This is a genomic window from Prevotella histicola, assembly GCF_055385135.1.
The window spans coordinates 1,038,088-1,095,758 of sequence record NZ_AP043793.1 but is presented as its reverse complement, the minus strand read 5'-3'; the positions used below and the strand labels follow the sequence as shown (position 1 = coordinate 1,095,758).

At 41.6% G+C, this 57,671-nt stretch carries 43 protein-coding genes (2 of these 43 only partly in view); 17 read left to right on the top strand and 26 right to left on the bottom strand.

Features of this window, described 5'->3' with window-relative positions; all coding sequences use genetic code 11:
• From ACZ48L_RS04535 to dnaK, 11 genes are all read right to left on the bottom strand, one after another.
• Positions 1 to 2,374 carry the 5' portion of a metallophosphoesterase gene (locus ACZ48L_RS04535; protein ID WP_025792941.1) on the bottom strand. Its footprint begins 662 nt before the window's first position, so only the first 2,374 of its 3,036 coding nucleotides appear in the window; the start codon lies at positions 2,372 to 2,374; the stop codon falls past the left edge of the window.
• Positions 2,375 to 2,585: 211 nt separating this feature from the next.
• Positions 2,586 to 3,236 carry a hypothetical protein gene (locus ACZ48L_RS04530; protein WP_025792940.1) on the bottom strand — a complete coding sequence of 217 codons (651 nt, stop codon included), beginning with the start codon at positions 3,234 to 3,236 and terminating at the stop codon, positions 2,586 to 2,588.
• A 2-nt stretch (positions 3,237 to 3,238) separates the two neighbouring features.
• Entirely contained in the window at positions 3,239 to 4,159 is a 921-nt protein-coding gene (locus ACZ48L_RS04525; RefSeq protein WP_025792938.1) for a relaxase/mobilization nuclease domain-containing protein, read from the bottom strand.
• Complete coding sequence (locus ACZ48L_RS04520) at positions 4,156 to 4,509, bottom strand: plasmid mobilization protein (RefSeq protein WP_025792937.1); 354 nt, start codon at positions 4,507 to 4,509, stop codon at positions 4,156 to 4,158. Before ACZ48L_RS04520 ends, ACZ48L_RS04525 begins: the two co-directional genes overlap by 4 nt.
• A 143-nt stretch (positions 4,510 to 4,652) precedes the next feature.
• Positions 4,653 to 5,543, bottom strand: coding sequence for a toprim domain-containing protein (locus ACZ48L_RS04515; RefSeq protein ID WP_025792936.1), 891 nt, complete (start codon positions 5,541 to 5,543; stop codon positions 4,653 to 4,655).
• A 218-nt stretch (positions 5,544 to 5,761) separates the two neighbouring features.
• On the bottom strand, positions 5,762 to 6,976 hold the full coding sequence (locus ACZ48L_RS04510) for a virulence-associated E family protein (RefSeq protein ID WP_025792934.1): 1,215 nt from the start codon (positions 6,974 to 6,976) through the stop codon (positions 5,762 to 5,764).
• A gap of 11 nt (positions 6,977 to 6,987) precedes the next feature.
• Entirely contained in the window at positions 6,988 to 7,344 is a 357-nt protein-coding gene (locus ACZ48L_RS04505) for a helix-turn-helix domain-containing protein (RefSeq protein WP_025792933.1), read from the bottom strand.
• Positions 7,345 to 7,443: 99 nt separating this feature from the next.
• Positions 7,444 to 8,190, bottom strand: coding sequence for a hypothetical protein (locus tag ACZ48L_RS04500; protein ID WP_025792932.1), 747 nt, complete (start codon positions 8,188 to 8,190; stop codon positions 7,444 to 7,446).
• A gap of 14 nt (positions 8,191 to 8,204) precedes the next feature.
• Positions 8,205 to 9,461, bottom strand: a complete 1,257-nt coding sequence (locus ACZ48L_RS04495; RefSeq protein ID WP_025792930.1) for a site-specific integrase — start codon at positions 9,459 to 9,461, stop codon at positions 8,205 to 8,207.
• Positions 9,462 to 9,474: 13 nt separating this feature from the next.
• Positions 9,475 to 10,032: a helix-turn-helix domain-containing protein gene (locus tag ACZ48L_RS04490; RefSeq protein WP_006045519.1), complete on the bottom strand. Its 558-nt coding sequence runs from the start codon at positions 10,030 to 10,032 to the stop codon at positions 9,475 to 9,477.
• Positions 10,033 to 10,239: 207 nt separating this feature from the next.
• Positions 10,240 to 12,147, bottom strand: coding sequence for a molecular chaperone DnaK (gene dnaK / locus ACZ48L_RS04485; protein WP_464722031.1), 1,908 nt, complete (start codon positions 12,145 to 12,147; stop codon positions 10,240 to 10,242).
• Positions 12,148 to 12,786: 639 nt separating this feature from the next.
• On the opposite strand from dnaK, the gene ACZ48L_RS04480 reads away from it, so the two are divergent.
• Positions 12,787 to 13,863 (top strand): OmpA family protein, encoded by a 1,077-nt coding sequence (locus tag ACZ48L_RS04480; RefSeq protein WP_025791804.1) that lies wholly within the window; start codon positions 12,787 to 12,789, stop codon positions 13,861 to 13,863.
• An 815-nt stretch (positions 13,864 to 14,678) separates the two neighbouring features.
• Here the strand turns inward: ACZ48L_RS04480 and ACZ48L_RS04475 are convergent.
• From ACZ48L_RS04475 to ACZ48L_RS04460, 4 genes are all read right to left on the bottom strand, one after another.
• Entirely contained in the window at positions 14,679 to 15,914 is a 1,236-nt protein-coding gene (locus tag ACZ48L_RS04475; RefSeq protein ID WP_044113887.1) for a mechanosensitive ion channel family protein, read from the bottom strand.
• Positions 15,905 to 17,221: a D-alanyl-D-alanine carboxypeptidase/D-alanyl-D-alanine endopeptidase gene (dacB, locus tag ACZ48L_RS04470; RefSeq protein WP_025791807.1), complete on the bottom strand. Its 1,317-nt coding sequence runs from the start codon at positions 17,219 to 17,221 to the stop codon at positions 15,905 to 15,907. The genes ACZ48L_RS04475 and dacB overlap by 10 nt, the downstream gene beginning before the upstream one ends.
• The gene (locus ACZ48L_RS04465) at positions 17,218 to 17,625 is read right to left on the bottom strand and encodes a hypothetical protein (protein WP_025791809.1); all 408 of its coding nucleotides are present in this window, start codon (positions 17,623 to 17,625) and stop codon (positions 17,218 to 17,220) included. Before ACZ48L_RS04465 ends, dacB begins: the two co-directional genes overlap by 4 nt.
• Positions 17,626 to 17,771: 146 nt before the next feature.
• Positions 17,772 to 18,671: a diaminopimelate dehydrogenase gene (locus ACZ48L_RS04460; protein ID WP_008824027.1), complete on the bottom strand. Its 900-nt coding sequence runs from the start codon at positions 18,669 to 18,671 to the stop codon at positions 17,772 to 17,774.
• 515 nt (positions 18,672 to 19,186) lie between these two features.
• On the opposite strand from ACZ48L_RS04460, the gene ACZ48L_RS04455 reads away from it, so the two are divergent.
• On the top strand, positions 19,187 to 21,925 hold the full coding sequence (locus ACZ48L_RS04455) for a hypothetical protein (RefSeq protein ID WP_390891674.1): 2,739 nt from the start codon (positions 19,187 to 19,189) through the stop codon (positions 21,923 to 21,925).
• A 93-nt stretch (positions 21,926 to 22,018) separates the two neighbouring features.
• Here ACZ48L_RS04455 and ACZ48L_RS04450 read toward each other — a convergent pair whose 3' ends face one another.
• The 6 genes from ACZ48L_RS04450 to ACZ48L_RS04425 all read right to left on the bottom strand — a co-directional run bounded on the left by ACZ48L_RS04450 (position 22,019) and on the right by ACZ48L_RS04425 (position 28,605).
• Entirely contained in the window at positions 22,019 to 22,393 is a 375-nt protein-coding gene (locus ACZ48L_RS04450; protein WP_025791810.1) for a hypothetical protein, read from the bottom strand.
• 493 nt (positions 22,394 to 22,886) lie between these two features.
• The gene (locus ACZ48L_RS04445) at positions 22,887 to 24,206 is read right to left on the bottom strand and encodes a phosphatase PAP2 family protein (RefSeq protein WP_025791811.1); all 1,320 of its coding nucleotides are present in this window, start codon (positions 24,204 to 24,206) and stop codon (positions 22,887 to 22,889) included.
• Positions 24,207 to 24,264: 58 nt separating this feature from the next.
• Positions 24,265 to 24,720 carry a DUF6078 family protein gene (locus ACZ48L_RS04440; protein ID WP_025791813.1) on the bottom strand — a complete coding sequence of 152 codons (456 nt, stop codon included), beginning with the start codon at positions 24,718 to 24,720 and terminating at the stop codon, positions 24,265 to 24,267.
• A gap of 92 nt (positions 24,721 to 24,812) precedes the next feature.
• Positions 24,813 to 26,546 carry an acyl-CoA dehydrogenase family protein gene (locus ACZ48L_RS04435; RefSeq protein ID WP_025791815.1) on the bottom strand — a complete coding sequence of 578 codons (1,734 nt, stop codon included), beginning with the start codon at positions 26,544 to 26,546 and terminating at the stop codon, positions 24,813 to 24,815.
• Positions 26,547 to 26,551: 5 nt separating this feature from the next.
• On the bottom strand, positions 26,552 to 27,574 hold the full coding sequence (locus ACZ48L_RS04430) for an electron transfer flavoprotein subunit alpha/FixB family protein (protein ID WP_025791817.1): 1,023 nt from the start codon (positions 27,572 to 27,574) through the stop codon (positions 26,552 to 26,554).
• A 161-nt stretch (positions 27,575 to 27,735) separates the two neighbouring features.
• Complete coding sequence (locus ACZ48L_RS04425) at positions 27,736 to 28,605, bottom strand: electron transfer flavoprotein subunit beta/FixA family protein (protein ID WP_025791819.1); 870 nt, start codon at positions 28,603 to 28,605, stop codon at positions 27,736 to 27,738.
• Between the two features lie 700 nt (positions 28,606 to 29,305).
• Between ACZ48L_RS04425 and dnaG the strand changes: the two genes are divergently transcribed.
• Entirely contained in the window at positions 29,306 to 31,234 is a 1,929-nt protein-coding gene (gene dnaG, locus ACZ48L_RS04420; protein ID WP_025791821.1) for a DNA primase, read from the top strand.
• Between the two features lie 20 nt (positions 31,235 to 31,254).
• Positions 31,255 to 32,676, top strand: a complete 1,422-nt coding sequence (cls, locus tag ACZ48L_RS04415; RefSeq protein WP_464722030.1) for a cardiolipin synthase — start codon at positions 31,255 to 31,257, stop codon at positions 32,674 to 32,676.
• A 156-nt stretch (positions 32,677 to 32,832) separates the two neighbouring features.
• Here cls and rsmD read toward each other — a convergent pair whose 3' ends face one another.
• Entirely contained in the window at positions 32,833 to 33,363 is a 531-nt protein-coding gene (gene rsmD, locus ACZ48L_RS04410; RefSeq protein ID WP_008824037.1) for a 16S rRNA (guanine(966)-N(2))-methyltransferase RsmD, read from the bottom strand.
• Between the two features lie 15 nt (positions 33,364 to 33,378).
• Positions 33,379 to 34,191 (bottom strand): DUF3822 family protein, encoded by an 813-nt coding sequence (locus ACZ48L_RS04405; RefSeq protein ID WP_025791824.1) that lies wholly within the window; start codon positions 34,189 to 34,191, stop codon positions 33,379 to 33,381.
• Positions 34,192 to 34,416: 225 nt separating this feature from the next.
• On the opposite strand from ACZ48L_RS04405, the gene ACZ48L_RS04400 reads away from it, so the two are divergent.
• From ACZ48L_RS04400 to ACZ48L_RS04370, 7 genes are all read left to right on the top strand, one after another.
• Positions 34,417 to 34,923: a CidA/LrgA family protein gene (locus tag ACZ48L_RS04400; RefSeq protein WP_025791826.1), complete on the top strand. Its 507-nt coding sequence runs from the start codon at positions 34,417 to 34,419 to the stop codon at positions 34,921 to 34,923.
• Entirely contained in the window at positions 34,923 to 35,645 is a 723-nt protein-coding gene (locus tag ACZ48L_RS04395) for an LrgB family protein (RefSeq protein ID WP_148295445.1), read from the top strand. The genes ACZ48L_RS04400 and ACZ48L_RS04395 overlap by 1 nt, the downstream gene beginning before the upstream one ends.
• 298 nt (positions 35,646 to 35,943) lie before the next feature.
• Positions 35,944 to 36,291 carry a hypothetical protein gene (locus ACZ48L_RS04390; RefSeq protein ID WP_148295441.1) on the top strand — a complete coding sequence of 116 codons (348 nt, stop codon included), beginning with the start codon at positions 35,944 to 35,946 and terminating at the stop codon, positions 36,289 to 36,291.
• Positions 36,292 to 36,336: 45 nt separating this feature from the next.
• Positions 36,337 to 37,206 (top strand): DNA/RNA non-specific endonuclease, encoded by an 870-nt coding sequence (locus tag ACZ48L_RS04385; protein WP_025791830.1) that lies wholly within the window; start codon positions 36,337 to 36,339, stop codon positions 37,204 to 37,206.
• 118 nt (positions 37,207 to 37,324) lie between these two features.
• Positions 37,325 to 38,824 carry an ATP-dependent DNA helicase gene (locus tag ACZ48L_RS04380; RefSeq protein WP_025791831.1) on the top strand — a complete coding sequence of 500 codons (1,500 nt, stop codon included), beginning with the start codon at positions 37,325 to 37,327 and terminating at the stop codon, positions 38,822 to 38,824.
• Between the two features lie 134 nt (positions 38,825 to 38,958).
• Positions 38,959 to 40,716 (top strand): 1-deoxy-D-xylulose-5-phosphate synthase, encoded by a 1,758-nt coding sequence (locus ACZ48L_RS04375; protein WP_315361448.1) that lies wholly within the window; start codon positions 38,959 to 38,961, stop codon positions 40,714 to 40,716.
• A 563-nt stretch (positions 40,717 to 41,279) separates the two neighbouring features.
• Entirely contained in the window at positions 41,280 to 44,231 is a 2,952-nt protein-coding gene (locus ACZ48L_RS04370; RefSeq protein ID WP_464722029.1) for an outer membrane beta-barrel protein, read from the top strand.
• Positions 44,232 to 44,666: 435 nt separating this feature from the next.
• Here the strand turns inward: ACZ48L_RS04370 and ACZ48L_RS04365 are convergent, their stop codons facing one another.
• From ACZ48L_RS04365 to surE, 3 genes are all read right to left on the bottom strand, one after another.
• Positions 44,667 to 46,322 (bottom strand): hypothetical protein, encoded by a 1,656-nt coding sequence (locus tag ACZ48L_RS04365; protein WP_025791832.1) that lies wholly within the window; start codon positions 46,320 to 46,322, stop codon positions 44,667 to 44,669.
• Positions 46,323 to 46,466: 144 nt separating this feature from the next.
• The gene (gene lpxB, locus ACZ48L_RS04360; RefSeq protein WP_025791833.1) at positions 46,467 to 47,615 is read right to left on the bottom strand and encodes a lipid-A-disaccharide synthase; all 1,149 of its coding nucleotides are present in this window, start codon (positions 47,613 to 47,615) and stop codon (positions 46,467 to 46,469) included.
• Positions 47,616 to 47,628: 13 nt separating this feature from the next.
• A complete protein-coding gene (surE, locus tag ACZ48L_RS04355) occupies positions 47,629 to 48,402 on the bottom strand; it encodes a 5'/3'-nucleotidase SurE (protein WP_025791834.1) in 774 nt (257 codons plus the stop codon).
• A gap of 114 nt (positions 48,403 to 48,516) precedes the next feature.
• Here surE and ACZ48L_RS04350 point away from each other — a divergent pair, with 114 nt between their 5' ends.
• The 6 genes from ACZ48L_RS04350 to ACZ48L_RS04325 all read left to right on the top strand — a co-directional run.
• A complete protein-coding gene (locus ACZ48L_RS04350; protein WP_008824049.1) occupies positions 48,517 to 49,284 on the top strand; it encodes a ParA family protein in 768 nt (255 codons plus the stop codon).
• 88 nt (positions 49,285 to 49,372) lie between these two features.
• Positions 49,373 to 50,278, top strand: coding sequence for a ParB/RepB/Spo0J family partition protein (locus ACZ48L_RS04345; RefSeq protein WP_008824050.1), 906 nt, complete (start codon positions 49,373 to 49,375; stop codon positions 50,276 to 50,278).
• Between the two features lie 51 nt (positions 50,279 to 50,329).
• Positions 50,330 to 51,106, top strand: a complete 777-nt coding sequence (locus tag ACZ48L_RS04340) for a DUF5683 domain-containing protein (RefSeq protein WP_025791836.1) — start codon at positions 50,330 to 50,332, stop codon at positions 51,104 to 51,106.
• Positions 51,107 to 51,145: 39 nt separating this feature from the next.
• Positions 51,146 to 52,294 (top strand): lytic transglycosylase domain-containing protein, encoded by a 1,149-nt coding sequence (locus ACZ48L_RS04335; protein WP_464722028.1) that lies wholly within the window; start codon positions 51,146 to 51,148, stop codon positions 52,292 to 52,294.
• A 39-nt stretch (positions 52,295 to 52,333) separates the two neighbouring features.
• Complete coding sequence (locus tag ACZ48L_RS04330; protein WP_025791838.1) at positions 52,334 to 54,631, top strand: RelA/SpoT family protein; 2,298 nt, start codon at positions 52,334 to 52,336, stop codon at positions 54,629 to 54,631.
• A gap of 1,078 nt (positions 54,632 to 55,709) precedes the next feature.
• A protein-coding gene (locus ACZ48L_RS04325; protein ID WP_025791840.1) for a TonB-dependent receptor plug domain-containing protein crosses the window boundary here: on the top strand, positions 55,710 to 57,671 show its 5' portion. Its footprint extends 447 nt past the window's final position; the window shows 1,962 of its 2,409 coding nt (coding positions 1-1,962); it begins with the start codon at positions 55,710 to 55,712; its stop codon lies off the right edge, out of view.

Genomic DNA, 57,671 nt, shown 5'->3' with positions numbered 1-57,671 from the left:
TATGAAGTTCATCAGCTTTCCGTAAATCCCGATTCCTTTCATCTCTTGGGTCAATGTTTGCCTTGATAACATCTGTTTTAATCAGTCTTACAAGTTTAGACAATTCTACGAAAAGTTTATCATCTTGAGCAAGTGTAATAGGAGATATATCTTCAAATGGCAACCAACTTGCAAATAGCAGTTCATCAATTTGCTTTTTCCCCCCATTTTTATATATCAAGAAGATTAAAATATTAGCTTCTCTTTCTTTATGCAGTTCCGAACATAACTTTTTAACAATTTCTTCGCCACATCCATCATCGATCAAGGTCGATATTTTGGAGGCTACTAAAAAATAGAATATATATTTGTACGAGAATGAATATGAATCCTCGTCTATTTTTTGGATCAGATTTGCATTAACCATTTTGGAAAGCAAAGTAGAGCAAGTATAAAAATCATTGTATATATCAATATATGTATCATACATTCTCTCAAATATTTCTTTCGAGAAATACTTATGGGTAGGTTGCTCTTTATATAAATAATATGCAAATTCTTGTAAAAAATTAAGCATCCCATTAATCTTAGTTCTTGGGATTTCTGCTCTAACCAAAGATGCTATTATTAAAGAATTATAACAATAAGCATATGAGGTCTGTTCTACATCGAACTGACCTAATGCCTGATTTAATCCCTGCAAAAGTGATAAAACAAAAATAGGGTACGATGGTATTAGTTGCTGCCCTAACAAACCTGTAATCTGATCAAAAGTTAATTTGACTTCCTGACCAATAGCCTCTTGAGAAAAATTTTCACCGGCTCTGCCTATTCTTACCCATTTCTCAATTAGCTGATTTCTTTTATAATAACCCAATGGTAATAACTTATACCTTTTGATATCTGATTCTGTAACGCTTTGCTCTAACAAAGCATCTATCGCTATTTGTTCAGAAGTAGTAATTATAACCTTCTCAAAATTAGCCATCAACTTATTAACAAACTCACTTTTTTCATTCTTAGAGAAACTAGATTTATTGATTTCATCGATAAACACAACTTTTTTACATTTTTCCAATTGTGCATACTTGTCGAATTTGTATTTTCTATTATCATACTGAGACTCATAAGATTCTTTCATAATTTTGTTAAGCTTCGAATGAGTAGATAACCTTTCTCCTTTTATCAGTAGAGGGTATAACCCACTTTTATAAGAATCCATATAGAGCATCTTTAATAAAGAGCTTTTCCCTGACTGACTATCACCTTCTAATATCATGACTTTTTCCAGTTGAGGGTTTTCTAAAATATTTTCAGAATCTACAAAAGGAGAAAAAGAATCCTTTTCATACTGCATTGGCTCCAGATCAGGATAAACAAATATATCTGACAACATCAAATCAAACTTCTTCTCATGCTTTAATGGCAAAGCTATCTCTTGAATAGAGGCTAAAAAAGTATTATTTAATTGCAGTTTATTCCGATATGGTCTTATCTGCATATCTTTTTGTTCAATTTCTACATAAGAGGTATTATTATATTGAAAAGAATACTTCGACAAAGAGAATGACTCTGTATCAAAATGATAAAAATTAAATTTAGAGCTTTTATCATATTGAAATGCAGAGGATTCTAGATAAACTAGTTCATCACAATCGCCTAAATCTGCAATAATCTTATCACTTTCTGTATGCTCATGCCCACACATGACTATGTGAGTATTATCATACAAGTGCTTCTCAAACTGCTTTTTATTATTCGCACTATTATTTGGAGTTAGCCAGCCTGTATTGTGATGAAAGACAGCTATACTTAAATTATTAGGCTTATTACATTGCAAGAAAAAGCGTTGAGGTATCATTAATTTGCCAACATCTTCATGAAGAGTAGACAAGAATGCTGTATTATAACACTGAAAGTATAAAGAAAAATCTGTTTTAATCTTTAATTCCCTAAGCCATGAGATGGAAGACTCTTGAGCATCAATAAGTTTTTTGTAAAAACACCAAAAGTTCTTTTGGGGATGTAAACAGTGCTCTATTATTGCATTATCCTCTACATCCCCCTTTTGTAATACATCCTTTATTAATACCTCTCGAATAGCATCATCCTTAAATTCACAATCATGATTACCAGGCACTATGACATAGTCGAAATTGCAAATTTTATTTTCTTTTTTCCAAAACTTTTCGCAATTCTTCAAAAAATTATATGCTATGTCATACTGTTCTGCAGTCCCTGAGAAAGCTATATCACCAGAGATTACAACTACAACTCTGGAAGTTTCATTTATATATTGTTTACACGATTTACAAAATTCATCAATATGAGTTATAATAAAATCTTCGTTAGATTTTATATGAATATCAGACAGCTGAATAATCGAAATTTTCATCTTTGTAACTTTAGAAAGGTTGTTTAAGTGAGTGATAAAATTACGTTAACTATGCAAATAACAAAATTTGTTATCTAATCGATTTTTTCTGCATTAGAAATAATCGCCATAAGTTCTTTATCTGCTACAAAGATAGAAAATTTTATTATACAATCAAAATAAAAGAGAAGCTATTTATCCTCTTTTATTACAATGCGAAAAGATTATTCTATTATTCATGAAGCTTAGTCTGCATAAGGCTATCAACCTTATGTTTCAACCTCAAATCATAACCATCTATCTCCTTCTTGATGTTCTTGATTGCTGTTTCATTGCGATGAATATCAAACACTTCGTTTAGCCACAGGATTTCCTTTGGGCTACATCCTCTCCATACCCTGATGATACGGAATTTCAAGGCATCATCCTTGTATTGCTGTTTACTTTGCCACAAGAAGTAATTGCCGACCAAAGAAACAAAACAAAGGACAGATACTGCTACCATATAAGTAAAGACTTTCGAGGATTTGATGTCAAAGCTGTGCCTGTGAATATGTTCCTGCGGTATTGGATGCTCTTTCTTCTCCTGCCATTCGTGCAACATGGTCAAGATACTTGCCACCAATTTGTCCATGGATTTAGCTTCCTCGTCCTTGATGCGCACTTGTACACCAATATACTTGTTAATCACTTCTTTAGTTCGCTGTTCATACTGATTGAGCAATTCCTGTTCTTTCTGCTCATCACTTTGTGCTGGTGTAGATTGAACAGGGAGGGAAACAGAACCATTCTCCTTTTCTTTCAACTCCTTTAGCTCCCTGTAAATTGTCTCCAGCTTGTTTTTGATTTCCTCAAAGAGGACAAATGTATTATTGTTAGCCATAGTTATAAATGTATTTTACGTTTTTTCTTTTTCTTCTTTTTGTCAAGTGTGTTGTAAACTTCCGCAGGAACAGTACTATGAGTTTGAAACAAATCCAATCCTCCTTCTATGAGGTTGTTGGTAATTTCGCTCGTAACACTTGCAACATTGGATATGAGGTTTAGCATTCCTTGTGTCTGATGTTCGTGTTCCCTGTTATTCTGTTGCAGGGCAAAGTCTATCTTGGAATAACTGAAAACCCTATCCACTTTAGAGCCATCGAAATGATAACCGTTCTTTTCAAAGATGATTCCCTGAACCTCCTGTGAGTTGCCTTTATACTTAAAACGGACACCAATATCCTGCTTTTCCAAATGACTAAGGAGAGTTGTCCAATCCCTGCACCGAGCTATTTCTGCTTTCAATGCCTGATAGATTTCATATTTGGTCTTATCGGGTTCTTTCAAGCGATGCTCCTTGACTTTCTCCTTGCCATCGGCAAAGTATAAACCGTATTTTGTGGTCAGTTCCTTACAAATCTTCTCGCTCCTGAGTCTGTCGTTACGGTCAGAGATAGTCTTGCCATTATTATCTATGCGATTGAAAGCGATATGAACGTGTGGATGTTCCTTGTCGAAATGGCGACCGATAATGTACTGCGTATTTTTAACCCCCATCTTCTCCATGTATTCACGAGCGATCTGCGCCATCCATTCATTACTGAGCTTGGAAGAATCCTGTGCCGAGAAACTCAGGGAGATATGCCCCACAACCTTGCTTACTCGTGGATTCAGTTCTGTCTGGTCGATGAAACTTTGGACAATATGGTTGATGCTCTCCGTTCTCACTCCGGAACTATCAATGAGTTCCGTTCCTTTCTTCGGGTCAAGGATGTAATTAATAACACCCTTGAAGCCCGAACCTTTCATTATCTTTGCAATCATCTCCGTATCAGATTTAGGATTTCATCAATCTTGCTAATGATGATTTTGTGGAAAGGAGCAATGACATGAAACCCTTCCGCATTGGCACGATGTGCCAACTGATTAAGATTATTTGCCATTCCACACAGCTTGCGGATGAAGTCTGCTTGCTCTACGGTCAGTCGTTCAATGACATTTCCTTTATCAAGAATTCTTCTTACAAACTCACTCATGGTTACTCCTGCGCTTTTGGCTTTGCCTTTGAGCGTATAGTAATCCTGCGTATTCAGTTTCACCGTGATACGGTATTTCTTCTTTTCGGCTACGCCCTTGGTTGGACGACCACCTTTTTTATATTCTGTTTTTATCATACTTGTTTCTTTAATTTGATTTGATGGAGACCAGCGGGATAATCCTCTGCAACGACTGTCAGGAGGTGGAGCAAGTGGTTTTGGTATGCCCAAAACATAAACTTGCTCCCCGAAAAACAGATTATGCCAAACTATTCCTATAATCATAGCTTAATCCCTTTATTTTTCTTGATTTCTGCTTTCTCTGAATGCTTGAATTCAGCACATAAATACTCATTTAGGTCTTTATAATTCTGGAAGACGGAAGAGCAGTCTTGGACAGTAAAACCATCTCTTTTAAGTTGTTCTAAAGTTCGCTTTCCTCCTTCATCATTATCTAAATATGAACAAATGAGCTTGTGCTTTGAAAGAAAAAATATTGACTTTTTGATATTATTAATCGAGTTAAGTATCAGTGCAGCTTTCTTCTCTTCATCTGGACTCATCGTAAGCAGACTGAGATAATCCATAAAACCTTCAAACAAATTGATTTGTTCTGAAGGATTGGGAACATACGACACATCGGAAGGAGGCAAACACCCTTTGAAGTATGGATTGCGTAACGCATACCCATAAGAATTGTTTGGAAAGCCTATTGCGTAAAAACTTCTATCACCAATTCTATAATGAATCTCCTTACAATATTTTTTCGAAATGTTCAGATTGATTCCTCTATGTGTGAAATATTCTATGAGATTTGGATGACATAAGTTGGTAGAGCCGATAACCTCTATACGTGATTGACTTGGAGAAATTGTTTTGCTATTAGCTATGGAGAATTTTGGTAGGTTATTTTGTTTGCCATTAAACAACTCTATAGCTTGTACTAAACTGCAATTATGTAATTTCATAACTAAATCTATAAGACTCCCACCTTCAGCAAGTGCAAAGTCATACCATAGATTTTGGTTATAATCAACTTTGAAACTTGGAGTATGTTCATTTCGAAATGGACTTTTATACATTCCGTAATAGCCATAATTCTTTATAGGGTATATAGACATACTACCTAAGTAATCTTTAATTGATATTGCTTTAATTTCATTTATTGTCATACTTGTAACTTTTAAACCTATTACTTACTACAATGTTATTGTTTTGTAAGTCATTGACAATGAAAGAAAAATATGTAGTACTAACTATCTTTGTAGTAATCATTGCATCTGTATATGCCAGGTTGGTAGTAATGAGGTAGTAATACCTTATATCATTATTTACTACGGTCTAACCTTTTTTCTTTCAATGCTTTATCTCTCTTTGTAGTAAAGTAGTATTAATAATTAGTATTGTAACTTTGAATAAAGGGATTGGGAACAATCTTGCGTATATGGTAGACATACATTGGATTGCCACCTATCCTTTTGGATTTCCGCAAGAAGCCAGCCTTTTTCAAGGCTTCTCCCATTCTCCTTTCACTTAGGTTAAGCGTTGTATATCCACGCAAATAGTTTAGGATTTCAGAAGTGGTCATATAACTTTCTTCGGTTGCTGCTGGCTTTTCCATGCCTTTAAGAAGCATTTCATACTCAACAGTCTGCACTTGAAACCCTTCGCTCTCTTGGTGTAGTTCAGCTATTTCCTCTTCATTGAACCAATAATGATAGTCAACTCTCCACAATTCAACTGCCTCAGAGTACACCTTGTTGATATTAATCCCTTTAGCTGCGTCAATATCAATGTGTTCAACTTCAAAAGGTAGAAAGCGACGACTGCCTGTCGGATCTGTTAGAAAATCATTACCATTAACAGATGCCATAAAGCTTGCTAAGTGAGGATACTCCTCAATGTAAGTGTCGTATGGTCTACGATATTTTACTCTTGGTGTCGTTATCAGATTTTTCAATTCATTTTCATCTCTCTTATTGAGTGCCTTTAGTTGGTCGTCAATATTGATAAAAAGATATTCCGCAATCAGTGTCTGTACATCTTTTCCTTGTGGGTCAATCTTTCCTGTGAAAAGATAACTCTTCAGTTCTTCTGGACAGAGTAAATCAAGGAAAGTTGTTTTGAATTTTCCTTGTTCACCTGTAAGAACTAAACATGTATGATTACGACACTGTAAATCATCCATAGCATTGGCTACGACAGCAACAAGCCATTTTACAAAGTAGTGTTTCCATTTATCAGGATTTCTCACCACAACACAATTTGCCAACCTTATAATTTCAGATTTATCTTCACCTTTAGGCTTTGGAAGATTCAACAAATACTCACGAATTGGGTTAACTTTATTGCAAAAGTCGCTCTCCAATATTGCTCGAATATTATCTGCTGGAGTATATATTCCCAAAGTCCCATCTACCAGCCGACGCATAGAATTAATATCATATTTAGTAAGAGGACGGAATGAAGTATTAGAATCTTGTTCTCGAAACTCTGTTCTACTTTTAACTGTATTAAAACGAAAAGCATAATGCTCTTTCAAGAATTGCTCTATGCGTTCATTCTTAGATTGCTTGGCTCGCCCTTCAGTTCTTTCCTTTTCCATAATAAATATATTTATAAAAGGGAAGAATCAGAATGTTTCTCAGAGATAAAAGTTTTTGCCTCCTCGTTGATTTCGGCAACAGTCTTTTTCTTACCTCCTTCAATCCATGCCAATAACTCATCTTCAAAAAAATAGAGGTGCTTACCATTCTTATAACAAGGTAGTAAACGTTTTCGTACTAAGGTGTAAACTGTTGGCTTGGCTTTCCCTATTAGTTTACACGCATCATCTATTCCAATAGGAATACGTTTGGGAGGGACAATAGTTTTTTGTCCTTTACATACTAAATTCTTGATTTCAGCAACTTCGCTGACTAAGTGAGCAACTGCCTTTGGCAAGTTCTCAAAAGTGATTTCATTTTGTACCATAATACTTGTTATTGATTTTTACGGTGCAAATGAAAAAAGTGTTTCCTCTGTGTCCTAAGACACTGAAGAAACACTATAAAAACACAATAGGTTTGTGTGTTATTCTGTTATTTGGTGGTCTGAAAGGCTTTGTACAATAGGTATAGTGCCTTTCTTCTCATCATCACGGAGGTGACTTTTTATGCTTCCAACTTCCACATCTTTGAATGTGATGGCAAAAACCTGCTTAAGGAACTGCGAAATTTCATCTTGTTTGCCAACTCTAAAATGGTTCCATATATTCCAACCAAAATGAAACAGGTCTAAGGCAACTAAACCTTTGATATTAATTGGTTCTACGTGTAATAAGGGAAGCTTAGCGGAGTACAATTCTATATATTCACAAAGCTTGAGCAAATCTTTATCTGAAACATAAGGTGCAAATTGCTGTTGAGTATATTTAATAGCTATAGCACGTTTATCTTGTACTTTCTGATCCATTAACTTTTGTTGCTGTTGCCGAATTGAGTCAAAGTCCATTGATTGTTGCTGTTGTGCGGAAGATGGACTGCCAACACTGTCTACTACTTGTCCAGCCTCAGCGTCGGATGCTTTATCATTTGTTTTATCTTCTTGTTTCTTTGGAAAGAAAAACTTGACTAATGCCGTAAATAGTCCCTCTACCAAAATAGACAATATAGAATAAATGATGATGCCTATGGCAACAACACTCCAAAAGACTATTTGTGCAGTAAATTCATCAACCCCTAAACGTAAGGCAACCACTCTTGAAAACAACGCAATGATGACACAAACAACAAGAACGGACAGATATACTACAATATGTTCAAAATATTTGGTATTCATATTATGTTGCCGAATTAAGTTTTATCATTTTCAATATCTATTTGAATAGCATTGGCTGCTTTATTTTTCTTTTCATCGACAACCTTTGCATATACTTGAGTTGTTTTGACATTTGTATGCCCAAGCATCTTGCTTACAGTATAGATGTCTGTTCCGTTTGCAAGTTGAAGGGTAGCAAATGTGTGCCTAAAACAATGAAAGCTGAGGTGCTTCTGAATACCAGCTTTCTCAATCCATGCCCTTAATGGGCGAGAAATCCAAGAAGGATTTGGTAATCCTTCAAAAACAAGTTGTTCTGGTTGTCTTGGTTCTCCACAAAGTTTAAAAGCCTGCTCTGAAATAGGCATATACTCTACCCCTTTTGTCTTTTTCTGAGTAAAGAGAAGTTTAGCTTGGTTACCTTCTATGGCAATTTCTTTCCATTTTAGCTTTTGAATATCGCAATGTCTTAATCCTGTCAGAGCTGAAAATAGTGCTGCACGTTTAAGTACATCACGTTCACAAGGGGTATTAGCTAACTTGTTAAGTTCATCAAGGGTTAAGTATTCCCTTCGGGATTCTTGTTCCTGTATGCCTTTGATTTTTGCAGATAAATCTATGGTCAAATATCCGTCTATGAATGCTTGTTTGAGTGCAGCCTTAAAAATAGAAAAATATGTGGAAGCTGTGTTTCGTGATATTGTCCCTTTTTTACTTCCACCACAAGGAGCAGATAACAAGAAAAACTTGAAATCTTCTGCCAATCTATTATCTATCTGTGAAAAGAGTAGCGTGTCTCCAGCAAACATTTTCAATAAAGCATGTACTCGCTCCCAGTTTGTTTGAATTGAAAGGGAACTATTACTGTGTCGCTTGTCTGCCACTTTATCAAAGTACTTGATGAAATTTTGTTGCAATCGTTCTTTCTGTTCTGCTTGTGCTGTTTCTGTGTCACTATACAAGCTTGCATTATCATATTCACGCTGCCGTAGTTTTCTAACACTATCTGCATAAATACAGGCCTCTTGGTCTATCTCACTTTTGCACAAGATAATTCCGTTCAAATCCCGTTTAGGTTTGAATGTTCGAGTCGCTTCGGTAGTACGAGCAGTTCTGCTTTTATCCCAAATAGGAGTAGTGATTGTTCTGTTTAAATACTCACGCACTCTTTGTGGAGAATCTTTTCCAGCTATTTTCACAGGATAGCTTTCTATATACAGGTACCATTCTTTTCGATAGGCACTCTTTCGCAATCGTACTGTTGCCTTTGTATTATCAAGTTCCTTTCTCATTGTATGTCGTGGGTTAGTGTTTATACAAATTGTCTATCTCTGATTTTGGCGCATAGACGTAATTACCAATCTGCCTTGTTGGAATAGAATATTTGCGAATATGCAGATATACAGTACTATCATGGATGCCAAACTTTTTGGCTATTTCTCCAATCGTATAACAATCTTCAGGCTCAAGCCGATAAGTCTTTAGTGCCGATTGTTTTTCTTTCCTTCTTTCATCGTAAGGACGTAGATTAAAGCGTTCTTGTAAATCAGCTTTGCAAATGCGTATCATCCTTAGTCCGAGGTTATAATAACGGACTTGTTTATTCCTGATTAAGCGATAAAGGGAATCTCGTCCAATATCAAATAATGCAGTTGCATCAGCTATTGAGAGATAAGGCTGGTTCTTCGGAACTCTCGCTGCCTTTTCTCTTTTCAATGCATCCAACTGTTCTTTCTTTTTCCTTTGCTTATATGCTGCTTGAGAACAGTTCTTAGAGCAGTATTTGGAGGTTAGCGTCTTTGCAATAAAAGATTTACCACAAATTCCGCATTTCCGCTCTATTTGAAATTTTGCACTCGCCATACTATTTGTATCTATTTGATTATCAATTTATCTTTTAAATTAAGTCGCACTTTATCTCCCATTAAGTCGCGGCACAAATATGGTACAAATATAAGCACAAAAACGATTAAAAACGATAAGATTTAATTATTATTAAGAAATAAAAATCCCAGTAACTTATTATGTTACTGGGATTTACTTATTTTTAATTAGCGTTTATTAGCACTTTTACTTCACTTCCTCAAAGTCTGCATCTTGGATGGTGTCATCCTGCTTTGGCTGCTCCTGCTGACCAGCGTCTGCGCCTGGCTGAGGACCTGCCTGCTGACCGCCTGCTTGGCTGTACATCTGCTGTGATGCTGCCTGCATAACGGTGTTGAGGTTGTTGATAGCTGTGTCGATGGCTGCAACGTCAGCTGACTTGTGAGCATCACGGAGCTGCTGGAGAGCAGACTCGATGCCTGACTTCTGGTCGGCTGGAATCTTGTCACCGTTGTCCTTCAAGAAGTTCTCGGTGGTGAAGATCATTGAGTCAGCCTGGTTCAGCTTGTCAATCTTCTCACGCTCTGCCTTGTCGGCTGCTGCGTTCTGCTCAGCCTCAGCCTTCATACGGTTGATTTCATCCTCGCTCAAACCACTTGAAGCCTCGATGCGGATGCTCTGCTCCTTACCAGTTGCCTTGTCCTTAGCAGATACGTTAAGGATACCGTTAGCATCGATGTCGAATGTTACCTCAATCTGTGGAACACCACGGCGAGCTGGAGCAATACCTGTCAAGTTGAACTGACCGATAGACTTGTTCTGTGCTGCCATTGGACGCTCACCCTGCAGAACGTGGATAGTAACCTCTGTCTGGTTATCAGCTGCGGTAGAGAATACCTCGCTCTTCTTACAAGGGATAGTAGAGTTAGCATCGATAAGCTTTGTCATCACACCACCCATAGTCTCAATACCGAGGGTCAATGGAGTAACGTCGAGCAATACGATGTCGCCTACACCACTCTCCTTATTAAGGATAGCACCCTGGATAGCTGCACCAACAGCAACCACCTCATCAGGGTTAACACCCTTTGAAGGCTCCTTACCGAAGTAGTTCTTAACCAATGTCTGCACTGCAGGAATACGGCTTGAACCACCTACGAGGATAACCTCATCGATATCTGATGTCTGTAACTTAGCGTCGCGGATAGCATTCTGGCATGGAACGAGACAAGCCTGGATAAGGCTATGTGCCAACTGCTCAAACTGTGAACGTGTCAAAGTCTTTACCAAGTGCTTTGGAACACCACCCTCAGCTGTGATGTATGGCAAGTTAATCTCAGTAGAAGAAGAACTTGAAAGTTCAATCTTAGCCTTCTCAGCAGCCTCCTTCAAGCGCTGCATTGCCATTGGATCCTTTGTGAGGTCAACACCCTCTTCAGTCTTAAAGCCATTAACCAACCAATCGATGATTACTTGGTCGAAGTCATCACCACCAAGGTGAGTATCACCATTTGTAGAGAGTACCTCGAATACACCGCCACCGAACTCAAGGATTGAGATATCGAACGTACCACCACCAAGGTCGAATACGGCAATCTTCATATCCTTATTAGCCTTATCAACACCATAAGCAAGTGCTGCAGCAGTAGGCTCGTTCACAATACGCTGTACGTTAAGACCTGCAATCTGACCAGCTTCCTTAGTAGCCTGACGCTGTGAGTCAGAGAAGTAGGCAGGTACAGTGATAACAGCATCAGTTACTTCTTGGCCGAGGTAGTCCTCAGCAGTCTTCTTCATCTTCTGCAGAATCATTGCAGAAATCTCCTGTGGAGTATATTTACGGTCGTCAATCTGTACACGTGGATAACCACCCTCATTAACAACCTTGAATGGAACACGCTCAGCCTCTTTCTGACACTGCTCGTAAGTCTCACCCATGAAACGCTTAATAGAGTAAACGGTCTTCTCTGGGTTTGTGATAGCCTGACGCTTAGCAGGGTCACCCACCTTACGCTCGCCGCCTTCAACGAAGCCCACAACAGAAGGAGTTGTACGCTTACCTTCGCTGTTAGCAATTACTACTGGCTCGTTACCTTCGAATACAGCAACACAGCTGTTAGTTGTTCCTAAGTCAATTCCAATAATCTTTCCCATAATTATATCTTGTTTTTATTATTATTCTAAATTCAGTTCTAAACGCTTTCTTTGTCAAGCTTTACCAAAACAGAGAACTGTTCTAGCTTTATTGCTCGCCCTTTCAGCGTTATTCGCCGATAATTAAACAAATGACATGCCAAGGGGTATGTACTGACAGAATGGCAGTATGTTTGTGCTCGCCTGCGTAAAAAACTGATGACAACTGTCTGTTTGCGGGTAAATATGCAGTCAGTGACAGTTTTCTCAGGTTCTTTCCGTAATCTTTTTCTTTACCTTATTATATTATAATTATATTATATATAAGGCAGAAGGGGATAGACAGTATAGGGTAATTTGATGAGTTGTAATATCCAAGAGTCCCAGAAGGAGATTAAGATGGTCTGTTATGGTACAAAGAAAATCAGATTTACGTCTTCCTTTTATCTTGTTATTTACAAATTGAAAGTACACTTATTGTTATCGTTTTATCTCATTTTATAGTTCAAAAATGGTCATTGAGGAAAAAAAACACCCTTAATTTAAAGAAAAACAGTATTTTTTCTACAAAATAATGTTGTCTATTCAAAAAAAACACTACCTTTGCACCGTCTAAATTAATGGTTGCTAAAAAATTAACACATTTAATATTGATCATTTATGAAAAAGTTTTTGATTGCACTTTCAGTGCTCGCAATGGGTATAACAAGCGCTCAAGCTCAGATAGCTTATGAGAAGGCTAAGCCATTTGACAATGTTTATCTCGGTATTGAGGGTGGCGTTATGGGCCCAATGAACTTCAAGCATTTCACACCATTGAATGCTGCAGCTGGTCTTAAGCTCGGTAAGCAGTTTAGTCCAGTTTATGGTGCTAACCTCGAAGGTCTTGCTTTCTTCGGTGACAACCGTTGGCAGACAGGTTCTTTAGGTTTCTCTAACAGTCACACAGTAGTTCGTGCCATTAACCTTGGCTTGAATGGTACTCTTAACTTCACTAACCTCTTCTGCGAATACAATCCAGATCGTCGCTTCGAGGTAGGTGCTGAGGCTGGTATCGGTTACTGGATCACTTACGGTGACAAGCACATCATCCAGACTTCTAACACTGGTGATGATACAGAGTTGACAGCTAAGACTGGTCTTACTTTCGCTTACAACCTTGGTGAGAAGAGAGCATGGCAGCTTTACGTAGAGCCAGCTGTTCTCTGGAACCTTACTCATGGTCCTGGCGATGCTATCCAGTTCGGTAAGCAGGCAGCTCAGCTTGGTCTCTTCGTTGGTTTGAACTACAAGTTCAAGACTTCTAACGGTACTCATAACTTCAAGGTTTGGAACGTTGGTGAGTTGAACGATGAGATTAACTCTCTCCGTGATCAGCTTAACGCTAAACCTAAGGAGGTTGTTAAGGAGGTTGTTAAGGAAGTTGTTAAGGAGGTTCCTGCACAGCAGACTCTCTGCATCGACAACTTGGTATTCGTAACCTTCGCACAGGGTAAGTACATCCTTACTAACGAGGCTAAGAAGGCTCTTGATGACGTTAAGGAAGGTCGTCACGTACAGATCGTAGGTACTGCATCTCCAGAAGGTCCTAAGGATCTCAACCAGCGTCTGTCTCAGAACCGTGCAGATGTTGTTGCTAAGTACCTCCAGAGCCGTGGTGTCATCGTTGATGAGGCTAAGGGTGCAGGTGTACAGGGCGTAACTTCTAACCGTTTGGCTGTTGTTTACGTAAAGTAAAGCATCTAACCTTTTGATTAGTCTTCGTGATTAATCGAGAGAAATAATATAAGTGGGGATAAACCGAATGATGGTTTATCCCCACTTTTTTATGTTTATACTCTTCAAAGGTATATCTTTTGAGGTTGTGATCTGGGAGTAGTTGCATGTATATGGGTATTTTTTGAGATCCGTGGGGCAATTACTGTTCTTAGGTATATAGCCTTATTTCTTCTTTTTTTCTATTGTCTGTTTAAGTCTGTGCCCTGAAAGCGAGGATGAATGATTCCTGTTGATGATTCAAAAGGGTGGGGTAGACAAATCCTGGAGATTTGTTTTTGCAGTTTAAGAACAGTCGTTCTGTTATCTAATGGGTATATAAATCCGAGATAGAGTATGCCTGTTATTGTAAAACAAAATTCGAATAGCTTTTCAATAGGGCATCTTTTACGTTTTAAAAGGGCGTCTTTTGCATTGTAAAAGATGCCCTTTTGAGTTGTAAAAGGTGCTCTTTTACATCGTAAAACATGCCCTTTTACGAGCCTATCTGTAACCGTCTGACAATGTGAAGGTTATAGAACCATGAAAAATTGATTTCCTTCTGTTTTATCCATTATTCTCTTTTTCTGTTTGTAAGGTTGTTTTACTATTAATAACCACTGTTTCTTTGCATTCTTTTTTATACTCTCGGGCGAGATGGTTGTGGATGTGTGTATAATAGGAACGGACTTCTTTTACCATAAAAAATACCCTTCCACATTGCAGAAGGGTATCTTTTAGTCCTTAAAATATAGGTGTATTTCTACATGCTCTATACTATCTTTTCATTTCTTTTTTTATTGGTTAGGAGTCTGTTCATACACTTTCAGACCGAACTCCTGCGCATAAGCATATACGTGTTCAAGGATATCCGACATGGCATGCTCATGTGGTATGAAGTCTTTTGTGCGTAGGAAGAAGTAGAGTTCAACAGGTACACCATTCTGTGTTGCCTCTAATTGATGTACTAGGAGTGGCATTTGGTTATTTACATCATCGCGTTTGGAGAGGTAATGTTCCATATAATGACGGAAGATAGCCATGTTAATGATGTCCCCTTTCATGTCATCTTCTTTTACATATCCTTTGGTTATCAATCTTTGTTTCAGTTCATCATCTGCCACACGGATGCTACGAACGTCAAAGTAGATCATCTTCTTTACTCTTTGTCCATTCATATCCTGCACTCCATTCCAGTTCTGGAACATCCCACTGACGAGTGTTATAGGAGGAACAGTGGTGATGGTGTTATCTGCCTGACGTACCTTTACAGTTGTAAGGGTGATGTCTATGACCGTTCCATCAACGAAAGCACCAGGTACTGTGATACGATCTCCGATGTGAATCATGTCGTTACTGGTCAGACGAATACCTGCAACGAGTCCGTTTATCGTATCTTGGAACACCAACATGAGGATGGCTGATGTTGCGCCCAAGCCTGCCAGTAGTGTCATTGGGCTACGATCAATGAGGATTGCGATAACAATGATTACGGCAATGAAGATGAACAGAATCCTCAATACCCCACAGAAGGATTTCAGATATTGGCTTCTTGAACTTCCAGGCTTGGAGTCTAAGTATTGTAGACGGTTGATAATGCTAACAACCAATAGTGTTGTCATGACCGTAAGGTAGACAGCACACAGTCGGGCAAGCATATCCTGCACTATTGGGAACTGATAGAACACCAACGGCATGAGCTGCCAGATGACCAAAGCTGGTACGATACGACATGCGGTGCGCATGACTTTATAGTCGAAGAGGATGTCATCCCATTTGGCTTCAGTCCTTTTTACAACCTTAAGAAGGATGGGGATAATGACGAATCTGCAGAATCGTTCTGCAAGGAATGCCAATAGAATGGTGACAACTGCCAGCAAAGTATGGCGCAAAACAGGTACGGCAGAACCATGTACACCTGATGAAATGATGATGTTTTCGACAAAGATACGAATCTGTTCCATTACATCATTGAGCAGATGATGGGGCAATTTAGGGAGTATTGCCTTGTCTAATTTTAAAGCTACTGGCATAAAGCTACACAAATTTTATTCTGAAAATTACGCATCGGACTGTTCGTCAGTCCACCATTGTTGATGATTGCAAAACAGATAAGGTGTCCGTTGGATGCTGTAAGATAGCCTGCAAGAGAGCTGACACCCTTTACCGTGCCCGTCTTAGCACGTACATTGCCTTCTGCAGGTGTTCCTCTCATTCTCTTTTTCAGTGTTCCATCCGTACCAGCAATGGGCAGAGACGGTAGCAAGGCACCGTAGATGTCCTGTTTCTGATAGGCATAACGGAGCATCTTCACTTCTAACTCCGCACTGACATAGTTGTAAAGGGACAGTCCAGAACCGTCAGCAACATAGTAATCACGGGCATTAAGACCTAATTTCTCAAAGAGTGCGTTCTCGTATTGACGCCCTGTTCGTGCTGACGCCCAGCGTGTTCCTTCGCTTGCAGCAAGCTGATAGAATACTGCTTCAGCATAAAGATTATCGCTCACCTTCATCATTCGCTGCAGCACCTGGCGTATAGAGTGGCTCTGAGTAGCGATGGGACGTGCCTCAGCAGGCGTCTGTCGCTCGTCAGTAGTACCGTTAAAGGTTATACCAGAGCTACGTAGAGCACTGCAAAAACGACTGATGAACTCGTCTCTTCGCTCAATCAGGAGTGGAGATAGCGTCGGATTCTTATCATCCCAGCACCATCCTTCTCCCAAACGGTTGCGTTCTTTGAAGGATAAGTCGGTATATATGTTGCCATCAATCTGCGTTATTCCTTCGTTACGAATGGTGTTTACAAGTTCTCTCATGTCCGAATTGTCAAACATGGGGTCCATTCCACCTAAGCAATAGAGGTCACCATGCAGCACATGTGTGGAGTCTTCAATCTCGCCTGTATAGTAAACACGTGTCTTGAGGGTATAGTCTGACCCCAACTTGTCCAATGCAGCAATGGCAGTGAGGCACTTCATCGTTGATGCAGGACGCATGTGCATACGCTCATTGTACTGATAGAGCGGCACATCATCTGTCAGATCCCATATCATAACACCTGCTTGTACAGTCTGAAGTAGTGAGGTGTGGAAGATACCATCAAGTCGAGCCGTGATGTTTTCCTTCCATGACAAGTGATTGTCAGTGGCAAATGCGGGGATAATACTATCTGTTTCTTCATCCGAATCACTGTCCTCAACAGTAGTCTTGGACTGTATGACAGTTGCTTTCGGATTAAGAACCTTTGCTATTTCAGTACTGTCTAAGTAAATCTGCGCATGAATTGGCAGGCTCATTACTATACTTAAAGCCAGTACTGATAATGATTTCAGTTTCATTCTATGTTATCTTTTTTACTAATCTTCTTCCTTATTGCAGCCAGAAACGAGTCTACATTGTCGGGCTGGATGCTTATTGCTGTGTTATCATTGAGTTCTAATAAGGCGTAATAGCCTAAACGGAAGGCAAAGGGACGCTTGTCAACCGTCTTTATCTGGGTAATCTGTATGCTCTTAGGGCGTCCTATTCTTCCTGTTTTAATCTGTAGTTCTCCGTCATCTGTCAACGTATAGGATGAATGGATAGCACGATCCACAGCTCGAAGGGTAACTGCAATGAGGATAAAGCCAAGGATTACCATCACACTGTTCGTACGATGCCACAGACAAACGAAGGCTCCAAGGGCAAAAACCAGGATACCGCCTATGTCATTTATCGTCACTTTATGTTGGAAAGTTCTCATATTGAGTGCAAAAATACGAAAAAAAAGCTATGGACATACATATATGTCATGAAAAGATAATGGCAACCATCATCTCCAGAGGGCAGATGATGATTGCCATTTGGCGGTATCAGCAGAAGTTAAGGGTAACTTCCTGACCTTTTGTCTTATACCAATGTTGAGATGATTTCCTCACGACTGCCTGGCAGCATGTCGATAACTGGAATCTCAGGCATGGTGTAACAACCCGGAGCAAGACGGAAGCTGGCACGTGCAACATTCACAAGTACCTGTGCCGTAAGGGCTGGATTGTTGATGTTCATATCGAATGAGAAGTGCTGATTGTGGGTCTTTCCACTGACACCCTTACGTGTCATGTGTACGCCATGACCAACATCATTCAGTGCAGCAACGCTTGGTACAGCGAAGACGTGTAGCTCATCATGAGCAAAGTAGTCGTCGGCTTTCAGCTCTTTTGTTACTTCTTCGAGCTTTGCACCATCCTCTAATTCAACGTAAACCATACGGCGATGGATGCCTTCACCAAGTGGAATGGTCATTGAAAGCGCATCTTTAACACCCTTCTTGCTACGTGCTACTACGGAATGTCCCATAGAACGACCCGGTCCGAAGTTAGTGTATGAGAGGCCTTCTGGTGCAAGACTCTCCATCAAGACACGTACAATAGAGTCTGATCCTGGGTCCCAACCAGCTGAAATCACGCTGACGGTATCCGTACGAAGGTTGTTTTGCATCTGCTTTGTACGATAGTCGAGGATTGAACCGTGGATGTCGAAGGAGTCAACAGTGTTGATACCGAGTGCGGTAATCTTCTCTGCATACTCCGGACAGCTGCGTGTTGGAGTTGCAAGAATGGCTACATCAACGTCCTTGAGTTTGACAATATCGTCAACAACCTCATAAGGAGTGAGCTCTAAAGGTTTGTCTTTGTCACCCTGACGGCGTACAATGCCTGCTATCTCAAAGTCTTTTGCTGCCTCAAGTGCCTGAACACTGTACTGTCCAATGTTGCCATAACCAACAACTGCTGCTCTGATCTTCTTCATATTTTTCTTTGTTTTATTATGTTTAATACTTTGTTTCGCCTACAAATTTACTGCTTTCTTCGTGAAATGTGTCGTTTCGGACCTCTTTTTTAACACATAAAAGGATTACAGTCAACTTATTACTGCCTCATAAGCATCCCTGCTTCTGTGAATGATGCGTGCCTTGTGACGTACTTTTTTACGACAGAAGCGGATGGGTTATACCGTATGCTTTCTTTGTATTGATGCCCAGTACCATTATGATATGTCACTGCTTGATACCGCAGAGTGGGTAATTGAGTCTTCAATCTTTACTAAATAAGCCGAAAAACATCAATTAATCGATTTGGTAAACAAAAAATGTTAAATCGTAATAGGTCGTGGGGAGGGGCTTGCTGTATAGAAACTTTTATACTAAATTTGTGGTGTGTTTAGAAGTACTAGCTCTCTATTCACACGAAGATAATACCTAAACAGATATAACTTATAGTATGATTAAACTCAGATTTCTACACATTCTAACCTGTTTTTCCCTTTTGTTTTTTGCGTTATCCCTGCATGCTCAGAACCGTTTACACTCAGTTCGAGGAACGATAGTTGATGGTTTTACGGGTGAAGGATTGGCTGCAAAGATCTTTCTGATGACGAATGACAGTACTGTTATTGACACAACGACGGCTGAAGTGGTAGAGCTCCCTGATGGAACGGGCGGCACAGAGGGCTGGTATGAGTTTCGTGGAGTGACGGAGAAAGGCCATTACATAGTTAGGGCTGTGCTGGATGGTTATGAAGACAGCTACAGAAGGTGTGAATTGAGGAGCACTCGCGAGGAGCACATATCAGTAGATAAGATGTATATGCATCAGCTTCACGAGCTCAATGAGGTGACGGTAACGTCAACGAAGATAAAGATGGTGATGAGAGGCGACACCATCGTTTATAACGCCAATGCGTTTAACCTGGCAGAAGGAAGTATGTTGGATGCTCTGGTAGCACGTCTTCCGGGTGCGAAACTGACAAAAGACGGAAAGATATATGTCAATGGGAAGTACGTTGAGAACCTTTTGGTCAATGGTCATGACTTCTTCTCAGGTAGTCCAAAGGTTGCTTTAGAGAATCTTCCTGCCTATTCTGTGAGTAAGATAAAGGTGTTCGATAAGGCTGGACACGTGTCTGAAATGATGGGACAGGACATGGGTGACAAGGCTTATACCATGGATGTCAGACTGAAAAAGGAATATTCTACTGGTTATATGGGTAACCTTGAGGCGGGCATTGGTACTCAACACCGTTATACTTCGCGTGGTTTATTGATGAAGTTCTCCGATCGCGAGCGCATTGGAACTTACTTTAATATGAACAATCTGAATGATAATCAGCGAGCAAAACTCGATGGACAATGGTCGCCGGAGGATATGCCCGATGGGTTATTGGCTACGAAGATTGCAGGATTGTCGTATATTCGTTTCTTGAATGGTTATAATGAGTGGTTCGAAAGCAGTGTAGACTGGGAGCATAACAGTGCAGATATCATGACCAAGACAAATACGCAGACTTATCTTCCTGGTGGAGATGTCTTCCGAAAGGCGGTGTCCCTGCAGCAGAGCAGTCGTGATAACTGGTCCTCACGCAATAGGTTGATACTGTATAAGAAGGGTGGATTCTCAAGCAATTTCCTCAATGTAAACTATATGAAGAGAACTGGATGGGGCACAGAAGCGCAGAAAGACTCTGTCAAAAACTCCATTCTGAGTCAGCTGATGGAGGATAACAGTTTCCAGACAAAGGACTTCAACTTCTCATTCCGTAGTAATAATGGTTTGAAAGTCATTGCGGATAATATCGGGTGGAACGTCAATCTGACTTATAACCGTAACAAACAATACACCTTAACCTCGTCGGATGTGCAATATCCGACAGCTGGTCTGCCACATGATTTGCGTGTACGCTATCTGAATGCACCCAATCAGAACCTTAGATTGGATGCAGGAGCTGACTATACTGTTGGCTTCCATACACGGAATGTGATGTTAGGATATTCTTATTCTTATCTGTTTAATAAGTCCGACAATCTGCTTTATCGATTGGATAGGTTGGGCTCTGGTCCTTACAAGTTGGATGATCTCTTGCCATCTTCTGCCCTTTCAATAGTAAGTGCATTGGATAATGGCAACACATTCTTCTATCGTGAGCATCGGAATGAACATAAAGTGATGTTGAGGTATGATGCTCGAAAGAGCAAATTGTTCGGTGCAAACCTTACGCTAGAACTCCCGGTACGTCTCTTAAGTTCATCGTTGAGTTATGAAAGGGCTGGCAATTATGGAGTTTCTCGTCGTAATCTGTTCTTTGAACCAACGTTGAGAATAGAGAATCCCGAGGCATGGAACATACAGATGGGCGTGAAATCGGAGTTTCCAGAGATGACGTTGTTGGTCAATTACATGGATGACAGCACTCCTTTGTATGTACGTGAGGGTAATGCTGGGTTGAGGAATATCCATAAATACTATGTTGAAGGTGGTGCTTTTTTCCATAGTACACATCAGCAAGCGATAAATATTCGGGCAGGATATCACCAGACAGATAACGCCGTTGCTTACAGTCTGGTCTATGATAAGGCCAACTCCTTGTCACGTATCCGCCCAGTCAGTGTGAATGGGAACTGGAATGTGGATGGCAGTATAGGCTTTACACGGACATTGGACAAGGCACAGAAGTTCACTGTTGATAATCAGTTGACGGCTGAGTACAGACATTCTGTCGATATGGCAACCTTTGTTGGTAGCTTGGTTAGCGAACGAAGCGTGGTAAGGAACATGATACTTGGCGACGAGCTTAGGGTGGATTACCAGCCTGTTGAGGGTTATTCCTTCTCATTGCATGGTGCTTGGAAGTATTATTCAATCAGCAGTAAGCGTGAAGACTTTGCTGATATCCATGCAACAGACTATAACGTAGGGTTTAATACGACGTTGACTCTGCCTTGGGAGTTCCGTCTGACAACGGATGTGACGATGTTTGCGCGGTGTGGTTATCAACAGTCTGAACTCAATACGACGGATTGGATATGGAATGCGCAGCTTTCTCGAGCTTTCTTCTCGGGGAGATTACTGACCAAACTGCAAGCCTTCGATCTCCTTCATCAACTCAACAGCGTACGTTACGCCGTCAATGAGCAGGGTAGAGTAGAGACTTGGCGCAACTCCATACCGCGTTATCTCATGCTTTCGCTTGCCTGGAAGTTTAATATTAATCCCAAAAAGAAGCGGTGATGTAGTGTGGGCTCTGCGTAATAAGTAAAGGTCAGGTTATAACGTGTGTACGTTTTAACCTGACCTTTTGTCTTGTTTCTGTGTGTGATAGTGCTATTGCAGTTGCATAACGCCGTTTTTTCCTACGCTCAAAACGCCTTTGACACCTTTGAAGTAGGCTATGGCTTTATCAATGTCCCAGCCATCCCGAACCTTAATGGCTACTCCGTTGAACTCCTTGTATTTGTAGGTGAGGGTGCAGTTGTTCTGCTTGATAGCTTTCAGCAGTGGCTTATTGCCCTTTGCCTTATCGTAGAAGATGATCAGCGTGCGTGTTGTTGGGTCGGCAGGCTTTGCCTGTTCTTGCTTGTTATCATCTTCTCCACTGTTCATTATCTGCTCTTTTATGGGGCATTGAGCCGAAACTATTGTTGTTTGGGTGAACAGAAAGCCCATTAACAACAAGCTTGCTTTAAGATATATCTTCATATTCTTTTCTTTGTTAGTATGTGTTGCAAAGGTAGGGATATTTTCGTATATGACCATGTTGTACTGTGTTTATTTCTTATTTGAGGATGTTGCGCGGTGGTGTTGGTAAGGTCTGATGAAGCTTTGTATAGGAGAATAGTCCTGTAAAAGCCTTGTTGTAAATCGTTATATACTTTGGTTCGAAAGGAGAAAGCTCATGAGTTGCCGTGGATTCCTTCTTATAAAAGGATATTGGACAGGCGTGTCCAACTAATTAGACAAACGTGTCCAACTGATTGGACAGACGTGTCCAATTGATTGGACAAACGTGTCCAAAAGGCTGGATGAGCGTGTCCAAAGGGTTGGACAAACGTGTCCAAAGGGATAGATAAACGTTGATAAAGGGACAGACTAACGTATACAACGGGTTAGACCAGCGAGTCTAACGGGCTGGATAAACGTTTCGAGAAGAAGAAATAACTTTGTTGAGATAAGGGCTTTAGCCTATAATGGATTAGAATCTTATGGCAGCTTTGGTTCCAAGTGTGAGTGTATGCACATACGCTCTGCAGTTCTGACTGTGTGCTGGCTGTATGTTGTAATCGGAAAACAGTCCGAAGCCGAAATGTTTCTTCACACGATAGTTGATACTAAAGCCTGTTCCAATACCCCATCCAGTATCACATTGAACGTATTTATTTTCAATCTTCGTCATGTTATATTGGGTTATTGTTGCCAATAGCTTCGTGTCAACCGTCCAGCGAAGCGTAAGAGGAAGCGAGAAATAAGGTCCGAGACAGAAGGTATAGAAGTTAACAGTATTGTCAGGTGATGCTGTATCATTCACAATAAGCTGTATGTTGGAGAATGTTGTACGCCCTCCAAAGCCGAGATTCCGATTGAAGAAGTAGGCTCCTTCTACACCAAGTACAGTGCCCATTGCCGCTTGATAAGTCGTTCCTCCATCTGTATGGAACTTGCTTAGAGGAACATTAAAGCCCATATAGAGTCCTAAGAATGACGGATTGTTACGTCCCTGTCGTTCCTCTTCTTGCAATTCTCGGATGTTCAAGCCCTTGTCTTTCATGAAAGCGTCGGCTATCCAATATCCGAATTCAGTTGACAGAATACCTATTCCTGCTCCCACCATGACATCACTCAGCCAGTGTTTATTGTTTGCCATACGCATCAGTCCTGTTGCTGTTGCTACGGAATAGGCACCAACACTCACCCATGGAGAGATGTGCCCGTACTCCTTTGAGAGCATCGTTGCCGTCATAAAAGCTGTTGCAGTATGCCCTGAAGGAAAGCTTTGGTTGTTGGTTCCATCGGGTCGGGTCACATCAGTAGTGTGCTTAAGTCCCTGTACCACTCCTGTCAACAGGGCTATGGAGATGGCATCGCTCACCAACATCCTTCCCCATGATGACCTGCTTGGTACTCCTGCAGCCTTCAATCCGAGTAAGATAGCCGCTGGTGCCATCTGTGTGTAATTGTCTAATCTATAGTCAAACTCAGGCATAACACCGTTTCGTAGGCGTCTGAACTTATCATCGAAGTGCTTCTCAAGTAGTCCACTGGCTATCAGTGGAAGTCCCAGATAGGTGGCTTGGAACAAGCGTTTCTGCCCGATGTTGTCCATCTTTGTCTGAAGTTTAGATGGTATAATAGAGTCTTGTTCGGTCAGCAGACTGTCGTTGCATACAGCAGAAAGCGTGTCAGTCGCGCAGGCACGACCACACATCGGGACCAGGATAAGAAGAAACAGCATTAGGGTTGACTTTATCTTGTTTGCTTTAACCCGATTGACTGTGTTTAAAGTTGACTTATTCATAATCTTTATGGATAGTTCTCTTCTATACTCTTTATAGGTTTATATATGTTTATAGATGTTAGTACTTTGCTATTCGCATGACAGCAGGGTATTGTTCTTCATAACGATCAAACTCAATGGCATTGCCATCGTACCCCATTTCCGTGAATGCTGATCGAATATCTTGTTGCTCTTCTTCAGTTATTGCACGCTTCAGTTGCTTTACTTTGTAGTATACAGAAGCACCGAAGCACGACATAACATTGATCTTTACACCACGAAGGTCGCTGGTTCGCACGTTATCATAGATGCGGGAAATACCCCATGCAAAGCGTTCTTTACGGTCAGCTTCATAGATAGGGCAGGGCTGTTTGCCTGTAGTTACATTCGGATTTACTACTGTATAATAGTCGTGTTTGTTCGTCTGGAGCATAGTATAGACCGTATGATGCAGGCATTGACCTGATTTCTGGCAGTTAGCACCAGCACAGTGGGCGTAGTCGTAATCTAATTGGTTATATTCCTCTTGGGTCATAGTGTTGTTTAGTTATTCAAAGGAAGAAGGGGAGAATGTGCTGTAACCTATCAACACACATCCTCCCTTGTCAATATCTTGCGTATTATTCCTTACGCTTCAACAGGTTCATCATCTACAGCTTTGAAGTTATTGAGGTCCTCTAGAGTGAAGTCCTTGATGTAAGCAGCGCTACCTGTTACCTCTTCCTCAGCCATACGAACGAACACATTAGCTGACTTCTTGAAGAGTTCTGGTGCCTTTGCTGCGTCTTCAATGAGGAGAAGAGAGCCAATGATGTCAGCAGTCATGTTATAAAGACGGCGTGCAAGGAAGTCGTGAACATCCTGATTATCGTAAGCATTTACCCTCTCAATAGACTCTTCGTAAAGCTCAACAAGACGTGCAACACGGTCACGCAGCCCCTTCATACAGTCACAAGCAAGTTCACCTTCGAGCATCTCCTTCATGATTGAAAGGTAAGTCCCGTTGGTAATGTAGCGTATTGCAGCAACAACTTGCAGCTGTGTAGTACCCTCATAGATAGAGAATATACGTGCATCGCGGAACAAACGCTGGCTCTTATACTCCATGATAAAGCCTGAACCGCCGTGAATAGAGATAGCATCGTAAGCAGTCTGGTTGGCATATTCAGAGTTGATACCCTTGGCAAGTGGTGTGAAAGCATCAGCCAATCGGGTGTACTTCTTCATCTCCTGGCGTTCCTCTGGCGTCAGCTTCTGGTCACGAGAGATATCTTCCAATGCCTTGTAGAGGTCTACATAGCGTGCTGTCTGATACAGAAGTGACCTACCGGCATCAAGTTTTGCCTTCATACGAGAGAGCATATCATAGACAGCAGGGAAGGTAATGATCTTCTTTCCGAACTGTGCACGCTCCTTAGCGTAAGCCAATCCCTCGTTGTATGCTTCTTGTTCAACACCTACTGACTGGGCAGCGATACCCAAACGAGCACCGTTCATCAATGCCATGACGTACTTGATAAGACCCATACGGGTGTTACCACACAGTTCAGCCTTTGCGTTCTTATAGACAAGTTCGCAGGTTGGAGAGCCATGTATACCGAGTTTATTCTCTATATGACGTACGTCAACACCCCCGTTTCGCTTGTCATAGATAAACATTGATAATCCACGACCATCACGTGTACCCTCTTCTGAACGTGCAAGGACGAGGTGGATGTCTGAATCTCCATTGGTAATGAAACGCTTCACACCGTTCAGTCGCCAGCAGTTCTCCTTTTCATCGAAGGTAGCTTTCAGCATAACGCGCTGGAGATCGGAACCTGCATCAGGCTCAGTAAGGTCCATTGACATCGTCTCACCAGCACAGATACGTGGGATATACTTCTGTCTTTGTTCCTCATTACCGAACTCATAGAGTGTGTCAATACATGATTGTAGTGACCATATGTTCTGGAAGCCAGCATCAGCAGCGGCAATAAGTTCAGATAACATAGAGAAAACAACGTTCGGAAGGTTCAGTCCACCATAACGGCGAGGCATTGAAATACCCCATAATCCAGCCTGACGTGTAGCCTCAATGTTCTCCAATGTCTTGCTTGCATAGTGCATACGGTTATCAATGAGGTGTGGTCCTTCCTGGTCAACAGCCTCAGAGTTTGGTGCAATGATGTTTGCTGTTATGTCACCTGCTATGTCAAGGATACGCTTGTAGTTCTCAATAGCATCCTCATAGTTTACTGGTGCATCGTCATATTGCTTTGCATCAGCGTAGTTTCTTTCCTTTAATTCTACGATGCGTTTCATCAATGGATGCTCCAAGTGGAACGCAATTTCTGGGTGGTCAGTATAATAATTTGCCATTTTCTTTACTTACTGTTTTGCTTATAATACTTTATCAGCTTTGGAACTACTTCCTCTACAGTGCCATTGATGACGTAATCAGCAATGGCATTGATAGGTGCATCAGGGTCATTGTTGATAGAAATGATGATACCACTGTCCTGCATACCAGCTATATGTTGTATCTGGCCAGAGATACCACAAGCTATGTATACCTTAGGATGTACTGTAACACCTGTCTGACCAATCTGACGATCATGGTCAACCCAGCCTGCATCAACAGCAGCGCGGCTGGCTCCTACTTCTCCGTGAAGCTCCTTTGCGAGCTTGAAGAGCAAGTCGAACCCTTCTTTTGAACCAACACCGTAACCTCCGGCAACAACGATTGGTGCACCTTTCAGGTTGTTCTGTGCTGCTTCAACGTGACGATCGATGACCTTTACCACGTAATCAATCTCTGGAACATACTTCGTTACATCAGGATAAACAACCTCTTCTTTGGCTTTACCATCATAGATTGCTTTCTGCATCACGCCCGAACGAACTGTAGCCATCTGTGGACGATGATCTGGATTGACGATCGTTGCAACAATGTTACCACCGAAAGCAGGACGAATCTGATAGAGAAGATTCTCATAATGTTTGCCAGCTTTCTTGTCATCATAGTCTCCAATCTCAAGTTGAGTACAATCAGCAGTCAGACCACTGGTTAGAGATGATGATACACGAGGGCCGAGATCACGCCCGATAACCGTAGCACCCATGAGACAAATCTGTGGCTTTTCCTCTTTGAAGAGGTTCACTAAGATGTCTGTATGAGGTGCTGAGGTGTAAGGGAAGAGTCCCTCACCATCAAAAACGAAGAGCTTGTCAACGCCGTAAGGTAGGATCTGATCCTCCACCTTACCCTTAATACCAGTACCGGCAGCGATGGCATGGAGTTCCACACCCAGCTCATTAGCGAGCTTACGACCCTTGGTCAGCAGCTCTTGTGAAACCTCCTGTACGGTGATTCCTTCTATTTCGCAATATACAAATACGTTATTCATAGGTTTCACCCCCATCCCTTCTCCGAATGGAGAGCGGTGTGATATGCTCACTTGTTGGGGGATTTATTTTTTAATATGATGCCTTCCCATGATGTTTGTTAATCGTTAACAGAACATTTTATCCTTCCTCTCTATGCAGAGAAGAGTTGGGGGAGCGGCTTTTAACCAATAATCTTCTCTCCTAACAGTTCCTTAATAAGTCCTTCTACATCCTCATCTGAGCCTGTGAGTGTCTTGCTCTCTTTGGCTTGGAAGACTATGTTCTGAACTGATTTAACCTTGGTTGGTGAACCAGATAGACCACATTGAACCTCGTCACCATCCACATCGGCAACTGACCATTGGTTCAATGTAAGGTAAGGACGTTCCTCGTAGAGGTTCGACCATGGTTCATCGCCTTTACGTTCCATAGGACAAGTAGCGTACTTGTACTTCATTACGAGCTTAGCATTGCAAGGACGCGCTGGAGCAGCAGTACCATTTACGGTGATAAGTACTGGAAGTGGAGCGACAACGGTCTCAACACCACCATCAATATGCCGACGGATAGTAGCCTTACTGTCCTCAATCTTCAGAATCTCTTCAGCGTATGTTACCTGATTTAACCCTAATTTCTGTGCAACCTGTGGTCCTACCTGTGCCGTATCACCATCAATAGCCTGTCGACCACCAATGATAATATCCACATTGCCGATCTTCTTCACGGCAGTAGCCAATGCATAAGAAGTAGCGAGCGTATCAGCACCTGCAAACTTACGGTCAGTCAGCAACCAACCAGTGTCTGCACCGCGATAAAGTCCTTGTCGAATGATCTCTCCAGCACGTGGAGGTCCCATGGTAAGTATTCCTACGGTGGAGCCAGGATTCTGCTCTTTCAGTCTCAGAGCCTGCTCCAAAGCGTTTAGGTCTTCGGGATTAAAGATAGCAGGCAGCGCAGCACGGTTCACCGTTCCCTCGGCTGTCATGGCATCTTTTCCCACGTTTCTTGTGTCAGGTACCTGCTTGGCAAGTACAACAATGTTCAAACTCATAAATATAATAATGTGTTATTTAGAAATTTCTGTCACGTGATTGGTGGCAAAAGTACTGTTTTTTTGCAACATGAACAAATAAAACAAACAAAAACGTCCCACCCAATAGCTCCTCGCTTCATTGTTCTGGAATGTTTTATGAATGAGGTATTGATGCTTATATGCTAAGGAACTCTACAGCTGATAATGGGAGAAAATACCACGTTGTACATGTGAATACAGGATAAGTCATATAAGGAAAAGAAGCTGTTGTTTAACGATGTGATAAAGGTTTAGGTGCTCTTTTTTGTAAAATGAATTCCTTGTTGAATTTTAAAAGGGCGTCTTTTGCATTCTAAAAGATGCCCTTTTGCGTGGTAAAAGATGCCCTTTTGATGTGTAAAAGGTGCCCTTTTGCAACGTAAAAGACGCCCTTTTGCAAGCCCATCTGTAACTGTCTGATAACGTATAAGTTACAAATGGAGAAAAAGATGGATTTTTCTTGTTTGAGAGTTTTCTGTGTTCTTTAAACTGTAAGATTATTTCATTATTCCTAATTCATCTCACCTTATATGATAACGTAAGCCTATTTAAATCCTTTGCTACATAATGATGAATCCTTATTTGACAACTTTCTCCTTGTTGTTCGTATCCTTTCGCCCTTATCTTTTTCCTGTTCTTGTTTTGTCATATCCGTTGTTTATGCTATCTTTGTAGCACAATGATTGACAGACCAACAGTAGATAGGATTTTAGATGCGGCGAATATCGTTGATGTTGTCAGCGATTTCGTCTCTTTGCGTAAGGCTGGAACAAGCTATAAAGGCTTGTGTCCTTTTCACGATGACCGTACACCTTCATTCTCTGTTAGTCCAGTGAAAGGTGTTTACAAGTGCTTTTCATGTGGAGCAGCAGGGAATGTTGTGAAGTTCATAATGGAACATGAGCAGATGACTTATCCCGAAGCTTTGAAGTGGCTTGCGAACAAATACCATATAGAAGTGCATGAACGGGAACTGTCAACGGAGGAGAAGCAGCAGGAAAGTGAGCGAGAATCAATGTTCTTGGTCAACGAATGGGCTGCAAAGTACTTTGAGAATATCCTCCACAACGATGTTGATGGTATGGCGATAGGAATGCAATACTTTCGCAGTCGTGGTTTCCGGGATGATATTATTCGTAAGTTCCAGTTGGGTTTCTGCCTTTCGGGACGTCATAGCTTTGCTGATGCAGCCTTAAAAAGCGGCTATCAGCGAGACTTTTTGGTGAAGACTGGACTCTGCTTTGAACGTGAGAATGGCGAATTGATTGACCGATTCAACGGTAGAGTGATGTTCCCATGGATCGGTGTGAGTGGAAAGGTGACTGCTTTCGGTGGTCGTTTACTGGATTCTCGTACGAAAGGTGTCAGTCAGAAGTACGTCAATTCTCCCGATAGTGTTATCTATCACAAGGAAAGAGAGCTGTATGGAATCTTCCAAGCCAAGAAAGCTATAGCCAAACATGACCTTGTCTATATGGTGGAAGGTTATACGGATGTTATCTCTATGCACCAGTGTGGTATAGAGAATGTCGTTGCCAACAGTGGAACAGCACTCTCTGTTTATCAGATTCGCATGCTCCATCGCTTTACATCAAACATCGTTTTGCTCTATGATGGTGATGAAGCAGGTAAACATGCTGCCTTACGTGGAACGGATATGCTACTGTCTGAGGGGATGAACGTAAAGGTTCTGTTGCTCCCAGACGGTAAAGATCCGGATGAATTCGCACGCAGTCATAGTGCAGAAAGCTTCAGGCAGTACATTGAAGAGAACCAGACGGACTTCATAGTCTTTAAGATTAATGTCTTGTTGCAAGGTGTTACAGATCCTGTTAAGCGGTCGGAAGCCGTGGGTTCTATTGTACAAAGCATCTCAGTCATTAAAGATCCCATACTCCGTGATACGTATATTCGTGAGTGTTCCAACAGAACTGGTGTTCCAGAACGTACACTGATGGAGCAGATGAACCGTAATATTCATAGCAATCGAGAGCAACAAACGCGTGAATGGCAGCAACAACGTGCGGAAGAACAGACGAAGAAGCCTTCTTCTCTGTCTACTCCTGTCCACATGGTGTCACATGTTGAGCAGATGTTGATGCAGGCTGTGGTGCGTGATGGAGATAAAATTATCATTCGAAATGCTAAGGATGAATCCACAGGACAGGTGTATAATCTGACTGTAGCACAGTATATAGCTTATGACCTTGGACTTGATAATCTGTGTTTTTCAAACCCAATCTTTACTCAAATGCTGAATGAAGCAGTTGAACATAGCGGTGAAGAAGGGTTTAAGGCAGAGGAATACTTTACCCAGCATGCTGATATGAACATTGCATCGGTGGCTGTAAAGTTAAGTGTTGACAGGTTCCAGCTCTCTGAGAGTCTGCAGGTGAAAGAGACAGAGGCAACCTTGCGTGATCGGGTGATGCATCTTATTGGGGATTTCCGACTTGATTATATAGACCATCATTTGAAGGAACTGATGACACAGATGGCCACAACGAAGGACATGGCAGAACTGATGAAGATCATGGAGGAAATAAAGAAGCTACAGGACGTGCGCAACGTGCTGGCTAAGAAGTTAGGAAGTGATATTCTTATATAAGTGAGAAGGAACGGAAAGAAATGATTTACATCCATTGGATATCCCTCGTCTTCTACACGACTATCATCATTGTAGCGATGATACGTGTGCTGATGGACAACCGGCAGCCTGCCAAAACGATGGCATGGATGCTGGTGCTGACGTTTATACCAATGCTTGGAATCGTGCTTTACTTCTTCTTTGGACAGAACACACGTAAGGAACGCAAGATCTGGCAGCACAGTATGGACCAGTTAACAAAGCGTTCTATGCTGGAGTTTGCAGAGCAGAAACGCTTGCAATTGCCTGGTAAGTATCGGTCACTTATCAGTCTTTTCATGAACCAGAACTGGGCATTACCTTTCAAAAACAATAAGGTGGAAATCTATACCTCGGGTTATGAGTTCTTCCCAGCCTTGTTGATGGAGATTGGAAAGGCAGAACATCACATCCATCTTATTACGTTTATATTTGAGAATGATCCCTTGGGTCGCATCATCGCTGACGCCCTTATAGACAAGGCACGACAGGGAGTTGAAGTGCGTATTATCTATGATGACGTGGGCTCATGGCGTATGAAGGAGCGTTTTATAGACAAGATGCGTGCTGAAGGTATTGAGGCTCACCCTTTCATGGCTGTACGTTTTCCGGTGCTGACAAGTAGGGTGAACTATCGAAACCACCGTAAGATCTGCGTCATTGATGGTGAAGTGGGCTTTATTGGTGGTATGAATATTGCGAAACGCTACGTGAAAGGAACAGGAAAGCAGGCTTGGCGTGATACACATGTGAAGATAAAGGGGGCGGCAGTGTATGGTTTGCAAAGGGCTTTCTTGGTGGATTGGTTCTTCGTATGTAGGGCTTTGATAACTGACCGCAGCTATTATCCAGAGATAATAACCGAGGAGAACGACTGTTTGGCTCAGATTGTCACGAGCAGTCCGACGAGTCTTTGGCCTGAAATAGAGCAAGGTTATGTAAGCGTACTGTGTAGTGCAAAGCATTATGTATATATGGAAACCCCCTATTTCTTGCCTACTGATCCTATTCTCTTTGCTATGCGAACGGCTGCTTTGTCGGGAGTTGATGTGCGTTTGATGATACCTTATAAGACAGATACAAAGATTGTTGAGTGGGCTTCACGTTCGTATGTCATGGAAACAGTCAAGGCTGGTGTGAAGGTTTTCCTGTATAAAGCAGGGTTTAATCATTCAAAGTTGTTGGTATCAGATGATGCTGTTGCCACAATAGGATCAACGAATGTGGACTTCCGTAGCTTTGAAAACGCCTTTGAATCGAATGCTTTCTTCTATGATGAAAGTATTGCTAAGGAGGTAAAAGAAATCTTCCTTCGTGATCAGAGTGAGAGTATTGCATTGGAAGATGTGAGGAGTCTTACTGACAGACCATTCCTACAGCGACTTTGGGAGTCGATAGTAAGACTGTTGAGCCCGTTACTTTAAGGCTCTTTTTTATACCCTTTTCTTGTTGGAATATTGATGAGAGAAGAAAGGGTAGTAAGTTCTCTCACATAAAAAGGTCGACCTTTTTCGTCAAAAGGGTCGACCTTTTCAAGAAAAACCGTCGACCCTTTTTGAGAAAAGAGGCCGACGGTTGTCTTATTTGAACAATGAGAAGTTCACACTACCGTAGCTTCTATGTTCAATAAAATGTGGGTTAGAAGAGAAATCATTGTGCTTGCCATGCTCGAAAACAAGCAGTCCATCTTCCTTCAATAAGTCGTGTTGGAAGATGAGATCAGGGATTGTTGAAAGCTCTGGAAGGGCATAAGGAGGATCGGCAAAGATGAGATCGAACTTCTGATGGCAGCTTTTGAGGAATCGGAATACGTCACCTTTTATTAATATATGCTCTTCTGCACCTATTTTCTCCATACATTGGCTGATGAAACGAGCGTGATCTCGGTCCTTTTCAACGCTTACCACTTGCTTACAACCACGTGAAAGAAGCTCTAATGATATGCTCCCCGTACCTGAAAATAGGTCTAATGCCGTTGTATCCTCCCAATCAATGTACCCGTTAATCACGTTAAAGATGTTCTCTTTGGCGAAGTCTGTCGTTGGTCGAGCTTTGAAAGTACGTGGAATATCAAAGTGTCTGCCTTTATATTTTCCTGTGATGATTCTCATTTCTTCTTGTCTTTATCAATCCAAATAGATTGCTTTCATGTCGTAAGGAATATTCTTTTGCTTTGCAATAGAATTATTATTGAAGTCAGCTTCAGGGCTGATTACCCTGCAATACTGCAGATGTTGCTTTATCTGTGTGGTCAACCAGTCTTCATGAGGCATACTTCCAAGGAGATAAAGCTCGTCCTTCTCAGCCTCCATTCCCGTTAGTTTCCAGATGTAAAGCAGATAATAGAGTATGTCATGAGCATGTGTCGTAACAAAAGAGTTGCTGAATCGGAAACGGTTCTGTTGGAAACAAAAGACCTCCAGTTGCTTTTCATGGAAGTAAGCATACAGCTTTCGCCGTGTTCCAGAGAAAGAACGCCGGTAGCAATGGGTCCATACTGATTGCATGAGAGGCTGGATGCGTATGTCCTGAAAGTGATCATCAATAACTAGTTTCAAGTCTTTATTGATGGAGAAGACCGCAACGGCATTCAGATCGGGTAGTACACTGGAAAGAATTTCCTCGCTCCCATTCTGGTGATAAGTATGATGATAAAGAGCCTCGACGTCCTGCCCTGCATACTCATCTGTCGGCACAAGCATCACTGGAGCATCCAGTTCAATCAGCACACGTTTGTATCCACTCTGCAATAACTCCGATACATGAAAGGCTTCTCGTAGGTTAGCCGCTATTGAAATACCAGCATTCATGTGGTAAGGCTCATAGACGAGCTGTCCACTCTCTTGTGGATCACCCACTGAAAACGCCATGTTGTCCTTACAAATCCTTATTGTAAGGCGGAGTTTCTTATCAGAGATATTGTTTGTTGTGTCTGCCATTATGTGTGTAACATACTGTTTATGTGTCTGCAAACTTACTCATTTTTTTTCAGTTATCCTTGCTAAATTCTTGATAAATGTCTTCTTATGGATTCCCCTAAAGTGTAAAAAAGGGTTTTAATGGTGTGAGTTTATCATAAAAAAGCAATAACTTTGCAGATGATTTTGCAGTCGAAACTATTCTTTTAACCACTGAAAGGTCGTTGAGAATAAGAACTATTTTACATGGCAATACAATTTTTCGTCATCTTCGGGTGCTTGGCATTGGGAGAATTTGTTGTATGGGCGACAGGAATAAAGCTGCCGTCCAGTATTATTGGTATGCTGTTTCTAACCTTTTTCCTTAAGGTGGGATGGGTGAAACTGTCGTGGATAGAGAAGCTTTCACAGCTCCTCATAGCCAATCTGGGCTTCTTCTTTGTACCACCTGGGGTGGCTTTGATTCTTTATTTGGATGTTATCCAGCGTGAATGGTTCCCCATTCTTATGGCAACAGTGGTCAGTACGGTACTCGTTTTGGTTGTTACGGGACAGATGCACCAGATGATTATCAAGCTTGAACGCCAGCTGACAGCACTTGACTTGCTGCATCATCGTGCGCATGCAGCGAAGGTAAAGGAGATGAAGGAGACTTTAGATGAGTTTGATACCTTGGTAGAAGAGGAAGAATTACGGAAGGTGAAGGCCTTGCGAGGTGAGGATTTGACAGATGAAGAGGAGGCAAAATCATGATGGATATAGACTTATTTGAGCAGGGAAGAGACATCTTCTCCAACCAATACGTAATCTTAGCATTGACATTTGCAGTGTTTTTCTTTATAAAACGTCTGCAACGCCGTACAGGATGGATGCTTCTCAACCCCATCTTGATAGCCATTGTGCTCATCATTATTTATCTGAAGATAACTGGAGTATCGTTTGAAATCTATAAAACAGATGCACAACTCATCGATTTTTGGCTCAAACCAGCTGTCGTAGCATTGGGTGTTCCTCTCTATTTGCAGCTTGATGCCATCAAACGTCTGTGGCTTCCAATCGTCTTGTCACAGCTTGTCGGTTGTTTAGTAGGTATCGTCAGTGTTGTAACAGTGGCGAAACTCTGTGGTGCATCAGATGTTATTATTCTTTCAATGGCTAGTAAGTCTGTCACAACACCTATCGCAATGGAGGTCACACAGAGCCTCGGAGGTATCCCTTCTCTTACGGCTGCTGTCGTTGTCATTACTGGTATTATTGGTGCACTGGTTGGTTTCAAGGCTTTATCCTTGGGACATGTCAACAGTCCGATAGCCCAAGGACTGTCTATGGGAGCTGCTTCTCATGCCGTAGGAGCTTCTACAGCCATGGCATATAGCAGTAAGTACGGAGCTTTTGCCAGCCTTGGTATCACGTTGAATGGTATCTTTACGGCTCTGCTTACACCTACAGTGCTTCGCCTGATGGGTATCATTTGATTCTTATTTCTAAGTTTTTGACCTGTAAAGCAGTTATTTGCAGATTTATAAGAGCTTTATTTGAAGATAGAAAAGACATTCTTTTGCATTGCAGAAGGATGTCTTTTTTATTTTTTTTTGGACTTGGTCAATTGCCTGTAGGTCATTAGATATATCATAGACTGTCTGAATTAAGTTCTCTGTTATCCCCTAAGCGGTAAGTGATAGATTTATCTTTTTTGTGAAAACGTTATTGATACTCGAGAAAAACGTTAACTTTGTAAACGTTTTCCCTATTATTAACGAATATAAACAAAGCATGAAGAATTATTTTTCTTTTCTCTTTCTGGTAGCAATGCTGTTAGGAACAAGTAGTTTTACTTATGAAACAGTGGCTACAAACAGTACAGAATATGTCAGCATAAAGAAACATAAGAAGCATAAAAGTAGGAGAACCCGTCAACGTGCAAAGACACATAAACTTGAGAATCGTAGACGTGGATACACTCGTTCTGCCAACGTCGGACAGGCAGTATATATCACTCCGACAGGTTCATGCTATCATTCAAGAACTTCTTGTCCTGCTTTATGGCGTGGAAATTACTCTCGAATATCTTTAAGTTCTGCACAGAATGAAGGTTATCGGGCGTGTTCAAGATGTTACTAATGTTTATGAATCCTTTTTAATGATAAGCGATATAATAACTGACTAATGCGAAAGAATATATGGAAAGTGTTCTTTCTCTTGTTCTCCTTACTGTCAATAGCATGCCAAGGGGATAGGGGAAAGACACAGGTTAAGACCTTAGATATCCCGTTTTCTAGTAGTACAGAAACGCAGTTGTCTGAAGAAGCTGAGTCTATGGACAGTTCTTCGGCTGATGAGAAAGCTGCGGATCAGCTTGAAATCCCGGTGGGGAAAGCTGGTGTGCCGTCTCTTCTGCTACATCGTGAGGGCTATACCGCCTCTTATAATATGGATACAAAGACACCCAACTGGGTGGCATGGCATTTGACAGATAGCCATACTGGAGGGAAGGTAAAGCGTAGTGGTATTACTTTTCATGCCGATGAGGATGTTCCAGAACCACGAGTTGATACGTATGACTATATGCGTTCGGGTTTCGACCGTGGTCATATGTGTCCTGCAGGGGACAACCGCCGGAGTCAGTTGGCTATGGAACAGAGCTTTCTGATGACGAATGTGTGTCCACAGAATCCTGCATTGAACAGTGGACTATGGAATACTATAGAGGTTCAGTGCCGTGAATGGGCAAAGCGTTACGGTGATGTGTATATCGTTTGTGGGCCAATCTATTTCAATCAGAAGCATAAAACGATTGGAATGAATAAGGTTCAGGTTCCTGAAGCATTCTTTAAAGTGGTACTTTGTATGGATGGAGAACCAAAGGCGATAGGTTTTATCTGTCGTAATGTGTCGGCAAAGGGGCATAAGAAGATCGACTATGTCAACTCTGTTGATGAGGTGGAGCGCATTACAGGTATCAACTTTTTCCCAAAACTACCTGATGATATAGAGCAGCGTGTGGAACGTTATGCTGATTATTCCGAATGGAAATGAACTTTGTGGTTTGAACTTTGAAAGTTGATTTCCTATTCTTTCACCCTTTCATTTTCCCAATAATCCTCCACTCATTTAAGTCCTTTTATCCCTTTAACTCCCTAACTTCTTAGAAAGAATGCTCACCGAAGAACTGATGTATGACGTATTGAGGCACTTTGTTTTCAATCCTACGGATGACCAAATGTTTGCTGCCGATATCTTTTCACGTTTCATGACGGATCGTGATGAGCGTTGTGTGATGATTCTTCGTGGTAGTGCCGGCACTGGTAAGACATCCTTAGCTGGTGCCATTGTCCGTACAATGATGGATTTAAAGCAGAAGGTCACACTCCTTGCACCTACAGGAAGGGCAGCAAAAGTGTTCTCACAGAATTCCGGACAACCTGCAGCAACAGTCCATCGTTGTATCTATCGTGAGAAGGCTTTCACGGGATTGGATGGTAAATTCAATCTGAATGTTAATCTTTTCCGCGACCGTTTGTTTATGGTTGATGAGGCTTCCATGATTAGTTTGTCGTCAAATAACAGTACTTTCGGCAGTGGTTGCCTGTTGGATGACCTTGTTCAGTATGTCTATAACGACCGTAACTGTCGTATGTTACTCATAGGTGATAAGGCACAGTTGCCACCTGTGGGCGAAGAAGAGAGTCCTGCTCTGCGTGCAGATGTGATGAGAGCATACGGACTGACGGTTTATGAATGCGATTTGAATGAGGTGTTGCGACAAAGTCAGGACTCAGGAATCCTGTATAATGCCACTGTTATTCGTCAGATGATAACCCATAATGAGGCAACACAACTACCCAAGATACGCTTCAATGGCTTTGCTGATATCTCTGTTGTCCCTGGTGACGAACTGATAGAGAGTCTTGCTTCCAGCTATTCGGAGGTAGGAATGGACGAGACAATGGTCATAACACGTTCCAATAAACGGGCTAATATCTTTAATCAGGGGATTCGTAACATGGTACTCGGGCGTGAAGAGGAGTTGACAACGGGTGACATGTTGATGGTAGTGAAGAATAAGTATAAAGCCCCACATAACCCTTCCGAGCAAGGAAAAACCCAAGCTGCTGTAGGGGAGATGACTGGTAAGGATCCATCCCATAGAAATATCTCTTCTTTCGGAGGAATAGCCGGAGGCTTCATAGCCAATGGTGACCGTGCAACAGTGCGTCGCGTGCGAAACGTTCGAGAGTTATATGGATTCCGATTTGCCGATGTTACCTTGTCATTTCCCGATTACGACAATACTGAAGAAGATATGGTTGTGATTCTTGATACGCTTAAAACGGAGGCACCGGCACTAACACATGAGCAGAATGAGCAACTCTTTCAGCGTGTGATGGAGGACTATTCAGACATCCCTTTGAAGGCTGATCGTATGAAGAAGCTACGTGAAGACGATTATTACAATGCTCTACAGGTAAAGTTCGGATATGCCATTACGTGCCATAAAGCACAAGGTGGGCAGTGGGCACATGTCTATCTTGACCAAGGATATATGACAGATGAGATGCTCACACCTGATTATATCCACTGGCTTTACACGGCTTTCACACGTGCTACGGAGCATCTTTACCTTGTAAACTGGCCGAAAACACAGATTGAATAAGCTCAATCAAAATGCTGACAGAGAAGCAATGCGATGGTAATATAATATATATTAAAGGTGGAAAGTTAACAAGACTTTTGTTTAACTTTGCATTCATAGATAGAGGATAACAACCCTTTAAAAACAAAATAACAATGTATATAGAGAAAATTCAGTCGCCAGCCGACTTAAAACAATTAGATATTAAGGCGTTAAAAGTCGTTGCTGACGAGACACGTAAGGCTGTTTTGAATCGTGTTAGCAAGCATGGTGGGCACGTAGGACCGAACCTTGGCTTTGTAGAGGCTACCGTAGCACTGCATTATGTGTTTAATACTCCAACGGACAAACTGGTGTTTGATGTCAGCCACCAGAGCTATCCACATAAGGTCTTGACGGGTCGTGTCTCTGGTTTCTTGGGTGATATGGAGGCAATGGATGCTGTCAGCGGTTATTCTTCACCAACGGAGTGCCCAGAATATGACAACTTTGAAGTAGGGCATACATCCACTTCGGTGAGTCTTGCTACGGGTCTTCAGAAGGCACGAGACATAAGAGGTACGAAAGAAAACATCGTTGTTGTCATTGGTGATGGCTCCCTTTCTGGTGGAGAAGCATTCGAAGGGTTGGATGAAGCATCAGAACTTGGTACGGGAATCATCATCATTGTGAACGACAATGAGATGTCTATTGCCGAGAATCACGGTGGTATCTATAAGAATCTTCGTGCTTTGCGTGAGAGCAAAGGAACGTGTGAGCACAACTGGTTTAAGGCTTGGGGCTTTGAATATAAGTATCTTGAGGAAGGCAATGATGTTGAAAAACTTATCGAAGTGTTCCGTAGTGTGAAGGATACTGACAAGCCAACGGTTGTTCATATACACACAGAGAAGGGACATGGGTTTGCTCCTGCCGTAGAAAATAAAGAGGCATGGCATTACAGTATGCCATTCAATGTAGAGAATGGTAGCAGCCTTGAAGGTCCTGAACATGAGTCTTACGATCAGCTTCTCTGTGACTGGATGCTGCAGGAGATGAAGAAAGACAAGACACTTATTGCTGTAACTTCCGGTACACCGACGGCTGCCGGCTTCACAGCTGAGAAGCGTAAGCAAGCTGGTAAGCAGCATGTTGATGTGGGAATTGCTGAGGAACAGGCTGCAGCAATGGTGTCTGGTATGGCAAAAGGTGGTCTTCGACCCGTGTGGACGGTTGTCAGTACGTTCTTGCAGCGTGCTTATGACCAGATAGCACAAGACCTTTGTATCAACTCTAACCCTGCAGTGATCAACGTGACGGGCGGTGGTGTGCTATGGATGAATGACATTACGCATATCTGTCTCTTTGATATTCCGATGCTATGTAGTATCCCTAATCTTATCTATCTTGCTCCAACTACCTGTGAGGAGTACTTTGCTATGCTTCGTTGGGCTATTCTTCAGGATAAGAAACCTATCGCTATTCGTATCCCAACCAATGGTGTAAACCATACGATGGAGGTTGTTGATGCAGCGTATGGATATGAACCGAAATATAAGATGGTGCATCGTGGTTCAAAGGTTGCCATCATTGCTGCCGGCTCTTTCTATCAGAAGGGTGAGAATGTAGTACGCCTATTGGCTGATAAGGGTATTGACGCCACACTCATCAACCCACGCTACTTGAACGCAGTGGATGCTGATACGCTTGACTCGTTGATGACTGACCATCAGTTAGTGGTAACATTAGAGGATGGATGTAAGGATGGTGGCTTCGGAGAGCGTATCGCTTCTTACTATGGACCTACTGAAATGAAGGTGCTTGTGGGCGGTGTGAAGAAGGATCTTTATGATCGTTTCGATCTTCAGCAACTGTTGTCCGATAACCGTTTGCTTGATGAACAGATTGTTGAGGATGTGATGAGCCTCTTGTAATAGCAAGTTTTTAAAGAATAAAAGGGTATCTTATCAAGGAGAAAGGCTCATACTTTCACCTTAATAAGGTACCTTTTGTTTTTATGTAATTATCGCTACTTGAGCGTAATCAGAAGAATAATGAATCCTTTTTTTAGTCTTATTCTCTTCCTGTAACCCTCTTGTAAAGGCTAAAGTACACCTTAATCATTTTCAATCTTTCGTATTACAGAAAATTACAAGCCCTTTGTAATACTTCTACAAGGCGCTTGTAATCTTTCTACAAGGCGTCTGTAATCTTTCTACAAGGCCTTTGTAATTTTTGGAATGGTACTCTTCCTTTGTCTCGAAGGCGGTTTTGAAGGTATCAACTTTGGGCAATTTAATAAGTTGCAAACGTATACATGGATATTCTTTGATAGGGAAATATAAGTAGATAGTCTGCTAAATAAAGTTAAATAATGCTCAAATATTCTTTGATATCAAAAAAAAAAATAGCTTTGCAAAAAGAAACAGAAAGCTACTTATACCTGTAGTTAATGTTATATCATGAGCAAAAACAGTTGAAAATTAATCTATCTAATATGAATAAAAAGCATTGGGCAGTCATTCCTGTCAGCCAATCTGTTCTTAAAAAAGTCTATATTGCTTTTGTGTTATTGTGTATGGTCATATCAGGTCATGCCCAGTCTCAATATAATAATGTCCTTACATTACAAGGAAGAATAAAGGATTTTGTCACACATGTGGATGTGCCTGGCAGCAAGGTTGAAGTACTTAATGCTTCAGACAGTGCGGTTATTGCTTCGACGGAGGCGCTCAACGAGTATCAGAATGGCGAAGATAAATGGGTGACTGCTGAATATTGGATGGGTATTCCACGTAAAGAGGGTAACTATATCCTACGTGTCAGCTATGATGGTTATGCGACAGCCTATGTTGACTTACCACTACTTCATCTTTATAAACGTGAGACAAGAAGAGATTTAGGTACAATCTTCTTAAAACGCCCTAAGACATTGAACTTGGAGGAGGTGGTTGTGAAGACCACAAAGGTGAAGTTCTACCATAAAGGAGATACCATTGTTTACAATGCTGATGCCTTTCAGTTAGGTGAAGGGTCTATGCTTGATGCCCTCGTTCGGCAACTACCTGGAGCTGAATTAGGCAAGGATGGCAGGATATATGTCAATGGAAAGTTTGTTGAGAGTCTGCTTCTTAATGGTAAAGACTTCTTCAGAGGAGACAACAAAGTCATGCTTGACAATCTGCCAACGTACATGGTGCATCAAGTAAAGGTATATGACCGATTGGGTGAAAACAGCCGTTTCCTCGGGCAGGAAGTGGCTGGTGACAAGCGTTTTGTTATGGATGTCCAGCTGAAGAAACAATACAATATAGGATGGGTTGGCAACGTAGAAGCTGGAGGTGGTACCAAGGACCGTTATCTGGCACGTCTTTTTGCCATGCGATTTACCGACCACTCCCAGTTGGCTATCTATGGAAATATGAATAACCTGAACGATGGTAGGAAACCAGGAGAGGGTGATAACTGGACGCCATCCGACCTCATTGGTGGACTGACAAACCAACAGTTAGCTGGTATTGACTATAATATTGATGCACGTAGTGGTAAATATCAACTTAGTGGAAATGCGCAGATTAAACATGCAGACAACACGATAATAGATAACACTAATCGTACAAACTTCCTCCCGAATGGTAATACATTCGACCGGATAGTAGCTAATAATCGTAATCACAACGTTACTTTCTCTACTGAACATCGCCTTTATTTCGAATTCAAGAATGCCAACTTAGATATTAAACCCTACTTTAACTATCAGTACTTCAACAATAAGAGTGGGTTCTCTTTGCTGACTCTCAGCAGTAGTTTGGATGCTTTCTCAAAGTCACAAGTAGACAGTCTTTATACACCGATGATAGGTAGAGAACTGCTTAGGTCGGCTATTAGCCGTAATCTTCGCAATGGATTGCTGAATGGACATTCACTAAAAGGAGGACTGTCGGTGGAGTCTGTTATAAAATTCAAGCACTCTCCTGACCATCTTACCCTTTATGCTGATGCGTCCTTCAGGCATGAAACAGAGAACAACTATGACCATAATCGCATTGATTATTATGCCCATGGTCAGCTCAACAATACTGATTTTCGCAACAGATATTTCAATAATCGTCCTGACCATGGCTATAGCATGACGGGAAAAATAGCTTATACTTATGTTATAAGAAGAGAATTGAGTATTGACTTCAGTTACAAATACAATCATACAACGACTGACCGATATTCTTCACTCTATCGTCTTGACCAGTTAACTGACTGGGGATCCAATACAACACATGAACTGGGGACATTGCCATCAGTGGCAGCATACAGTCATCTTATTGATGCCGCCAATAGTTATAACAGCTGGCAAGCTGATAATACACACACTTTTGGTGCTTTCCTTGTATGGAATAAGAAGGGGAAGAAGTCGGAATGGTGGGCACAGGTTGTACCCAATCTGTCCTTGCTTTCACGCACGATGCACTACCGTAATGGTCATGTTGACACGACATTTACTAAACGGACAGTCCTTTATAACATGCCCAGTACGCTTATAAGATGGAAAAGTACTGACCGCAAATATGAGTATATGTTCCAATATCATGTTGACGGTCTGGCACCAGATATGAACAAATTTGTGAACGTTCGCAATACTACAGACCCGCTAAACATCACAATGGGGAATACTCATCTGCAGCCATCATATAAGCATGAACTTATCTCACACTTTATACGCACGTATCCTAAGAAGGGCTTAATGTGGATTGTTGAAGCTCAATACATCCCAACAGTGAATGCCATAGCCATGGGTTATACCTATGACAAAGCGACGGGACAACGCACTTTCAGGCCAGAGAATGTTGATGGAAACTGGCGTGGACGGCTTTTCTTAGGAGGTGCTGGAGTACTGAACAAGAGGCGTACGTTGGATTTTAAGGCGATGTTTGGTATCAACTATGAAAGGAGTGTTGACCTCATAGGCCTTTCTGGAGTGGCTTCAGCTGACAGAAGTGTGGTTAATTCGTTCACTTGGATGAGTCAATTGCAACTCAATTACAAGATAGGACAGTCCTCTATTGGTCTGAAGGGCAATGGTAATTGGGGTCATGTCAGTGGCAATCGTGACGACTTCAATGCGTTTAATGTTGCCGATTTCAATTATGGTCTGATAGCTCAAGTGCGTTTGCCATGGGATTTAAGACTGGGTACTGACCTTACGATGTACAGTCGGAGAGGTTATAAAGACAAAACAATGAACAGTGATGATGTTGTATGGAATGCCCGTCTTTCTCGTCCCTTCTGTAAAGGAAAACTCATTGTGATGGTTGATGGATTTGATATTCTCGGGCAATTAAGCAATGTAACACGGACAATGAATGCGCAGGGAATAACAGAAACGTATAGTAACGTCATTCCACGCTACTTGGTTCTGCATGCTACCTACCGTTTTAATATCATGCCTCATTAGTATCTTTAGGGTTCAATGGGTACAATTCAATTGGACAACTCCAGACGGTTATAAGCTCTATAATAGGTGATGCAGATTCGGATAGTAAGTAAAGAAAGAAGGGCTTGTTTATAGTTTGCTGTCACTTCTGTCACTCCTTATATGGCTATAACTACTTGTTCATAAGGGTTTTGTGGTAAATGTTAAAAGTGACAGCAACTTAAAATTAAAAATAGACTGGGTGTATTGTATCGTTTATATAGTCGAAGTGTTATAATAACCTTGGGCTTAACATAGCTTGTCTACTTGTCTATCTATCTACTTGTCAACCCGTTTATCTGCCAAGTTATGTAACATTATGTTTGCAGCATTATTGGATAAGACTGCGTTCTCCAAACAATTACGAACGAGTTGGTAGTTGTTAAGTATGTATTTTGAGGGGATGGGACTCCAATCTCACCTGTTACCTATGTTGTTAAGTAGATATTCTTTGTTCTTTTTAAGGTCGAGCCAGCCGCTAACACCGTCTTTTACGATGTGGTAAAAGTATCGGGTGCTCTGTTCCAACTCATCGTAAACAGGTGTGTCGTTGTACGAATAGATGCCCACTTTGCCATCTTTGTAGAAATAAATATATCCATTGTTGTGCATCATAATAGAGTCGTAGACCATCGGAAGAATAGTTTTGCCCTTTAGAGTCCGTATAGGATAAGTCTCCAAAGGTCTTTCCCAATCACCATATTTTACTGTACCTTCCTTAGGTTCCACATCGTTTGGCTGTTTATAATCGTAGGCAAGAATGCCAAATTTGCCATTTCTTCCTACTCTTATCCATTCTGGACGTACATAGAGATCTCCCAGAAACCAACTGTTCCCATTGCATCTGTACTCTTTTTTACCATCAAGAAAGGAAATGGAATCGGTAGGTTGGCAGTCTGAAAGCACGTAACGCTTGTCTTCTTCGCATGTTACACCAGGTCCGGCAGTGTAGTATTTCAGCTGGTATTGCCCACGTTTCTTTAGCAAACTATATGTCCAATGAGGTACAGTGCCACAAACTCCCAACCGTATTTTCCAAGGATTTTTCATCTTTTCCCCTGTCTCATCGCAGTAAAAAGCACCATTTCTGTTCAGCACATTTATGCAACCAATCATACAATTAGGTATTTCATATGCAACCATGGCGTTTCCCAAGTTGAGCTTTTGAAGGTAAAGATTGTACACATCAACCCCTTTCTTTGTATGCGCAATAATAAAACGGTTTCCACAAATGATGCTGTCGTAATCTTGTTTCAGCATATTTTCGCCGAAAGCGTTCACCAATTGGCACCTACCTTCGTCCGTTTTCTTAACGTTCAAGAAGTCTTTAAGAACAATATTCATGAAGTCGTAGGGTGCAGCAGCATCGTATTTATTTCCTACTTCTGTTAGTTCTGCAGGTTGACAGTCACGAGATAATTTCACGAACTGGTCGCCTTTAATCGTTGGAAGCAACAAATAATCGAATGATCTATAAGCGAATAGCAAAACCGTCTTTCCACCTTTTAGTTCTAAAACAAGCGGACTCAATGGTTGAGACATCCCACGCCAGGTTGTAACCGAGTCTGGAACACACGAAGAAGTAGTTATTACGCGGTATGTATACCTATCAGCTTTGGTATAACGCAGCTGTTGAATAAACGCAAGGTCGGGTCGTAAGAACTTTAAAACATAATTCGATTTCTCTTCATTGCGCTTCCAGTTGCCGTCTTCTTTGATATCGAACGTCTTGCCAACATAGCTTTCGAGAGCTATGTAACGCAGATTATTTGCGTCAACGCAATACTCTCTCGCTTTTTCAATATCGCTTCTACTTAGTGTATCGTTGCAAGAATATAAATGCCAGACCATCTGATAAGCTGCAGAAGCTTTGCTTATGCTTATTTCTTTTCGATCTATTTGCAGGCGTCTATGAGCATAACGGTCGGTGCCAAGTTTTGTATAAAGGTCTATCCAACTGCCATCTGCGCCGTAACCTATGGCATCAACATCTGGTAAAGGCAGTCGTTGCTGCGCATAAAGACTGGTCATTATGCAGCAAGAAAACAATAAAAAGAATACGAATTTTCTCATAGATTTATTTATATGAATGGGAGATAATCATCCTAAATTGGGCAAAAGACCTGCAATACAGATGAAAAGTAGCAATGGATGTCCTAACTATAAGTTCTCAACTTTGAACTTTATAATGTATCCTTATTCTATTTGAACTATTTATTAGTCGAACCTTCTACCTGTTAATTTCTCCACCATTAACCTTGCAGCATTGTCTGGTGCGACATCATTTCCTAATCGCTCACGTACGAGTTGATAGTCAGTAAGCATACGTTCACGACCAGGTTGACCAGGAAGAATACGATAGAGTTCGTTAGCAATATTATAAATAGAGAACCTATCTGCAAAGAGTTCCTGTACAATCTCTTTGTCAGCGATAAGATTAACAAGAGAGATAAAGCGCACTTTGATGATGTGTTTGAAAGCAATTCGAATGAGTTTGGGGACAGGAGTCTCGTAACATACTACTTGTGGAACGTTCAACAGTGCTGTCTCAAGTGTGGCAGTACCACTGGTTACAAGTGCAACAGTAGAGTGGGAGAGAAGTTCGTAAGTTTGCATTTTAACCATCTTAGCTTCACTATCACCTAAGAACTTCTTATAGTAAGCCTCACCGACTGATGGCGCAGCAGCAATAACCATCTGATAATCCTCAAAATGACGAGCAGCTTCAAGCATAGAAGGGAGATTATCTTTTATCTCTTGCTTGCGACTACCGGCAAGTATTGCGATGATTGGTTTGGCTGATAATCCGTTCTTTTGGCAGAATTCGTCCTTTGATTCGGTGTAGATGTGGCGGAAGTTATCAACTTCTTCTGCCGTAGGATTTCCTACATAGTGTATCTTGTAGTTGTGTTTCTTCTCATAGAAAGGTATCTCAAACGGCAGAATAGAAAACATCTCCTGCACGTCACGTTTGATAGCTTTGATACGCCACTCCTTCCATGCCCATATCTTTGGTGATATATAATAGTAAACAGGGATTCTTGTATGCTTCTTTATGAACTTTGCTATGCTAAGATTGAAGCCTGGATAGTCAATGAGAATGACGACATCAGGTTGCCATCGTACAATGTTTTCCTTGCACATCTTCATGTTTTTGAAGATGGTTGGCAAGTGAAGGAGTACTGGGATAAAGCCCATGTAAGCTAATTCACGGTAATGTTTTACACGTGTTCCCCCTACTTTTGTCATTAAGTCACCTCCAAAGAAGCGGAATTCAGCTTCTGGATCATATTGTTTGAGTGACTGCATGAGACGTGAAGCATGTAAGTCGCCAGATGCTTCTCCAACTATCAGATAATACTTCATTGAACAAAAGTTTTTAAAGTGATTCCCAATCTTTCATCTTATTGAGCATATCGTAGTCTGTAACGTCAATCTTTGATGGTGTTATAGTTACATAACCATGCTCCAACGCCCACTGATCGTTATCCGTAGCAGATGGTTCATCGTTCCGATAGTGCCCTGTCATCCAGTAATAATTAAAACCCCGAGGATGCTTGCAACACTCTACTTCACGCGTCCAACTGCCGAATCCCATCCGACAAACCTTTATTCCAGCAAAGTGTTCGGCCTTAGGGAAGTTCACATTCAGGCATACTCCCTTGGGCAATCCTTCTGCAAGTACCTTCTTAACAATTATTCTTACATAATCACGTAAGTGGGAAAGGTCGGCTTCTGGATTATAATCACAACTTGAGAAAGCTATGGAAGGGATGTATTTCATACAGCCTTCGTAGGCTATTCCCATTGTCCCACTGTAATGATTGTTCACAGATGAGTTATCTCCATGGTTGATACCACCAAGGATAAGGTCGGGCTTACGGTCCTTCAGAATCTGGTCTAATGCTATTTTTACACAATCAACAGGTGTACCAGTGCATGACCATACCTCACAGTCTGGAATGTTATGTTGTCTTTTAATTAGAAGATAGTCAACGACAGAGAACGCACATGAGAACCCTGAACGGCCTGATTCTGGTGCGCAGACAACAACATCAGCAAAGTCTGTCAGGAAAGAGACGAGTGTTCGGATGCCGTTGGAGCGATATCCATCATCGTTAGAGATAAGTATGAGTGGTTTCTTAAAATTCATAATTTCGCTTTGATTTAGTTGCAAAAGTACGAAAAAAGGTTCACAAAGCCCTGCAATCTCACATAAAATATGTATCTTTGTGGGCTATAAACACATACGAATTAGATATAGAAAATGGGAAAGATTATCGCACTCGCCAATCAAAAAGGCGGCGTTGGGAAGACAACTACCACTATAAATTTAGCAGCTTCACTGGCAACATTAGAGAAGTCTGTTTTGGTTGTTGATGCTGATCCACAGGCTAATGCTTCAAGCGGTCTGGGTGTTGACATCAAAGAGGTGGATTGTTCTCTTTACGAATGTATCATTGACCATGCCGACATTAAAGACGCAATCTACACAACCGATATAGAAGGGCTTGATATTGTCCCAAGTCACATTGATCTTGTTGGCGCAGAGATAGAGATGTTGAAGCTTAACGGACGTGAGAAAGTTATGAGCAATCTGCTGGCTCCTATTCGTGATGACTATGATTATATCCTGATTGACTGTAGTCCTTCACTTGGTTTAATAACTGTAAATGCACTGACAGCAGCTGATTCTGTTATTATCCCTGTCCAATGTGAATATTTCGCACTGGAAGGTATCAGTAAGTTGCTTAATACGATTAAGATTATTAAGAGCAAACTGAATCCGAAGTTAGAGATAGAAGGCTTCTTGTTGACAATGTATGATAGTCGTCTTCGTCTTGCACGTCAGATATATGATGAGGTGAAACGTCACTTCCAAGAGCTGGTATTTAAATCTGTTATCCAGCGTAATGTTAAGCTTTCAGAGAGTCCGAGTCATGGTTTGCCAGTCATTTTATATGATGCTGAATCCACTGGTGCAAAGAATCATCTCTGTCTTGCGAAAGAAATTATTGAAAAGAATAAGAAATAAAGAATAAAGAAGCGAAAGCGGAGAGTAGTACTTTGTATGTTGTAGACATTGTATCTATCACCCTTTTACTCCTTTTTAACTCCTTAAAATGGCTGTACATAAGAAATATAATCGTAATGCGAAGACCAATGCTCTTGGTCGAGGTTTAGATGCGCTGATATCCACAGAGGCAGTAAGTACGCAGGGTAGTTCTACTATTAATGAGATAGCAATAGATCAAATTGAGGCTAACCCTAATCAACCACGCCGTGAGTTTGATCCTGTCGCATTGGAAGAACTGTCAAATAGTATTCGTGAACTAGGACTTGTTCAGCCTATCACATTACGACAAATAGATGATAATCGTTTTCAGATTATTGCTGGAGAACGTCGTTGGCGCGCCTGTCAGTTGGCTGGTCTGACGGCTATTCCTGCTTATATCCGCACCATCAAGGATGAAAATGTGATGGAATTGGCGCTGGTAGAGAATATTCAGCGTGAGGATCTGAATGCTATAGAGATAGCTTTGGCTTATGAGCATCTTCAGGAAAAAAGCGGAATGACACAAGAACGTGTTGCTGAACGTGTTGGAAAGAGTCGGGCTGCAGTAGCCAATTACCTACGATTATTGAAACTTCCTGCTCAGGTTCAGATGGCTTTGCAGAAGAAAGAGATAGATATGGGACATGCCCGTGCTTTGCTTTCTCTGAATAGTCCATCCCTTCAGCTGAAGCTTTTCCGCGAAATTCAGAAGAACGGTTACAGCGTTCGTAAGGTGGAAGAGCTCTGCCAACAGTTGAATAGTGGGGAGGATATCCAGACTGCAAAGAAGAAAATAGCCGCTCGTACACGCCTTCCAGAAGAATTTAACATCCTTAAGCAGCGACTCTCTTCGTTCTTTAATACTAAGGTTCAGATGAGTTGCAATGCTAATGGTAAGGGGAAAATCAGTATCTCTTTTGCTTCTGAGGAAGAATTGGAGCATATTATGGAGGTAATGGATAAAATGAAATAAGCCAGTTGAAGGCTTTTGCATTAGGTATTAGATAGATAAGAAGGGATAGTGATGAAGTTTAATAGTATAATAAGCAGAGGGCTGTTAGTAGCTGGTATGTTCATTTATGGGATGAACATGCATGCACAGTATGTACCTACGGACTCCATAAAAGTAATCTATCCTGGTGATTCTGCTGTTGTTGAGGTTCCTAATTCACAGGATAAGTATGTTGAACAAAAGGCTTTGTTGACTCCAGATGATGAGGGAAAACTCTCTTCAGTCGTTAGGAAAGACAGTCTGAAAATGATGAAGAAAGGGCGTGACTGGAGCAAATGGCGTCCTAATCCTAAACGAGCATTATGGTTAGCGATAGTCTTGCCGGGTGCTGGACAGGTCTATAACCGTAAGTATTGGAAACTCCCAATCTTTTACGGTGGCTTCGTTGGGTGTATCTATGCTATGACATGGAACAATCAGATGTATCACGACTATGCACAGGCATATATCGACATAATGGATAATGATCCCACAACGCAGAGCTATAATAACTTCCTTCATTTAGGAACGACGATTACTCCTGCTAATGAGGAACGTTATAAGAATATCTTTAAACAACGCAAAGACCGTTATCGGCGATGGCGTGACTTAAGTATCTTTACGACGATTGCTGTTTATGCACTCTCTGTTATTGATGCTTATGTCGATGCTTCACTGTCTGATTTCGATATATCAGATGATTTGTCGTTGCATATTGCACCGACGATTATATCTGACAAGAGTCTTGCTACTCCTAATAATCCTTTCCGCTCATCGGCAATTGGACTTGGATGTAGCTTGACTTTCTAACAGCAGTGCACTGAATTTGCACTAACCAAAGGGTAAATAATGAGTAGAAAGAGACGTATCTTCTCCTTTATTATAGGTCTTGGATGTGTTTGTACCATGCAGGCACAGCAACAGACCGTTATAGATGATCATGGCAAGACTGTTGAAGTCATGATTCCAGATGCTGATGGAGCTCTGTCTGGTTATGTCAGTGTTGATTATTCCGATGATAAGTTTTATGCAAATGGTTCGTCACAGAGGAATAATATGAATGCTGACGCAGAGAATGGAATGGAGGAGATTGACCGTAAGATTCGTAACCTCTCCAATGTCATGTCACTGACTTATAATGATGAGGTGAAGAAATATATTGACCGTTATACAAAAGCAGGACGTCAATCAACTTGTTATCTGTTGGGACGTGCGCGTTATTACAATCGTTTCTTTGAGGATGCATTACGGACATACGGATTACCAATGGAACTGAAGTACCTCCCAGTGATTGAATCGGGACTGAATCCGAATGCAACGTCACGTGTTGGTGCGGCAGGATTGTGGCAATTTATGACGACAACTGGCAAACAATACAATCTTCGGATTGATGATTATATTGATGAACGTCGTGATCCGGAGAAGTCTTCTTATGCTGCAGCACGTATGTTGAGCGATCTTTATCAGCGTTTTGGTGACTGGATATTGGCATTAGCAGCTTATAACTGCGGTCCGACACGTGTCAGTAACGCTATTTCAAAGGCTGGTGGTGCTTCCGACTTTTGGGCTGTTTATCAGTATCTCCCGAAGGAAACGCGTGGATATGTACCTGCATTCATAGCTGTAAACTACGTAATGAACTATTATGCCGATTACAATATACAGCCTCTATCAACAGGCTTACCCGTCCGTTGTGATACAGTTGTAGTGGAGAAGGATGTTCGTTTAGGTAAGATTGCTGATGTGCTGGGTATGGAAATAGCCGACTTGAAGATTCTCAATCCACAATACCGACAGGATCTCATAAAGGCTTTTAGTACAGATGGTACAGTGAAGTTACGACTTCCAGCAGAGATGATAGAGCGGTTTAACTATAATAAGGAATTGATTTATCAAGATAAGCCTTCTTTTGAAGCGCCTGTAATGACTGTTACTGCCACAACAACAATTGGTTCACAAGGTCATACCGGATCCCATCAGGGCTTATTGATGCGCTAAAACAGATCCCTCACATTATTATATACAGGAGGATGCGATATGGATAATAATAAGGAGAAAACGGAGAATCGAGAAGCCGAGTATGAGAAGATGGTGGACAATGCTTTCCAACATCTGTTAGATACATACCTTGCCTCACGCCATCGTAAGAAAGTTGATATTATTACTAAGGCGTTCAATTTTGCTCGACAGGCTCATAAAGGCGTACGCCGACTGTCGGGAGAGCCCTATATCATGCACCCTATAGCTGTGGCACAGATAGCCTGTGAGGAAATGGGACTTGGTGCAACGAGTATCTGTTCAGCTTTGTTGCATGATGTGGTTGAGGATACAGACTATACTGTTGAGGATATAGAGAATATCTTTGGACCAAAGATAGCACAGATTGTTGATGGACTGACAAAGATTTCTGGTGGGATCTTTGGTGAACAGGCTTCAGCACAGGCAGAGAACTTCAAGAAGTTACTGTTGACGATGAGTGATGATATCCGTGTCATCCTTATAAAGATTTGTGACCGATTGCATAATATGCGCACATTGGCATCACAACCTGCCAACAAGCAGTATAAGATAGCAGGAGAAACACTTTATATCTATGCACCACTTGCCAATCGTCTTGGTCTGAATAAGATAAAAACAGAACTTGAAGACCTTAGTTTCCGCTATGAACATCCTGATGCCTATGCCTCTATTGAGAAGAAACTTGCTTCTACACAGGCTCAGCGCGATACTCTTTTTGAGGAGTTTACCGCTCCAATCCGTAAGGCTCTTGATGATATGGGCTTTGAATATGAACTTAAAGCACGTGTGAAGAGCCCTTATTCCATTTGGAATAAGATGCAGAATAAGCATGTGACATTCGAAGAGATATATGATATTCTTGCAGTCCGTATAATCTATAAACCTAAGCGTCCAGACGAGGAAATCAATGATTGTTTCCAAATATATGTAGCTATTAATAAGATTTACAAGAGCCATCCTGACCGTTTGCGTGACTGGGTGAATCATCCGAAAGCCAATGGTTATCAGGCATTACACGTGACACTGATGTCGGCAAAGGGACGTTGGATAGAGGTTCAGATCCGTTCAGAGCATATGAACGAGGTTGCTGAACAGGGTTTTGCTGCACATTGGAAGTATAAGGATGGTAATGAGATAACCGAGGATGAGGGCGAACTGAACGAATGGCTCAGTACGATTAAGGAGATTCTTGACGATCCTCAGCCTGATGCGATGGATTTCCTTGATGCTATCAAGCTGAATCTCTTTGCGTCTGAGATATTTGTCTTCACACCAAAGGGTGAAATAAAGACAATGCCAGCAGGATGTACGGCACTCGACTTTGCTTTCCAGATCCATACTTTCCTTGGAAGCCACTGCATAGGTGCTAAGGTCAACCATAAGCTGGTACCACTTAGTCATAGACTGCAGAGTGGTGACCAGGTTGAAATACTCACGTCTGCATCACAACACGTAGACCCTTCATGGATCAACTTCGTCTCTACTGCTAAGGCTAAGGCAAAGATACAGGCTATATTGCGGCGTGAAGGGAAGGAGATACAGAAGGCTGGTGAAACGCTGCTGTCAAAGTGGCTGGCTGCAAACGACCTGGAGATGACCACCTCGGTACTTGACAAGCTTTGTAGTCTGCATGGATTCTCTGTACATGAGAGCCTTTTCAAAGCCATTGGTGAGAAGACTGTCATATTGGGTGACCGTGATTTAGATGAAATACGGGGGAAAAAGAAGTTCGAGAGTACGATCGTCTCTGGTGGTTGGCGGCGTTATGTTCCTTTCCTGAAGTCGAATGATAAGAAGACAACGGACCCGATGCGCTCAGACGATACTTCAACAGAAGGACTGATTGTCGTAACGAAGAATCTGAATAAGAAGAAACCTATCTTCATCAGTGAGGAGAACATTCATCGTTATCTCTTCCCACAGTGCTGCCATCCTATTCCTGGTGATGACATTCTGGGTTATATTGATAACAAAAACCATATAGAGATACACAAGCGTTCGTGTCCTGTTGCTGCAAAACTCAAGGCAAGCTATGGTACCCGTATCCTGGATGCCAAGTGGGATATGCACCGGCGGATATTCTTTGATGCGTCAATTGAGATACGAGGGATAGACCGCAGAGGAATGTTGCATGATATCTCTGATGTCTTGTCCGACCAGTTGGGTGTGAGTATCCACAAGGTGACCATCTCCAGTGATGATGGTATCTTTGATGGGTCAATAGAACTCAGGGTTCACGACCGCAAGGATGTACAGGTCATTGTCGATAGTCTGAAGCGCATCAATGGTATGCAGGAAGTACAGGAAATCATCTGATGGATTTAGAGACAACTCCTCCTTATTGATTGTTCATGAAGTAGAAAACATAAAAACAGGGATAAACGGGTAACGCTTATCCCTGTTTTATTTTAGTTTTTAGTTGCTGTCACTTTTAACACTTCCCGTAAAGCGCACATCCTAAGCCACTTATGCTCCTTAAAGCAGTGACGGCAGTGACAGCAACTTTTTAAAAACAATTCCCCCGCATACGCTGAACGGCTTACTGCTCATCTCCCAGTTGTAAGCCGTACGCTTATTTCCCTTGTCCCATCACCCTTGTGCCTTACGCTCCAAAGAACCCAAAGCCTGCATGCTTTCCACGCGTTATTTTCCTTGTGCCATGCATCATCACATGTCGTGCTGACCATCCGCACATCCAGTGTTAGCCATCTGCACACTATGTATTCATGCTAAACGTCCTCCTTAAGGATGTCCCTTTACGCTGCATACTACAGTAACTGGTGCATAAAAGTATCAAAAAAGGAACTTACCGAGAAAGTATTTCAGAATCCATTTTAAATTTGCTGTCACTCCTGTCACCCCCTTCAGCCTTATAACCAGCTGTCTTACAACGCCTTTGCAAAAACCTAAAAAGTGACAGCAAGCACAATAAAAACTTTTTCTTAGTAATAGTGCATCATACAGAGAACGATACCAACGGCAACAAAAAACTTGCCCCTAACACCAAGAAGGGTGAAAGGGGCAAGGAAACGAAAATTAAAACCAGAGAGACACTTCCTTCTTTATCGTAGCTGTATTACACTGCTAAATATAGATTTATATATAATAAACAAAAAACAATAAATAAAGTCTAAAAAGTGTCTATAAATCCAATTGTATCATAGAGAATAATGAGTAGATTCAACCAAGAGAAAGATTACAAATCATTCATTTTAGGTATTGTGAGTTTTCCCTTAAGTACGTATCTTTGCACCCGTCATTTTATAGCGTTTCTAGTAGCGCTGGTGGCTTAATCTACAAGCGTGAGTAAATATTTTCTTTCTGCATCTTCCGTCTGACTGTAAGGGGATGGAGTACCATGTGATGAAGTAAACTTTTTATAATCTGCATATATATGATAAAATATCTATTAAAGTTAAGGAGGTGTATACAGACACGTACACCAATGATAATCTTATGTCTGTTGCTCTTTAGCACTTTACCTTCCGTTGGTTCTGTCAGTCTGTTCCCCCCCGGGCAAGAAACGTCTGATGATGACCAGGTGACGATATGTGTTGTAGCTGAACAATCACAAGAGCCACTTACTGGAGCAGTGGTACGTTGTGAAGGAGTGAATCCTGCCATAACAGACACCGAAGGACGTTGTGTTATCAAGCTCAAGAACGGAGTTAACAAGTTGAAAGTGACGGTTTCCTATATCGGATATAAAACCTTCACACGTTTAGTAACCATTCCAGAAGACAGAAAGATAACCCTACAGTTGAAGGATGACTCCAAACAATTGGATAACGTAACGGTCACAGCCTTACAACGCCACACAAGCGTACTGCAACAATCATCGGCTATCAGTCAGGAAGCATTAGAGAAGGGTGGGGCTACATCATTAGCCAAACTGCTCGAAACCATTCCCGGTGTCAGCTCCATCAGTACGGGTAACACCATTGCAAAGCCCGTTATACAAGGAATGCACAGTAGTAGAATCCTTCTGATGAACAATGGAGTAAGGTTGGAGAGCCAGAGTTGGGGTGCCGATCATGCCCCAGAGTTAGACTATACAGGATCAAGTATGGTTGAAGTAGTGAAAGGAGCAGAGTGTATTCGCTATGGTTTCGGTGCTATGGGTGGTGTCGTTCTGCTGAATGATGCTCCCCTCCCATATGGTAACAAAGCGTTAAAGGTGAATGGTAATGTCAACCTTGGATATGACACCAATGCTCGTGGGCTCAGTAGTTCGGCTAGTGTTGAGACAGGTTACAAGAAATTTGGACTACGTCTCCATGGTATGTACACCAAGGGAGGTGACTATCACACGGCAGATTACGTGCTGAACAACACTGGATACAACACGATAAGCCTCTCAGCCTTGGCTGGTTATCAAGGAAAGAAAATCACAGCAACCGTCTTTTCCAGTATCTACTACCAGCGCAGTGGTATATATTATGCCAGTAAGGTGTCGGACATAGCCCAACTCATAAAGCGCTTTGAATATGGCCGTCCAGACCCAGAGACCATTAAACCTTTCTCATATGAGATAAAACCACCGTTCCAACAGTCGCAACATGTGACGTTGAAGGGTGAATTGAAGTGGGATATCAATAAGAATCATCAGCTTGATGTGACGCTATCTTTCCAAGAGAACCTGCGCCAAGAGTTCGAAAACAGAAAGAAAACACAGTGGAGTTGGATTCCAATGCAGGACTTGATACTGAAGACTTATAAGTTTGATGTACTGTGGCATGCAAAGTGGAAGCTATGGAAGATGACCACTGATGCAGGACTCTCTAATACTTATCAGACCAATTACAACTATCCCGGTACGAAACAGCCCGCTTTTGTACCTAATTTTGCAGCCCTTTCAATGGGTGGTTACTTCTTACATAAAGCAGAGTTTGGTAAGTTACAGTGTGCACTCGGTATGCGATATGACTTCCGTGTGTTGTCAGTCAATGGTTATAGCAGCCTTAGTAATTACACCTACTACGACGATTTTAAGCTCTACAGTAACTTTACGATGAGTTTTGCAACACACTATCAATTCAACGACAAGTGGGATGCACGTGCCAATATCGGTTGGTCATGGCGTCCACCCGATATCAATGAGCTTTATGCTATAGGTTTACAGGATGGTTCTTATTGGGTAGTGGGTAATAAGAATCTTGCTAGTGAACGTGGATATAAGCTGGTGCTGGGTACAAGATACCGTAATACATGGCTGTCAGTAGAGCCAAGCTTCTTCTTCCAGCGCATCAATAGTTACATATACGACCATATCGGAGAAGGAAAAGACCGATTCCATAACCATCCAAGTGGAAAATATCCGAAGTTCATCTATGACCAAGATGACGTGAAACTCTAT

Excerpts from the sequence above, each read along its gene's own strand:
- ACZ48L_RS04445 (WP_025791811.1), bottom strand. The coding sequence starts at position 24,206 with ATGAATAAGTCAACTTTAAACACAGTCAATCGGGTTAAAGCAAACAAG.
- ACZ48L_RS04500 (WP_025792932.1), bottom strand. The coding sequence starts at position 8,190 with ATGAATACCAAATATTTTGAACATATTGTAGTATATCTGTCCGTTCTT.
- ACZ48L_RS04505 (WP_025792933.1), bottom strand. The coding sequence starts at position 7,344 with ATGGTACAAAATGAAATCACTTTTGAGAACTTGCCAAAGGCAGTTGCT.
- ACZ48L_RS04390 (WP_148295441.1), top strand. The coding sequence starts at position 35,944 with ATGAAGAATTATTTTTCTTTTCTCTTTCTGGTAGCAATGCTGTTAGGA.
- ACZ48L_RS04375 (WP_315361448.1), top strand. The coding sequence starts at position 38,959 with ATGTATATAGAGAAAATTCAGTCGCCAGCCGACTTAAAACAATTAGAT.
- ACZ48L_RS04335 (WP_464722028.1), top strand. The coding sequence starts at position 51,146 with ATGAGTAGAAAGAGACGTATCTTCTCCTTTATTATAGGTCTTGGATGT.
- ACZ48L_RS04380 (WP_025791831.1), top strand. The coding sequence starts at position 37,325 with ATGCTCACCGAAGAACTGATGTATGACGTATTGAGGCACTTTGTTTTC.
- ACZ48L_RS04460 (WP_008824027.1), bottom strand. The coding sequence starts at position 18,671 with ATGAAGAAGATCAGAGCAGCAGTTGTTGGTTATGGCAACATTGGACAG.
- ACZ48L_RS04395 (WP_148295445.1), top strand. The coding sequence starts at position 34,923 with ATGGATATAGACTTATTTGAGCAGGGAAGAGACATCTTCTCCAACCAA.
- dnaG (WP_025791821.1), top strand. The coding sequence starts at position 29,306 with ATGATTGACAGACCAACAGTAGATAGGATTTTAGATGCGGCGAATATC.
- ACZ48L_RS04365 (WP_025791832.1), bottom strand. The coding sequence starts at position 46,322 with ATGAGAAAATTCGTATTCTTTTTATTGTTTTCTTGCTGCATAATGACC.
- ACZ48L_RS04465 (WP_025791809.1), bottom strand. The coding sequence starts at position 17,625 with ATGAGAACTTTCCAACATAAAGTGACGATAAATGACATAGGCGGTATC.
- ACZ48L_RS04480 (WP_025791804.1), top strand. The coding sequence starts at position 12,787 with ATGAAAAAGTTTTTGATTGCACTTTCAGTGCTCGCAATGGGTATAACA.
- lpxB (WP_025791833.1), bottom strand. The coding sequence starts at position 47,615 with ATGAAGTATTATCTGATAGTTGGAGAAGCATCTGGCGACTTACATGCT.
- surE (WP_025791834.1), bottom strand. The coding sequence starts at position 48,402 with ATGAATTTTAAGAAACCACTCATACTTATCTCTAACGATGATGGATAT.
- ACZ48L_RS04440 (WP_025791813.1), bottom strand. The coding sequence starts at position 24,720 with ATGACCCAAGAGGAATATAACCAATTAGATTACGACTACGCCCACTGT.
- ACZ48L_RS04490 (WP_006045519.1), bottom strand. The coding sequence starts at position 10,032 with ATGGCGAGTGCAAAATTTCAAATAGAGCGGAAATGCGGAATTTGTGGT.
- ACZ48L_RS04340 (WP_025791836.1), top strand. The coding sequence starts at position 50,330 with ATGAAGTTTAATAGTATAATAAGCAGAGGGCTGTTAGTAGCTGGTATG.
- cls (WP_464722030.1), top strand. The coding sequence starts at position 31,255 with ATGATTTACATCCATTGGATATCCCTCGTCTTCTACACGACTATCATC.
- ACZ48L_RS04450 (WP_025791810.1), bottom strand. The coding sequence starts at position 22,393 with ATGAAGATATATCTTAAAGCAAGCTTGTTGTTAATGGGCTTTCTGTTC.
- dacB (WP_025791807.1), bottom strand. The coding sequence starts at position 17,221 with ATGAAACTGAAATCATTATCAGTACTGGCTTTAAGTATAGTAATGAGC.
- ACZ48L_RS04370 (WP_464722029.1), top strand. The coding sequence starts at position 41,280 with ATGAATAAAAAGCATTGGGCAGTCATTCCTGTCAGCCAATCTGTTCTT.
- ACZ48L_RS04520 (WP_025792937.1), bottom strand. The coding sequence starts at position 4,509 with ATGATAAAAACAGAATATAAAAAAGGTGGTCGTCCAACCAAGGGCGTA.
- ACZ48L_RS04405 (WP_025791824.1), bottom strand. The coding sequence starts at position 34,191 with ATGGCAGACACAACAAACAATATCTCTGATAAGAAACTCCGCCTTACA.
- ACZ48L_RS04510 (WP_025792934.1), bottom strand. The coding sequence starts at position 6,976 with ATGGAAAAGGAAAGAACTGAAGGGCGAGCCAAGCAATCTAAGAATGAA.
- dnaK (WP_464722031.1), bottom strand. The coding sequence starts at position 12,147 with ATGGGAAAGATTATTGGAATTGACTTAGGAACAACTAACAGCTGTGTT.
- ACZ48L_RS04495 (WP_025792930.1), bottom strand. The coding sequence starts at position 9,461 with ATGAGAAAGGAACTTGATAATACAAAGGCAACAGTACGATTGCGAAAG.
- ACZ48L_RS04525 (WP_025792938.1), bottom strand. The coding sequence starts at position 4,159 with ATGATTGCAAAGATAATGAAAGGTTCGGGCTTCAAGGGTGTTATTAAT.
- ACZ48L_RS04385 (WP_025791830.1), top strand. The coding sequence starts at position 36,337 with ATGCGAAAGAATATATGGAAAGTGTTCTTTCTCTTGTTCTCCTTACTG.
- ACZ48L_RS04530 (WP_025792940.1), bottom strand. The coding sequence starts at position 3,236 with ATGGCTAACAATAATACATTTGTCCTCTTTGAGGAAATCAAAAACAAG.
- ACZ48L_RS04425 (WP_025791819.1), bottom strand. The coding sequence starts at position 28,605 with ATGAGTTTGAACATTGTTGTACTTGCCAAGCAGGTACCTGACACAAGA.
- ACZ48L_RS04350 (WP_008824049.1), top strand. The coding sequence starts at position 48,517 with ATGGGAAAGATTATCGCACTCGCCAATCAAAAAGGCGGCGTTGGGAAG.
- ACZ48L_RS04435 (WP_025791815.1), bottom strand. The coding sequence starts at position 26,546 with ATGGCAAATTATTATACTGACCACCCAGAAATTGCGTTCCACTTGGAG.
- ACZ48L_RS04515 (WP_025792936.1), bottom strand. The coding sequence starts at position 5,543 with ATGACAATAAATGAAATTAAAGCAATATCAATTAAAGATTACTTAGGT.
- ACZ48L_RS04345 (WP_008824050.1), top strand. The coding sequence starts at position 49,373 with ATGGCTGTACATAAGAAATATAATCGTAATGCGAAGACCAATGCTCTT.
- ACZ48L_RS04330 (WP_025791838.1), top strand. The coding sequence starts at position 52,334 with ATGGATAATAATAAGGAGAAAACGGAGAATCGAGAAGCCGAGTATGAG.
- rsmD (WP_008824037.1), bottom strand. The coding sequence starts at position 33,363 with ATGAGAATCATCACAGGAAAATATAAAGGCAGACACTTTGATATTCCA.
- ACZ48L_RS04475 (WP_044113887.1), bottom strand. The coding sequence starts at position 15,914 with ATGCCAGTAGCTTTAAAATTAGACAAGGCAATACTCCCTAAATTGCCC.
- ACZ48L_RS04430 (WP_025791817.1), bottom strand. The coding sequence starts at position 27,574 with ATGAATAACGTATTTGTATATTGCGAAATAGAAGGAATCACCGTACAG.
- ACZ48L_RS04400 (WP_025791826.1), top strand. The coding sequence starts at position 34,417 with ATGGCAATACAATTTTTCGTCATCTTCGGGTGCTTGGCATTGGGAGAA.